The following is a 57,671-nucleotide window of genomic DNA, read 5'->3' on the forward strand; positions in this document are numbered from 1 at the left end:
GCTTCCGAAGGAAAAGGCGGTATAGCAATAACTCCTACATACGCAAGCTGGACCGTAAGATCAGAATTTGAACTTCTTTTCGGTCTCCCTGTAAGAGGACTTAATACACCGAATATGCCTCAGCGTGAGCTGGCTGACCGTGAGCAGCCAGCCCTCGCTCAGTATTACAAGAGCTGGGGATATGAGACCGTTTACGTCCACCCGTTTATGAGCGGTTTCTACAGCAGAGCAAGGATCTACGGTCACTTCGGCTTTGAAAAGATGATATATCATGACGATCAGGCTGCCTCAACAGATTTTACTGTTCCCGTAAAGCATTTCGGAACATATGTTGATGATGCAACTGTTTTTGATCAGATCATCTATGAGCTCAAAAATTCAGAAAAGCCTGTATACCTCCATACAACTACAATGCAGAATCACCAGCCTTATAATCAGGGCGATGATCCCGATGATGAATTCGGCAACTACCTGACCTGGATACAGCATTCAAATGAGGGACTCAAGGAATTTCTGTCTGAGATCAAAGAACTTGATGAGCCGACCCTTGTCTTCTTTGTCGGCGATCACTTCCCTTCTCTCCGCGGAGAAACAAGTGTTTATAATCAGCTGGGTCTCAGCGGAGAAAACTGTAAGCCCCTTTATCAGCAGAAGTATTTTTTCTGGAGCAACTATGATGCCGATTTCTCATACATTCCCGATCATGAGACATCGTTCTTCTATATGCCCTATGTGATACTCAATATAATTGACGCTCCCAGAGATGCTTTTATCGAAAAAATGAACGGATTTATGGAAACAGAGCCCGTTTATTCCTCAGAGTACAACAGCGATATACCTCGGAATGAGGATCTTGATATTATTACCATCGACCGAGTTATCATGGAAGAATTCTCACCTTCCCCTATTCCCGAAGATGAGTTGTCTACACATAATTAAGGAGAGTGACCCTATGAAAGATCTGACAATCGGAATGACAGGCACGTCCGAGCTTACTGTTTCGGACAAGGACCTGGCAGTAAACGTAGGAAGCGGAAGCCTTGAAGTGCTCGCGACTCCTGTTATGGTAATGCTTATGGAAAAGGCTGCTTGCAGCTGCATTTCAGATCAGCTCGAAAGCGATGAAACTACTGTAGGCACTGAAATGAACGTAAAGCATATCTCAGCAACCCCGAAAAACATGAAAGTCTGCGCCGAAGCAGAGCTCACAGAAGTAAACGGACGCGAGCTTGTATTCTCGGTCAAAGCTTATGACGAAGCAGGCGATATAGGCGAAGGGATACACAAAAGATTTCTTGTCTACGGCGAAAAATTTACTGCAAAAACCTATTCAAAGCTATAAAAACAACGGCTTTACCGATCGGTAAAGCCGTTTTCATTTATTATTCAGTTTTCTGAGATCTTTGAATCGTCTTCAAAAGGAACAGCCTGTCCGACTCTTGTATATTTCCTCTCCTGAAGAGTAAGCTTGACCTTGATGTCCTTTCCCTGTCTTGATATGGTCAGAGTGATAGTATCCCCTGCCTTATACTTATTCTTGACTTCATTAAGCTCCTGAGCAGTTGTAACAGGTTCACCTTCAATGTCGATAATAACATCGCCTACTTCAAGCCCTGCAATATCAGCCGCACTTCCTGCCTGAACGGTACGAACAAGCACTCCTACAGGAATATCAAAGTATCTCGACTGAGCCTCGCTTATATCATTTGTATTTATACCGATCTGAGGTCTGCCTGTAACATAGCGATAGTTGATAAGATCATCTATGATGACCTTTGCCTCCTTCATAGGAATAGCAAAGCAAAGTCCCTCAACACTTGCATAGTTGCTGCTGTAGCTCGATGACATCTTCGCGGAATTGATACCAATCACCTGTCCGCAACTGTTAAGGAGCGGACCTCCCGAGTTACCGCTGTTGATGGCAGCATCTGTCTGGATAAGGTTCATTTTCTTTTCGTTAATATCTATCTTTCTGTTAAGAGCAGATACGATACCGCTGGTAACAGTTCCGAAAAGATCAAATCCCAGAGGATTTCCTACTGCTATCACAAGCTCGCCGACTCTGAGTTCATCGCTATCTCCAAGTACAGCCGGTTTAAGACCGGTCTCATCCACCTTCAATACCGCAATATCTGTCTCCGGATCGTAAGCTATGATAGTAGCTTCATGCTCGGTCTCATCACTGAAAAGCACCGAGACCTCTATAGCTTCACCTGCATTATACTCCTCATCATATACAACATGAGCGTTTGTGACTATATACCCGTCATCTGATATGATAAAGCCTGTTCCGGTACCTCTAAGCTGCTGAGTCTGAGGCATTGTATTCCAGCCCCACATACTGAAGGACTGCTGCTGTTCAAACTCGAAAGTAGAAGCGACTCCGACAACAGATGGCATAATAGAATCAACAATATCAGGAAGCGGCTTTGCGTCTGAACGGGATGCAAGCTCAATAAGGCTCGGAATCGGTTCTTCCTCTTTCACTTCAGCAGGTTCGGAATTCTTAGCAACAGACTTTGAAGGTCCGCCTGAGTACTCAGCAAGCTCGTCCCTTGTTTCGTTAAGGAATTTATATACCTGAACTGTTCCTGTACCAAGAATAACCAGAGCAATAACACCCGCAATACATTTCAAAACGAAAAAAGGCTTTTTTGTCTTCTTATTCTTTACAGAGTTTTCTGAAGTGTAGGTATATGATCCGCCGCTGTAATTCAGACTGTTGGTCTCTTCCTGTCTGTTATCATCGTAGTGATCTGAACTGTAATCAGTGTGATATTGATCCGAATTATTCCGATAATCGCTGCCAAACGGATCCCTATCATTATAATTATCTGACATACCGCTCATCCTTTCACATAATTTCTCACTATATTCTATTATAACCTTTTTTGTGATAATTATATGATAACCGCCGGAAAAAACAAATTATATATTAATTATATATTTGTTATACATAACAAAAGCCCCGACATTTGTCGGGGCTGCTATTATTCAATTGTTTTAAGCGACTTTCATCGCTTGGCTAAATTACCCTTTGGACTCACCCTTTCGGATCAGATTTTAAATGTGTACCTCATTTTCATTGTACATCATTCCTTTAAATAAAGTAATCAAGCAATGTAAAAATTCTCCATTGGAATCACCTATAAAGTTGTATTTATCCGGCATCACTACTTCGGATCCGAATATCATGCAAGTTCATAAAGTAATAACCTAAATTCTCATTGGACTCAACCTTTACTTAAGATTTTTTCGCAATATATCTAAAGACTTATTGTCGAAATTTCAGATAACTCTGTATCTTCAAACTTTGACATGAAGCCGTTCAGATCAGCAATACGTCAGCTTTATGATCAGTACTTAAAGCATATTTGAGCTTTTATCAATGGAACAAGCGCGAAGCCTATATTCCCGTAAATTTATGTCCGATCACTCAGCAAGCCCGCCGGCTTCACGATGCTGCTTTAAATTTTCTTCCATTGGACTCACTCTCCCTTCCGCATAAAATCATTTACATTGAGGCTATGCCCCAGTCCAAGTAAATCTAGCTTGGAGGACTCTGTTGAGCTCTCCTTTTCTCTGTCTATATAATACCACATTATATGTGCAATGTCAATAGTTTTCTCGCAACATTCACATTTATTTAGTGTAATTCGGCATTAACAACAAACAAAGCTTCCTGTGATTGGAATATTTGACAATAAAAATCGGCTGATATTAAGCTATCCTGAAAAATATATGAAAACTCTTGCAATAAATCCAAAAAAGAGGTATAATATATTTGTGTGCCGCTTTGGCAGATCTCGGTGTGCCGCATACCGTAATTCGGCAGACTCTACGCTGAGTCAGGAGAAAATATGGCTAAAAATAAAAGTATCAGAAGGATCTCAAACAAGAAGCGCGGAAGACCTAAGGTACGTTTCAGTATATGGGGACTGTTATTGATATTCTTCCTTTCCTTCGCTACCTGCTTTGTATTATATATGGTCGCTGCAAACTATAAAGACGATTTCTTTTCAGAGGAATTTGAAAAGGTCGTGATCGAGGAGAAAAACGGAAAGAGCTCCTCCGACAATAACGGCAGCGAGAATTCAGATGCCCCAGACCAGAGCAGCGCTTTGAACGTTACTAATCCAATATCTCAGTCAGAAGCAAAGGATGCGTCCTATCTTGATAGCTGCTGTATGATCACTGATGCCACCCTTCAGGATATGGCAAAATATACAGGACTCAAGGATATGATCTCAAGCCCGGACCTCAGTGCCTCAGCTTGTACAACCGCTACTATTGAATCGTCATACGGAGTCAAGACAGCTTATGAGATCGCCCAGATAAAAAAACCTGAAATTGTTTACATCATGCTCGGCAGTGATATCGGTACAGCTTCTGTTGATAGTATGATCTCGAGCTACACAGAGCTTATAAAGAATCTTCGCGGATACCTTCCCAACTCTGATATTTATATCATGCAGTATCCTCCGGTGAGAGATGACGATCCTTCAGTCAATAACGGGACCGTAAACGAGTTCAACACCAAGCTCCTCACAGTTGCTAATACTAATAATGTATATTGTATAGATACCAACACCGCACTAAAGGGTGTGGACGGAAAACTCTCTGATGAATTCCGTGATCCTGAGACAGGTGCACTGACAGAATCCGCATACAAAACCATAGCAGATTACATACTTTGTCATACTGTATAATTTTTACGCCGACCACTATATATAGTGGTCGGCTGTTTACATTTTGTAGACCCCTTTTAAACGGCGAAATATCGCAAAAATCAAATTTTATAAAAGATTTATGCACGTTTGCTACAAATTTCTCCTTATTTTCTCATCGCTCATTGTCAACACTTCACATTGACATCCGTCTCCGAATGCTATATACTATACATTAGAGCAATTGAAAGACAGATACTATATATTGTGTTTGGAGGTATGATAAAGAAATGATAATCCACATTATCAAAAGAGACGGACGAAAGGTTCCTTTTAATATAGAGAAGATAGCAAACGCTATTTTCAAGGCTGCTCAGGCTCGGGGGGGCACTGACTTCAATGTAGCTATGGATGTAGCCGTTGAGGTATGCAGACTATATGAGGAACAGAATCCCGGCAAGACTCCCACTGTTGAAGAAATACAGGACCTGGTCGAGAAGGTACTTATCGAAAAGGGTCACGCTAAAACAGCAAAGGCATATATTCTCTATCGTTACGAGCGTACACGCTCACGTGAGATGAAAACCAATCTGATGTGCGTACTCAACGAACTCACCTTCAGTCCTGCCAAAGACAGTGACATTAAGCGCGAAAATGCAAATATAGACGGCGATACAGCCATGGGCACCATGCTCAAGTACGGCTCTGTATCCGCAAAGGAATACTATGAGATGTACGTCCTCGAGCCCGCACACGCTAAGGCTCACCGTGAGGGCGATATTCACATCCATGACCTTGATTTCTACACTCTCACGACCACCTGCACACAGATCGATCTGAAGAAGCTTTTCACTAACGGCTTCTCCACAGGACACGGCTTCCTCAGAGAGCCTAACGATATAGCAAGCTATTCAGCTCTTGCCTGTATCGCTATCCAGTCCAACCAGAACGATCAGCACGGCGGTCAGAGTATCCCTACATTTGATTATGCTATGGCTGATGGCGTAAAGAAGACCTATGCTGCAAGATATACACAGAACGTAGCAAGAGCCCTCTCCCTCATCGGCGGCGTCGAGAACGAATTCGAGGTAATGGATAATATAAAGAAAGAAATATCCGAAAACTTCGGTCTGAAACCTGTCCTTGCTCATGATAACGGCTACCAGGAAAAGGAAATGGAGCTTCTGCTAAAGTATACTGATAAGGAAACTGCTGAGAAAATTCAGGCTTTCGCCACAAGAAATGCCGAGAAGGAAACAGACAGAGCTACTTACCAGGCTATGGAGGCACTGATCCACAACCTCAATACCATGAACAGCCGTGCAGGTGCACAGACACCTTTCAGCTCTATCAACTACGGTACAGATACAACTCCCGAAGGAAGAATGGTCATCAAGAACGTTCTCCTCGCTCAGGAAGCAGGTCTCGGTAACGGCGAGACACCTATCTTCCCCATACATATCTTCAAGATCAAGGACGGTATCAACTACAACCCCACCGATCCTAACTATGATCTGTTCAAGCTTGCCTGTCGTGTTTCTGCAAAGCGACTCTTCCCTAACTTCTCATTCATTGACGCTCCCTATAACCTTCAGTACTACAAGGAGGGCAATCCTGATACTGAGATCGCTTATATGGGCTGCCGTACAAGAGTTATCGGAAATAATTACGATCCCTCAAGAGAGATCGTTACAGGCAGAGGCAATCTCAGCTTTACTTCAATAAATCTTCCCAGACTCGCTATCAAGGCTGACCACAATGTAGGTCTCTTCTTTGAGATGCTGGAAGAAAAAATGGAACTGGTCATCGACCAGCTCATGCACAGATTCAAGATACAGTCCCAGAAAAGAGTAAGAAATTATCCTTTCCTTATGGGTCAGGGTATATGGATAGATTCCGACAAGCTCTCAGCTGATGATACAGTTGGAGAGGTTCTCAAGCACGGAACACTTTCAGTAGGATTTATCGGTCTTGCTGAAACTCTGAAAGCTCTTATCGGTGCTCACCACGGTGAAAGCGAGGAGGCTCGAGAGCTCGGTCTGGAGATCGTTTCTGCTATGAGAAAGCGCCTTGACGAGGAGTCAAAGAGAACAGGTCTCAACTTCTCTCTCCTTGCTACTCCTGCAGAAGGCCTCTCAGGCAGATTTGTCCGTATGGACGCTAAAAAATATGGTATCATCGAGGGCGTTACCGACCGCGAATACTATACGAACTCATTCCACGTACCTGTTTACTATCCTATCAGCGCATTTGAGAAGATAAAGATCGAAGCTCCTTACCATGAGCTTACAAACGCAGGTCACATCAGCTATATCGAGCTTGACGGTGATCCTCTTGAAAATCTCAGCGCATTTGAAAAGATAGTTCGCTGCATGAAGGAATCAGGCATAGGCTATGGTGCTATCAACCACCCTGTTGACCGTGATCCCTGCTGTGGATACACAGGTATTATCGGCGAAACTTGTCCCTGCTGCGGCAGAAAAGAGCACTCCAACAATGTTGCTTTCGACAGGATCCGTCGTATCACAGGTTACCTCGTAGGTACTCTTGACCGTTTCAATAACGGCAAGCGTGCTGAAGAGCATGACCGTGTAAAGCATGATGTATGATCAGGTGATTTAATGGAACTCAGAATTGCGGGAACTGTCAACGACTCCATCGTTGACGGTCCCGGAATAAGATTTACTGTTTTTGTTCAGGGCTGCCCCCATAACTGCAAGGGCTGCCACAATCCTCAGACCCATGATTTCAACGGCGGTACTCTCACCACTACCGAGGAGCTGCTTGAGAAGATAAAAAGCAATCCCCTGCTTGACGGCGTGACGTTCAGCGGCGGAGAGCCCTTCTGTCAGGCAGAAGCTCTCTCAGAGCTTGGCAAAGAGATCAGAAAGCTCGGTCTCAACATCGTAACATATACGGGCTATACGTTTGAGCAGCTTTATAATGACCGCAAAAAAAATCACTGGCAGGAACTTCTTGAAGTAACTGATGTGCTTATCGACGGCCCCTTTATCCTTGAACAGAAGGATTGGGAGATAAAATTCCGCGGAAGTTCAAATCAGCGCTACATCGACTGTCAGAAAAGTCTGGTTGAAGGACTTGTGATCGAAACAGAACCATAAAAAAAGAATCCCGAAAGCGATATAATACCGCTTTCGGGATATTTTATTTATCAATACAGTATTTTGGGTAAAAAAATCCGCCTTGCCGTCATATAGTGCATAAAACCCGCACGAAGCAGGTGGGTAAACGCCCTTATGCTTCTCGCTCCCTTCTTCCGCAGGGCGGGAGGTCTGCAGTCCACATACGGAGCCGAATTCCCTTGGATTATGTGTTGGATTATAAAAACTATAATTACCCGAACAAGGCAGAAATTTTCTTTTTCTATATATATTATAGCATAGAGTTTTCAAAAAATCAATAGCAATTCTATGTAAAATTATTAAAATTTGGTAAAAGTCACTCTTCAAGTGCTTCCTGAAGTCTCTCCATAAAGAATCTGGATACAGTCTCAAACTCATCATCATCGTCAATGGAAGCCAGTATCTCTTCACCGTCCTCTTCGACAGACTTGAGTATCACAAGCTCACAGTCGGAATTGAGGAAATCATCATCCTCTACCGCAGGAAGCATTGCAAAATACTGCTCTCCTTCTATTTCAGCAACATCAATAAGCTCAAACTGTTTCTTATTTCCCTCTTCATCGATAAGCTCGAAAAGGTCGGGAGTATACTCGTTCATTTCAGACATATCTGTTTCTCCTATCCGGCACTTGCCTTTTATGTATATATTATACACTAATACTTATCAAAAATCAAGTGGTAATGCATGGATAGTACAGAATAGTAACTTTTTCTTTGTTTTGTCTTGAATTCTTTCCATAAATGGACTATAATAATATTATCACAGATAAGGAGGGACATAGTATGATCCATTGCGGAAAACAGATGCTCAGAGGCTTTTTCAAGATTGAAAAGCGAGGTATACCGTCCAAGGGCTCATCTCTTGTATATCCCGTCTCTACATTCTATGATGGAGATCAGATGATATGTGAGGTCCCCGTTGATACTACTTTGGGCTACTACTGTTCTGAATGCGGTATGCTCATAGGTGTTTTCCCTGTCACTCACCCAACAGGCTTTGCAGGCAAATTCAATCAGGATATTGACGATAATATCGATATTCTGCCAAAGAAGGTCTGCCCCGAATGCGGAGAAAACATCGACCTGGATTATCCGAGGTGTCCTTTCTGCGGTCATATTTTTGAAGCTATATAATGATCTTAACCTGCTTTGCAGGAGGTAATAAATACATAACGGAGGTTATACAAATGACGTACAAGGAAAGTTTTATAAAATTCATGGTGGACTGCGGAGTTCTTACATTCGGCGAGTTCACTCTCAAGAGCGGTCGAAAGGCTCCCTATTTCATTAACTGCGGCAACTATAAGACAGGTGCTCAGCTTGCAAAGCTCGGCGAATACTACGCTGAGTGCATCAAGGCAAATAATATTCCTGTTGATACTCTCTTCGGACCTGCATACAAGGGTATTCCCCTTGCAGTTTCGGCTGTTGTCGCACTCAGCAATAAGTTCGGTATCGATGTTTCCTACTGCTTCGACAGAAAGGAAGCCAAGGATCACGGCGAAGGCGGTATGTTCGTAGGAAAGACTCTTGAGGACGGCGAGAAGGTAGTTATCATCGATGATGTAATGACCTCAGGCAAAGCGCTCAGAGAGTCCATGCCCAAGCTTATGACAGCTGCTGACGTCAATGTTACAGGTATGGTAATAACTGTAGACCGCATGGAGAAAGGAACAGGTGAGCTTTCAGCCGTTCAGGAAGTAAAGCGTGATTTCGGTGTTATCGTATATCCTATAGTAACTATGGAGGATATAATCGACGCTATCAGAAATGATATTGTTCCCGGCAAGGAATACCTTGACAAGATGCTTGAATACAGAGAGACCTACGGAGTTAAATAATAAAAAGCCTGAGAATCCATCTCAGGCTTTTTATTATGCGATTACTTGAAAATAATAATAAGAAACTGTGATACAAGTACTACAGAAATAAGCGCTACAGGGTATGTTGCTGCATATGCAGAAGCAACATTCTCTGTACCAGCTGTACTAATAAGTGTTCCGAGGGCAGGTGTGGAAGTCATTCCGCCTGTGATAGAACCAAGGTTATTGAGCAGGCTGAGCTTCAGCACATACTTTGCAAATAGATAACCGATAATCATGGGAACAACTGTCATTATCATTCCGTAGACAAAGTATACCGCATCGAAGTACTGAACGAACTTGGCACCGCCCGATACTCCGGCGCCGATAAGGAAGAACATAAGCCCCAGCTCACGGAATACCTTTAGGGTGGATTCCTTGGGAGTTACAGAGAGCTTGCCGAAGTGACCGAAGTGTCCGAATAAAAGAGAGACAAGCAGGCAGCCGCCTGTGGTGGAAAGTGAGAAATTTCCGAATTTGAACGAACCAAGTATGATGCCGATAACCGCTGCAAGAGCAAACGGCATGATACCGAAGCTGTCCATCTCAATAAGCTTATACATCTTCTTTTCCTTTGTATTCTTGCTTGATGTAGGAGCAAGAAGCTCGCGCTCCTTAGCCATATCAGCTTTTGTGAGCTTGGGAATGATCTGTACAAAAAGAACTACGCCGATTACTCCGAAAATATATGCAATAGCGTATCCCACAGAAACTATACCCTGGAGATGATCGGTCTGTACCGCATCCTTTGCAGCCGAGAAGCCGGGAGTACTTGTAAGCGCTCCTGAGAGGATTCCCGTAAGCATTGCAGTAAACTCTTCAGTGGAAAGATCGGTGAAGTTTCTGCCTATCATGATACATCCTGCACAGGCAAGTCCGCCGCTGAGGATAATGATTATCGCCAGAAGCACATAGGATTTGAAGTTTTTCTTGAAGTTTCCGAAGAAATTCGGTCCCGCAATAAAGCCAACAGCTGTCACAAAAAGAATAAGTCCGAGATTGTCAACGATCTTCAAGGCATTTCCAACGAAATCGGTATTTATCTCATCAGAGAGCTGCTTATAGAAGATACAGCCATAGATAAGAGCCACTATAAAGACACCTGCGGTTCCGAGAGAGATACCCTTTATGGTTATCCTTCCGAGAATATATCCGAGAGCAGCAATGGCAATTACTGAGATCATCAGGAACGAAACACCGTGAATAGAAAGAATTCCATTAAAAAAATCCATTATTTATCACTTAACTTTCTTTTCATAATACATATTTCGGGACGCCATTACGGCGTCCCTTTTTAATTATTTCTTTCTTGCATAATGCGGGAGAAGCATCGGTGAAGCTGTATCGCCGGCAACACCAGCGGCTTCAAGTTCCTTATTGAACTTCTCAATATGTCCGAGAGTGAGTCCCTGAGGCTCAGAAGTCTCCTTAGCCTTGGCAGATGCATAGATTCCTGCGTTTCTGCCGAAAACGATAACATCAAGGAGTGAGTTGCCCATGAGACGGTTGCGTCCGTGGATACCGCCTGTAACCTCGCCTGCTGCATAAAGATTCTCAACACCTGTTGCGCAGTCATCAGTAATATCAAGACCGCCATTCTGGTAGTGAAGTGTAGGATAAACAAGAATAGGTTCCTTGCGGATGTCGATACCGTACTTGCCGAACATTCTCATCATTGCCGGTATACGTTTTTCGATAGTTCCTTCGCCGTGGATAAGCTCTATCATAGGAGTATCGAGCCAGATAGCCTTTCCAAGGTTAGTCTCTATGCCCTTGTCGCGTGCTGTACACTCGCGGATAATAGAAGCTGCGGTAACATCTCTTGTCTCAAGGGGATGCATGAATACATCACCGTCTATGTTAACGAGCTTAGCTCCCAGTGAACGCACCTTCTCTGTAACCAGAGCACCGAATATCTGCTCAGGATAGCCTGTTCCTGTAGGATGATACTGAAGCGTGTCTGCATAAAGAAGCTTTGCACCAACTCGGTAGCCGAGGATAAGACCATCAGCAGTTGCACCGTAGTGGTTTGAGGTGGGGAAGCCCTGATAGTGAAGTCTTCCTGCACCGCCTGTTGCGATTATAACCGTCTTCGCTCTTGCAACAAGAAGCTCCTTGGTCTCCATGTTCATAAGAACAGCACCGGCAGCCCTGCCGTTTTCGTCAAGGATTATCTCAATTGCTGCTGTGAAGTCAATAACGGGAATACCGCGGTTAATCACTTCATCACGAAGTGTACGCATTATCTCAGCGCCCGAGTAGTCCTTGGCAGCGTGCATTCTCTTTCTTGAAGTACCGCCGCCGTGAGTTGTTACCATTGTGCCGTCGGGTTCCTTGTCGAACTCTACTCCAAGCTTGTTGAGCCACTGGATAGCCTCGGGAGCCTTTGTTACGAGCTTCTTTACAAGCTCGGGCTTAGCAGCAAAATGTCCGCCGCCAAAAGCATCAAGGAAATGAATGGCAGGAGAATCATTGGGCTTGTCAGCAGCCTGGATACCGCCTTCTGCCATCATTGTATTGGCATCACCGATACGAAGCTTTGTAACTATCATTGTCTTTACGCCTGCTTCGTCAGCTTCGATAGCTGCGGAAGCACCGGCGCCGCCGCCGCCGATAATAAGTACATCTGTATCATAATCGGGAACTGACAGGTCTACATCGGCAGCAGTGATCCTGCTCTTGCCCTGAAGAAGAGCTGCAAGCTGTGTGGGGACCTTATCACCCTTATTTACGCCTGCCGAAAGAACTGTGAATTCGTCCTGCTTGTAATCGGGGTGGAAGTGAGCAAGAAGATCGTCCTTTTCCTCAGCAGTCATACGTCTGGGTTCGAGAGCTGCATTCTCGGCTCTTTTCTCTGCAACTACCTTTGCAAGTTCATTAAGCTTTTCTATCTTGTACATATTCTCTCCCCCTTACTTCTCGATTTCACGATGGTTGTACATATCCTTGATCTCATCAAGGTTATCTACAGCCTTTGTCATAAGCTCGGCTATCTTCTCATCAAAGATACCCTCGTTTATCTCGTTTACCCTGTCTGCAAGATGAGCGCACTCCGGAGCGATATACTTACCGTTGAGACGTCTTGCAAGCATAGCTACCTGAGGGTGAGAGATACCTGCGGGACAGCGTGATGAACATACGCCGCACATTACACAGTCGAAACTCTCCTCTGCGCACTTGTCATACTCGCCTCTCTGAGCATATGCGATATACTGCATAACATTGAGTTCCTGAGTACAAGCCTTTGTGCAGGCATTACAGCCGATACAGCTGTATATCTCGGGATAAAGCTGCATCATTATCTGCTGAGTGGGCTTTATCTCCTCGATATTGTAAACTCTCTTTTCAAGCGGGAAGAAAGGAAGTGTAGCAACGTACATTCCCTCCTGTATCTCAGTCTGACAGGCAAGACATCCATGGAGCTCTATCTCTCCCTTTATTCTGTATATGGTAGCGCAGGCACCGCAGAAGCCGTTACGGCAGCCGCAGCCTCTTACCAGCTCGTAGCCTGCGTATTCCATAGCTGTCATTATTGTAAGACCTGCGGGCACCTGGTATCTCTTGCCGAACAGGTAAACATTCAACATATTATCCATGCGAAATTCTCCTCCTTAATATTCATCAGGCAGCTCATCGAGCTGATCAAAGCGGAAAACAGGTCCGTCCTTGCAGACGTACTTGCTGCCGATATTGCAGCGTCCGCACTTTCCTACGGCACACTTCATGCGAAGCTCCATAGTTGTATATACCTGAGTCTCTGTAAAGCCAAGCTCTTTCAGTCCTGCAAGAGTAAACTTTATCATTATAGGAGGACCGCATATAAGAACTGTTTTATTTATGGAAGGATTGAGTTCCTTGACATAATTGGGAACGAAGCCGACATGACCGTCCCAGCCTTCCTGAGGATTATCTATTGTAAGATTTACCTCTATTCCCTCGTCAGCCATCCATTCGTCTATGATCTCCTTGTAATCAACGAGATCATCTTTTGAACGTGAACCGTAAACTATCTGCACATCGCCGTAGTCAGAACGGTTATCGCGGACATAATTGATAACTGAACGAAGCGGTGCAAGTCCGATACCGCCTGCGATAAAGAGCAGGTCCTTGCCCTTGAGATCTGTCTCGACCGGGAAATGGTTTCCGTAAGGTCCGCGGATAGTTATCTGCTGACCAACATCCATAGCGTGGAGCCAGGTTGTAAGGCAGCCGCACTTCTTTATGCTGAACTCCATAAATTCCTTATTTGTAGGAGAAGAAGTTATTGAGAACATACCCTCGCCGACACCGGGGATCGAGAGCATTGCGCACTGTCCTGGCATATGCTCGAAGACCTTGCCTCCCTCGGGAGAAACTACCCTGAATGTCTTTACGTCGGGAGTATCCTGTCTTATATCGGTAACTACTCCTATGTAAGGTATCAATGTATCATTATTCATCACTTTACCTCCAATGCTTTCATTACCTTGACGATGTTCATGGAAATCGGGCACTTTGATAAGCATCTTCCGCAGCCTACACATCCGAATTCGCCGTTATTGTTTGCAGGGAAATATACAAGCTTGTGCATGAATCTCTGGCGGAAACGCTCAAGCTGGGTAAGTCTGGGATTACCGTGAGCCATCTTTGTGAAATCGGAATACATACATGAATCCCAGCAGCGGAAACGCTTTATGCCGTGACCTGTATTGAAGTCCTTGATGTCATAGCACTGGCAGGTGGGGCATACGAAAGTACAGGTACCGCAGCCGAGACAGCTCTCGGAAAGCTCCCCCCACTTTTCAGAGTTGAAATGCTCCATCATGCGGTCACCGCCGAATGATTCGGTAGAAAGACCTGCAAGAGGAAGCTTTTTGAGGATAGATCTGGTCTTTTCGCGTGTCTCCTCAAGCTTTGCAGTATCTCCATCCTCAAGCAGAGATGAGATAGAGTCAATGAACTTCTGTCCCTTTTCGTTGTGAGCTTCAAAGAAAAAGCTCTCACCGTCGCTCCAGCAGGCAGCATCGCCCTCGGGAGCTGTTGCGTCTATTCCGAAAACTCCGCAGAAGCAGGTCTCGGAAGGACGTGTACAAGCCATAGTCACAACTGTACCATGCTCGCGGCGTGTCTTATAGTAGCTGTCAACAGGTTCAGCAAGAAAGACCTTGTCAAGTATAGTGAAGCTTCTTGCATCGCAGGCACGTACACCAAAAATAACAAAATCTTCTGATTCCTTGCGAATATCTATTACTTCGATTTTTTTGCCTTCCATTTTGAAGTCAACGAGGTTTTCGGTCTGAGGGAAGAAGAAGTCTTTGGCACTTCTTACTGTATTGAGGGCATTGCTGAGCTTCATGCCGCTCTCGTACTTCCTGTATTCAGCAGCACCGTCCTCACGGTCTGTGGGGATATACAGAGTCTGAGAAGCTGAAATAGCCTCAAAAAGTTCGTCCAATTTATCTATTGAAATTTTCAGCATTACTCAACTCCCCTTTCATGAACGATACTTGCTTCACAGTCATCGGTCTTGTAATCGTTAAGAGGAGCTCTGGAAGTGGTATCCTCGCCCGCCTGATAGTTGCCGTACAGTGAATTAATATCCTTGATGAACTTCCTGTTGAGCAGATGAAGCGGTATATTCTGAGGACAAACCCGCGAGCACTCGCCGCAGTCCGTACATCTTCCCGCAACATGGAATGCACGGATTATGTGGAACATATTCTCCTCGAAGCTGTCAGCAGGAGCCTTGTTCTCAACGCCCGAGTCCGGATTATCGAACACGCACTTCTCACAAGTGCAGGCAGGACAGACATTTCTGCAGGCATTGCAGCGGATACATTTGGAAAGCTGTTCTCTCCAGAAGTCATACCTCTCCTGAGCAGACATATTCTCAAGCTTCTCCACCATATCGAAGCGGTTAGACTCAAGAACATCTCCGTCTTCGCCGATAAGCTCATCATATACAACGTGTTTCTTGCTCTTGCAGCTCTCACACTTTGTGCTGAGGGCCTCATAATAAGGCATTTTCTCCTCACCATAGAGGGTTTCTATCACAAGTGTGCCGTTATCGTTTTTAGCGCCAAGTATGCCTGTAATTCCCTTTGCCTTTATCTTTTCGGCATCAAGCTTGGGACCGCCGGGAATTCCGATGATATAAACATTATCGCGTACAACTCTGTGCTCCTTGGTAAGCTGATTAAAGCTGTAAGTATCACAGGGCTTGAGAAAAGCAAGTATCTTGCCTTCCTTTTTGCTCTCCTTAACAAGATATTTTGATACGTTTGCTGCTGTGAAATCGTCATAAACGAATTCAGTGTCAAGCTCCTCGGCAGTTTCAAATATTGCGGGAGTAACGTCGTATACGAACTCTCCCCTCTTCCAGCCGATGACGCGGTTTACGGTGCCGTCAGCCAGAAGCTGCTTTGCTCTGTTTATCATTGCTTCCTGCATCGTAAATCCTCCAATCTGCGGTTAGGACCGAGCTTCTTTACAGCCTCGGTGAACTCATTCATTGTAGCCGCGAATTTAGCTCCTTCAGCAGCCGATACCCACTCTACCCTTGTTCTGTCACGCTCTATTCCGAGAAAATCAAGCATACTGAACAGAAGGGTCATTCTTCTTCTTGTGAAGTAGTTGCCTGATGTATAATGGCAGTCTCCGGGGTGGCAGCCGCAGAGGATAACTCCGTCAGCGCCGCGCTGGAAGGCCCTGAGAATGAACATAGGGTTTACTCTGCATGAGCAGGGCACTCTGATTATCTTTACATTTGTAGGATAGTTAAGTCTGTTTGTTCCCGAAAGATCAGCTCCTGCATAAGAGCACCAGTTACAGCAGAAGGCAACGATCAGCGGTTCAAACTCTTTATTTTCATTTACTTGCATATTGCGTCTACCTCCGCCATGATCTGACTGTTAGAGAAGCCGTTGAGATCCATAGCTCCTGACGGACAAGCTACCGTACAAGCACCGCAGCCCTGGCAAACCGCAGGGTTGACACTTGCAACACGGCGTATAGCTGTTGTTCTGTCAGGCATTCTGAACTCCTTATCCTCGTATGTGATAGCTCCATAGGGACAAACCTTTTCACATGATGAGCAGCCGTTGCACATGAGCTCATTTGAATGAGCAACACAAGGATTGCAGGTTATGCTGTTCTTCACAAGAAGGCCGATAGCCTTTGCAGCTGCTGCACTTGCCTGCGCAACTGTCTCGGGGATGTCCTTGGGTCCCTGACAAGCACCTGACAGGAATATACCTGCTGTAGCGCTTTCAACAGGGCGAAGCTTCGGATGTGCTTCTGTAAAGAAGTCGTTGGTGTCCATCTGTGTTGTAAGCATAGTAGCAAGAGGACGTGCAGTCTTGTCAGGCTCGATGGCTGCTGCCAGGACAACCATATCAGCATCGATATGGAGCTGTTCATCAGCCAGAAGATCAGAAGCCTGTACATCTATCTTTCCATCGGAACGAGGCGTCACCTTACCGACCATACCCTTTATGTAGTGAACATTGTACTGTTCAACTGCACGGCGGTAGAACTCATCGAAGTTCTTGCCGGGTGTACGAACATCTATGTAGAATACATATACCTCTGTATCGGGATACTTCTCACGGATAAGCATTGCATGCTTAGCAGTATACATACAACATATCTTGGAACAGTAGGGCTTACCCTTACTGTCGTCACATCTTGAACCGACACACTGTACAAATACGATCTTGTGGGGATGTGTCTTATCAGAAGGACGAAGAAGTGTTCCGCCGTTAGGACCGGCGGCATTCATAAGACGCTCAAGCTCCAGAGAAGTAACAACGTCGGGGCACTGATTGTACGCGAATTCATCGTATTTATCAAGCTTGATAGGATTGAATCCTGTTGCTACAACGATAGCACCATACTTCTGCTCGATGAAGCGATCCTGCTGCTTGTAATCAATAGCTCCAACTGAGCACACCTTAGAGCAGACACCGCACTTTCCGTTCTTGAGCATCATGCAGTAGTTGGGGTCGATAGTTGCGACCTTGGGAACAGCCTGAGCAAACGGGATATAAACTGCTGTTCTGTTGTCCAGTCCCATATTGAACTCGTTAGGAACTTTCTTCATGGGACATTTCTCGGTACAAAGACCACAGCCTGTGCACTTGGTCTCGTCAACATAACGAGCTTTCTTCTTGATGGTTACAGTAAAGTTACCTACGAATCCCTTGACATCTGTGACCTCGCTGAATGAATGGATGGTTATATGCTCATTCTGTGAAGCCTCAACCATCTTAGGGGTAAGTATACAAGCTGCACAGTCAAGTGTGGGGAATGTCTTGTCTATCTGAGCCATTTTACCGCCTATTGTAGGCTGCTTCTCGACGATGTCAACGTCAAAGCCTGCCTCAGCGATGTCAAGGGCAGTCTGGATACCTGCGATTCCTCCGCCGATGACCAGAGCTCTCTTTGCTACAGGGCTCTCACCTGCTGTAAGAGGAGCATTGAGGTGTACCTTCGCAACTGCTGCCTTACCGAGGATAATTGCCTTATCAGTAGCAGTTGCAATATCCTTGTGTATCCATGAACACTGCTCACGGATATTTGCAATCTCTACAAGATAAGGATTGAGACCGGCAGCCGCAGCAGCCTTTCGGAATGTATTTTCATGCATTCTCGGCGAACATGAACAGATAACAACACCTGTAAGATTATGTTCCTTAATAGCATTCTTTACAAGATTCTGTCCCGATTCAGAGCACATATACTGGTAATCCTGAGAGATGACCACGCCGGGCTCATGACCGAGAGCTTCCGCAACAGTTTTAACATCGACTGTTGCAGCGATATTCGTTCCGCAATGACAGACGAAAACGCCTATTCTCTGCATAGTGTGATCTCCTCCTTACTTAATGTACTTCCTGAAAGCCGTTACAATTGCCTGCTGAGGCAGATCGTCATCGAGCATTTCAGGTATCTGATTAGGATTCATATGATTGTTGCCCTGCCGGCGAACAGCTGCGAGTCTTACAGCCTCGACCACCTTAGCAGGCTCAACGTTTCTGGGACATCTGTCAACACAGGCAAAGCAGGTAAGACACTTGTATATGGACTTTGAATTCATCAGAGTCTCAATGTCGCCGCGCTCTACCATGTAGACGAACTGATGGGGATGATACTCCATCTCGTCGTATGAGGGGCAGGTTCCCGAACATTTTCCGCAGCGCATACACTTGAGTACATTTACTCCGCTTACGCGAAGTACCTGTTCCTTTAAATTCTTATTCATTGCTTTCCTCCTTCACGCCAAGAGCCTCTGCAAGAAGCTCGGTAAAGTAGTAAACAGGAAGCTCGGAGCCCGAGTTCTTCTTAAGGTTATACAGACAAAGCGGACAGGCTGTAATGATCATATCAGCTCCCTGATCAGCAGCAGAGCTCATAACAGCTCCGCTTCTCTTAGCTGCCTGATCCTTGTCTTCGAGTGTAATGTAGCCTCCGCAGCATTCATTCCTCTGAGCATATATGACCGGAGTTCCGCCGATAGCCTTGATAAAATCCTCCATGATCGAAGGATTTTCGGGATCGTCCATAGCAAGAGCCTTTGAAGGACGAAGCAGCAAACATCCATAGTACGCAGCTATCTTCTTGCCCTTGAAGGGATTGACCACCTTCTGTGCAAGGTTATCAAATCCGACTACATCACGGAGCATCTCAAGATAGTGATATACAGTAGTCTCTCCGTTATATGGCTCATCAAGCTTCAGGTAATTATTGACCTTGGAAGCCATATCCTCGTCATGGAGAATGTCATAATTGGTCTGCTTTATAACATTATGACAGGCTGAACAGACTGTGATAAGAGGTCTGTTGCTGACCTTTGCCGAGTTGAGAGTTCTTACAGCTGAAAGCTTAGTAGCAATCTCGTCTTTAGCCGTAGTATAAGCTCCTCCGCAGCACTGCCAGTCAGCAGGCTCCTCAAGAGAGATACCGAGAGCCTCTGCGGAGGACCTTGCATATATATCAAGATCCTTTGCTTTGGTTCTCAGCGTACAGCCAGGGTAATAGGTAAAAGTTTCCATTTGTACGCTTCCTTTCGTATAATATCAAACCATTTCTTCGGGATGGAATACTTCGTCGAACTTTTCGGCAGTAAGAAATCCAAGTTCGACGCAGGCTTCCTTCAGAGAAATATTATCCTTGAACGCCTTCTTTGCAGTTTTTGCAGCATTCTCATATCCGATATAGGGATTGAGAGCTGTAACAAGCATAAGGGAGTTATAAAGGTTATGATGCATTTTATCCTTATTGGCCTTAATGCCCACAGCGCAGTTCTTGTTGAATGATGTGATAGACTCAGCAAGAAGTCTTGCGGACTGAAGAAAATTATATGCACACACAGGCATGAACACATTCAGTTCAAAATTGCCCTGTGAAGCGGCCATACCGACTGCAACATCATTGCCCATTACCTGAACAGCAACCATAGTTACCTGCTCGCACTGTGTAGGATTGACCTTTCCGGGCATGATAGACGAACCGGGTTCGTTCTCAGGAATGAATATCTCGCCAAGGCCGTCTCTGGGACCTGAAGCAAGCCATCTTACGTCGTTAGCGATCTTCATCATATCAGCTGCAAGAGCCTTGAGAGCTCCGTGAGCAAAAACTATCTCATCCTTTGAAGTAAGAGAATGGAATTTATTGGGAGAAGTAATAAAATTCTTGCCTGTAAGCTTGCTTATGTTCTCAGCAGCCTTCTCAGCAAAGCCCTTTGGCGCATTCAGACCTGTTCCGACAGCTGTACCGCCGAGAGCGAGCTCCTTGAGCTCTACACTGGCAGAAAGTATCATCTTTCTGTCCTTTTCAAGGGAAGCCCTCCAGCCGCTGATCTCCTGAGAGAACTTTATCGGAGTTGCGTCCTGGAGATGTGTTCTTCCGCTCTTTACAATCCCCTCGTTCTCCGCCTCAAGGCGCTTGAAAGTTTCAATAAGAACATCAACAGCCGGGATCACCTTATCTTCAAGAGCGATAACTGCTGCAATGTGCATTGCAGTCGGAAAGGTATCATTTGAAGACTGGCTCATGTTAATATCATCATTAGGGTGAAGAAGCTTTGCGCCTGCGATCTCGTTTCCGCGGTTTGCAATGACCTCGTTGGCATTCATATTAGACTGAGTGCCGCTTCCCGTCTGCCATACTACAAGCGGGAAATGATCATTGAGCGAGCCGCTTATGACCTCGTCGCACGCCTGAGATATAGCGTTCAGCTTTTCTACGGTCATTTTTTCAGGCTTAAGCTCGTGATTAGAAAGTGCTGCTGCCTTTTTAAGAATACCAAATGCATGAGTTATCTCTCTCGGCATAGTTTCGATACCTACACCGATAAGGAAATTCTCGTGACTTCTTTCAGTCTGAGCTGCCCAGTACTTATCGGCAGGCACCTTGACCTCGCCCATAGAATCATGTTCAATACGATAATCCATATTTATCCTCTCCCCTGACGATTTGGCATATTACGCCTTTCGGCATAGAAATACCTGTTTCACCATTACTATACATTATAAGTATACCAGTATCTTCGGATAAATTCAAATTCAGTTTAAGAATATCGGTATTCAGATATTGATATATAATTAACAATGCAAAAAAGATATATCCATAGCCATATATATAAATGATATATTTGTTTTTATATTACTCTCTTATCGCTCACAAAAACAAAGTCCGACAAGAAATATTTTTGTTGCATTTGACTTACAAACTTTGCGGTCGGTGCATTCTCAACTGATTATATAGAAACTGCCATACAATTTTTTATGTTCCCGACACTCAGTTTATGAAGTCACAGTTGCTGTATCAAGATCTTGAACATCAAAAAGCGTAATTCGTTTTCGGAATTCAAAAATATACAGATAAATATATCTCTTCAAAAACTTTGACAATTATTTCACACTCTTTCTTTAAAAAAGCGGAACAGAACCTGTCTGTTCCGCTTGTAAAGGTCATTTCTTTTCAGTACCCTCAATGTTGTTGAGTCCGTAGGAAAGTGTTGTAAGGCTGTCACCGAGGTGAACGTTTTCTACAGCAACGCCCTTGTGTGTTACCTTCAGATCGTAGTGAGTGAAGTTCCAGAAAGCCTTGATGCCGCAGCTTATAAGCGTATTTACAAGCTTCTCGGCAGCCTGCATAGGAACACAGAGAATAGCTGCAACCGGCTTGTTTTCAGCGCAGAAAGAGCTGAGTTCATCAATGCTCCGCACCTTCAGCTCGCCTATTTCCTTGCCGATAAGCTCTTCATTGATGTCAAAAGCCCCGATGAGGTCAAAGCCCTTGTTATGGAAATCTATATGAGCAGCAATAGCCTTTCCGAGATTACCTGCACCAAGAAGTATCATAGGCGTTTGTTTGTCAAGGCCAAGGATCTTGCCGATCTCAAGACGAAGATCGCTTACATTATAGCCATACCCCTGCTGTCCGAATTCGCCGAAGCAGTTGAAGTCCTGTCTTATCTGCGAAGCAGTGAGTCCCATTTTCTCCGAGAGCTCTCTTGAGGATATGCGAACATATCCGTTATTCTCAAGCTCCCCGAGAAAGCGATAGTATCTCGGTAGCCTTCTTATGACAGAGTTGGATATTGAGTTCTTTGACATTATTGTATGCCTTCTCTCTTATCACATTAATTTATCAAGTCTGATCTTTATCTCGTCAAGGAAGATCTTGGAATCTACCTTCTTCTTATTGTCAAGCTTGGAGATGAGGTAAAGATCACCTGTCATAACGCCATCCTCGATAGTCTGTATAGTCGCCTTTTCAAGTTTATCGGCAAATTCGCAGAGCTCGGGAGTTCCGTCAAGCTCTCCCCTCTTTCTGAGAGCTCCGCTCCATGCAAAGATAGTTGCAACAGAATTGGTAGATGTCTCTTCCCCCTTGAGGTACTTGTAATAGTGACGCTGAACAGTTCCGTGTGCAGCCTCATATTCATATATTCCGTCAGGTGAAACAAGTACAGAAGTCATCATAGCAAGGCTTCCGTAAGCTGTAGATACCATATCCGACATTACATCGCCGTCATAGTTCTTACAAGCCCATATGTAGCCGCCGTTTGAACGGATAACTCTCGCTACCGCATCGTCTATAAGAGTATAGAAATACTCTATGCCTGCCGCCTCATACTTTTCCTTATACTCGTTATCGTAGATCTCCTGGAAAATATCCTTAAAGCGGTGGTCATACTTCTTTGAGATAGTATCCTTGGAAGCAAACCATACGTCCTGCTTGAGATCCAGACCGTAGTTAAGGCAAGCTCTCGCAAAGCCTGCGATAGAATCATCAAGGTTGTGAAGTCCCTGGATTATGCCATCACACTTTGTGAACTCATGGATAAGCTCACGAGTCTCGTTACCGTTTTCATCAGTTACGACAAGCTCAGCCTTGCAGCCCTTGCTTACGCGCATCTCGGTATTCTTGTAAACATCGCCGTAAGCATGACGGGCAATAGTTATAGGCTTTGTCCATGTAGGGATATAGGGCTCGATCCCCTTGACGATGATAGGAGTACGGAAAACAGTACCGTCAAGTGCAGCACGGATAGTTCCGTTAGGAGACTTCCACATCTGAGTAAGGTTGTACTCAGGCATTCTTGCTGCATTAGGAGTAATTGTAGCACATTTTACAGCTACACCGTACTTCTTTGTAGCCTCGGCAGAATCAAGCGTCACCTGATCCTTGGTCTCCTCTCTGTGCTTGAGACCAAGATCATAGTATTCTGTATTAAGCTCTACATATGGTTCAAGAAGTGTTTCTTTGATCCACTGCCAGAGAATTCTTGTCATTTCGTCGCCGTCCATTTCGACCAGCGGTGTTTTCATGGTTATTTTAGCCATTGGATTGTACCTCCTTTGTACTTCAAGAAATAAGCAGTTCCAGTAATATAACGATCACAAGCATACAAACAGCTTCAACTATTCGTCTGTGTTCTCTTTTCATGTTTGATAACTTCTTTTCAAACAGAAGAGACAACAGGAACCAAATGACTATAGCTATAATGAGTACAGCCCAGTCTTTTCCTGTTCTTGGAAGTCGTACGATCCTGCCTGCAAATAATTCGTTGTCAATAAGCATATCCGGTAAGCGCATAATTAGTAGCCTCTAAAACAGTATTACTTCATTGACTCTCTTGTATAGTCGAGAAGTCCGCCTGCAAGCATGATGTCCTTTGTGCGTCCGGAAAGCTCACAGAGAACAGGGATCTCCTTGCCGTTTGTCTTGTTAACGACTATAAGCTCGGACTTGCCCTCCTCAACAGCCTTTCTTACATCTTCAAGAACAAGCTCATCGCCCTGCGCAATACTGTCATAGTCAGCCTCATTCACAAATGTGAGGGGCAGGATGCCTGCATTGATCAGGTTTGCACGGTGAATTCTTGCGAATGACTTTACCAGAACAGCCTTAACGCCAAGGTAAAGAGGCGCAAGTGCAGCGTGCTCTCTTGAGGAGCCCTGACCATAGTTTGAGCCGCCTACTATGATGCTCTTTCCAAGAGACTTTGCTCTCTCAGGGAAGCTCTCATCACATACAGCGAAGCAGTGCTGTGAGATCTTCGGGATATTTGAACGCAGAGGAAGTATCTTAGCACCTGCGGGCATGATGTGGTCTGTTGTGATATTGTCGCCTACCTTGAGCGATACGGGAGCATCAATAGTCTCAAGGAGAGGTGAAGTCTCGGGATAGGGCTTGATGTTTGGTCCACGAAGGATTTCAACGCTGTCCATCTCAGCCTCTGAAACAGGAGGAACTATCATGTTATCGTTGATAACGAATTCCTCGGGAAGCTTGAAGTCGGGCATATCACCCAGCTCTCTGGGGTCTGTAAGATAACCTGTAAGTGCAGAAACAGCAGCCATCTCAGGTGAAACCAGATAGATCTGTCCGTCCTTTGTGCCTGAGCGTCCCTCAAAGTTTCTGTTGAAAGTACGAAGAGAAATACCCTTTGAGTTAGGAGACTGTCCCATACCGATACAGGGACCGCAGGCGCTCTCAAGAATTCTTGCACCTGCATCTATGAGGATAGAAAGTGCACCGTTCTGTGCCAGCATATTGAGGACCTGCTTTGAACCGGGAGCAATAGCAAGGGAAACATCGGGATTAACTGTCTTACCCTTTAATATATGAGCGACCTTGAGCATATCAAGGAGCGAAGAATTAGTGCATGAACCGATACAAACCTGATCGATCTTGAGTCTGCCGATCTCCTCAACGCTCTTTACGTTGTCGGGAGAATGAGGACAGGCTGCAAGAGGAACGAGTTTGCTGAGATCTATGTGGAGCTCTTCATCGTAAACCGCATCGGGATCAGCAGCAAGAGGAGTCCATACCTCTTCACGCTTCTGAGCCTTGAGGAACTGCTTTGTTATCTCGTCCGAAGGGAATACAGATGTTGTTGCACCAAGCTCTGCGCCCATATTTGTGATAGTAGCTCTCTCGGGGACAGAAAGTGTCTTTACACCTTCGCCGCAGTACTCGATAACCTTTCCTACGCCGCCCTTAACAGACATTCTTCTGAGGACCTCAAGGATAACATCCTTTGCAGCTACCCAGGGCTGAAGCTTTCCAGTGAGTTCAACTTTAACTACCTTCGGGCAGGTAATGTAGTATGCGCCGCCGCCCATTGCTACGGCAACATCAAGTCCGCCTGCACCAATAGCGATCATGCCGATACCGCCGCCTGTAGGAGTATGGCTGTCAGAACCGATAAGAGTCTTTCCGGGGATACCGAAACGCTCAAGATGTACCTGATGGCAGATACCGTTACCGGGACGTGAGAAATAAATACCGTGCTTCTTTGCGACACTTCCGATAAATCTGTGGTCATCAGCGTTCTCGAAGCCGTTCTGAAGAGTGTTATGATCTATGTAAGCGACCGAACGCTCGGTCTTTACACGAGGAACACCTATTGCCTCAAATTCGAGATATGCCATTGTACCTGTTGCATCCTGTGTAAGGGTCTGATCGATACGGATACCGATCTCCTGTCCCTTGACATACTCGCCGTCAACAAGGTGTGCTCTGAGTATCTTTTCTGTTAAAGTTAAACCCATTGAAGATCATTCCTTTCAATACATAAGAATACATTCTAATTGTACAACATTTCATTCAGTTTGTCAAGAATTAAACAAAGTAAATTTAAGACATGAAGAAAGGCTTCCGAAGAAGCCTTTCTATCACGATGCAAACTGGCTGTTGTAAAGCTCGGCATAGAAGCCTCCCTTGGCGAGAAGCTGCTCATGATCTCCCTGTTCGATTATGTTTCCGTGCTTCATAACGAGTATTATATCGGAGTTCTTTATTGTAGAGAGTCTGTGTGCGATGACAAAGCTGGTCCTTCCCTCCATCAGCTTTACAAAAGCACGTTGTATACGCAGTTCTGTACGCAGGTCTATTGAGCTGGTCGCCTCATCAAGAATAAGCATAGGCGGATCCATGAGCATTATCCTTGCTAAACAGATAAGCTGCTTCTGTCCCTGCGACAATCCGCAGTCTTCACTTATAACAGTATCATATGCGTTTGGCAGTCTCTTTATGAAGCCGTGAGCGTAAACCGACTTAGCCGCCTCGATAATCTGTTCTCTTGTAGCATCAGGAGCTCCGTATGCTATGTTTTCCGCAACAGTTCCGGTAAATACCCAGGTCTCCTGAAGCACCATTCCGAAGCAGCTTCTCAGGCTGTCACGGGTGACACTGTTTATTTCCTTGCCGGAAAGCACTATTTTGCCGCTGTCAATATCGTAAAAACGCAGCAGCAGATTAATGATCGTCGATTTTCCGCAGCCGGTAGGACCTACAATAGCTACACGCTGTCCGCTTTTTACATCAAGGCTGAAGTTTTCGATGAGCTTTGTATCAGGAGAATAAGAAAAGAAAACGTCTGAAAAACTAAGTGTTCCGTCACAACTTTCAAGAACTTCCTTATCAGAATCATCGGGCACTTCGTTCTCGTCAAGCACAGCAAATACTCGTTCAGCAGAAGCTACAGCGTTCTGAAGCTCAGCAAAAACTCCTGATATTTCATTGAAAGGCTTGGTATACTGATTGGAGTAAGCAAGGAAGCTGGACAGCTTTCCTACTGTCATAGCGCCAATTATCAGGGATTTCCCTACTACACCGAGAGCACCGAGGAGTCCGACAGCTGCATAGATAAGTCCGTTGACAAATCTTGTGGTAGGATTGGTCATTGAGCTGAAAAAAGTTGCCTTGACACCGATCTTTCCATAAGCCTTGTTTATCTCATCAAATCTCGCCTCGGCTCTCTTATCATAAACGAAAGCCTTTACTATTTTCTGATTTCCAGCCATTTCCTCAGCAAGTCCCACCATGTCACCGCGCAGCTTTGACTGCTTCATATAAGAGTCGTGGGACGCTTTGGTTATCCTGGATGCTGCGATAAAAGATAACGGCGTAAGGATAACGACCACAATGGCTATCCTGAAGTTGATCGCCATCATAAATATAAGTGTTCCAATGATAGTGATAATACCGCTGAAAAACTGAGCAAAGCCCTGAAGAAGACCGTCTGATATTATCTCTATATCATTTATTACTCTGCTCGTAAGCTCGCCTTTAGTGTGTCCGTCGATATATCTGAGCGGGACCCGCTCAAGCTTGCAGAATATATCAGACCTGAGATCGCGAATAGTAAGAAATGACAGCTTATTTGTGCAAAGGCTCATGAGCCACTGAAAAAGAGTACTTGCAACTACCATGGAAGCCAGCAGTACAATGATCCTGCCAAGCTTGTGAAAATCCACATTCCCCTTACCGATACAGCAGTCTACCGCTTCTCCGATAAACACAGGGACTGCCAGTGAAAGAGAGACTCCAAGAGCTGCAAAAACAATAGTGAGCACAAAGTATCTCAAATAAGGAGCGGCATAGGAGAAAACACGTTTCAAAGTCTTAAGCATTTGCGCTGCCCTCCTTTTCGTTCATCTGAGACCTGTAGATCTCATTGTAAACATCACAGCTTTCGATCAGCTCTTCATGTGTGCCTATGCCCACTGCTTCACCTTCGTCCATAACTATGATCTTATCAGCTTTTTTAAGTGAAGTCGTCCTCTGAGAGATCATCACAACTGTCGTATCGGGAAGATCCTCACTAAGTGCGTGCCTGAACGCAAGATCAGTCTTATAGTCAAGGGCACTCGTAGAGTCGTCGAGAATAACAATATCAGGATCGCCGACAAGTGCTCTTGCTATAGATATTCGCTGCTTCTGACCTCCGGAAAGATTTTTACCGCCCTGAGAAATAACAGTATCAAGTCCGTCGGGACTGTTGCTGACGAACTCCCATGCCTGTGCGGTTTTCAGAGCCGATATTATCTCAGCATCGGAAGCATCGGATTTGCGCCAGCGCATATTCTCACGTATAGTTCCCGAGAAAAGCGCAGCCTTCTGCGGAACAATTCCTATCCTGCTGCGAAGCTGCTCATTTTCAATATCATTTACATCCACACCGAAGACACTGACGGTGCCCTCAGTTGCCTTATAAAAGCAGGGTATAAGGCTTGCAAGCGTGGATTTTCCGCAGCCTGTACCGCCTATGATACCCAGCATCTGTCCTTTTTTTACCGAAAAAGAGATATTTCTCAGCGAATAGTCTCCCGCACCTGCATATGAGAAAGAAACACTGTTGAATTCGATAATGTCAGCTTTCTTCTCATCGATCTCGCTTATGGTTCCGTTCTCCTCGGGAAGAAGCGCAAAGACCTCACTTATCCTGTTTGCGGACGCAAAAGCCTTTGTAAAAATAACAATAAGATTAGCCAGAACCACGAGAGCAAGCAGTATCTGTGTCATATAATTGGTAAAAGCAGTGAGTTCGCCCTGAGTAAGCCTGCCGACATCTATTCTCTTTCCGCCGAACCAGATAACAGCAACAATGCCGAGATTCATCACCATGAACGCCACAGGATTGAGAATGGCAGATATTTTTCCGACGGCAATGGAATTATCGGATATATCATCAACAGCTTCCTTGAACTCATCGATCTCCTCATTCTGACGCGAAAACGCCCTGATAACTCTCGCTCCCTCAAGATTCTCACGCGTCAGCAGCGAAGCTCTGTCAAGGCACTGCTGAGTCTTTTTATACATCGGAACAGTTTTTTTCATTATAAAAAATATGACCAGTGAGATCAAAGGAGCTACAACAAAGAATACAAGTGACAGTTTAAGATCGATGGTCACTGCCATAACAGCGGCTCCGATAACAAGGAAAGGCGCTCTTACCGCAAGTCTGATAAACATATTCACACCGTTCTGAACAGTATTTGTGTCGTTGGTAAGCCTGTTTACAAGAGAAGAGGTACCTATCTTGTCTATACTTTCATATGAGAGTGAATTTATATGCCTGTACAGGTCAGCCCTCAGCTCAGTACCAAAGCCGTATGCACACTTTGCCGCAAAATACTGACAGGTCAGGGCGAATCCAAGACCGCTGGCACCGAGGAGCACAATAAGCCCGCTCATTTTAATGATATATGAAGTATCATTATTTCCGATTCCGTTGTCGATTATCCTCGCCATTACTACAGGGACAATAAGTTCAAAAACCGCTTCAAGGAGTTTAAAAAAAGGTCCGAGGAGAAGCTCCTTTTTATAGTTTCTGAGATATTTCAGTAAATTCTTCATCTGTTTACATCCATCCGATCGCTGAAATTGATCATACGCACAACGACACTCCCTTTTGGGGAGTGCCGTTTTATAGTCATATTTTTATTCCGTTTGCCTTTAAAAGCTCTCTTGCCGACTCGACTGAATCTACACCGACCGCATTTTTTACAGGCGCAAATTCCTTCTCACGTACAACTTCATACGCAAGGCAGCTGTCCTGCATATGTACCATATCCAGAACGAGAGTCTCAAATTTGTGACCATTGGGAGACTCAGGCTTTATCAGATTGCCGTTATCGTCCATATAAGGTATCTTCTTCTCCACAACATGAACAGGCATCTTACGGTCACATATCTCCTCAAGCTTTTCCACACTGAAAAGATAATTGAGGATAACACCGTATTTATAAGCGAGCTCTCCGTTGTCATCAACAAGAGTACGCATCTCCTCTGTCATCTCATAGTACTCAACTATGGAAGGTCTGCCGTCTTCAAGGCAGAGAACGCCCACGCGTTCATCGGGAGAAGCCTTGCTTACGACCTTTCCGCCAGACTGAAGACCGGAGTCGATAACCGCTCCCACAAATCCGGGATCAGCTATCCTTTGAAGAACGTTATCGACAGCGAAAACATTTATCCACTCAACGCCCTTTTCCTTTATCTCATCAAGAAGTCCCGCCCTCACCAGAGATGAGAACCAGCCTCCGTTTCCATTAGGAGAAAGAGAGATCTTTGAACGGCTCTCCATAAGTACTTTTCCGCTCATGTCGACCGAAGGTGCCATGTCCTGGATAAAAAATCTGACATAAGAAGGATCGTATCCGAAATAATTCTTCTCCTTAAAGAAGTCAACTGTCTCCTTATTGTTTTTCTCGCTGGTCATTATATAGAGAGGGACCCATGCACCGGCAAGTCTGACAACATCCATAAGATTATTTATAAGGCACTGAAAAATATAGAGTTCCTCGTCCACACCTATATTGAACATACCCTTCGGCTTATCAAAACCGAGCCTTGTTCCCTGTCCTCCGGCAAGAAGAACAGCAGCGACCTTTCCGTTTTTTATTGCGTCTGTTCCGATTTTTGTGTATCTGCTGCTTTCAGAAGCTATATCTTTAATTGTAACAGCACCGAGAGGTTCAAATGTGCCGCGTAATGAATCACTGTTCTTTTCAGAATCAAGATTTTCAAGGACAGAAAAATCAGTTATCTCTATCTGATCAAGCAGATCCTTTTTTTCATCATTATCCAGTTCATCATAATACTTCAATATATGCTCCTGACCAATATCCGACAGAATACGAAATGCCTTATCGCGATCTATCATAAACTCCTCCTTGATCATGGCAACGCCAATTTACTAAAATTAATTATAACATATCATACTATATTAGTCAATGTATAAAAAAATCCGATACTCAATGAGTATCGGATTTCCGGGGTAATGCTGATCGCATCTGGTCTGAGTGACGGGACTTGAACCCACGGCCTCTACCACCCCAAGGTAGCGCGCTACCAACTGCGCCACACCCAGACGATTTTTGTTCACCGCAATCAACGATATATATTATATCACCCAAAAAGCAGTTTGTCAAGGGTTTTTTGAAAAAAATTTCAGATTTTTTTCAAAAAGTTCTGAAATCCCCTATTTCACGCTGTTTTTCCTTTCAACTTTTTTTATTATTTTTCTCTCTATAGACAAATAACAATTAATATGATATAATATTCTTGGTACAATTACATCTGTAAGGAGCAAGTATCATGAAAAAAATTTCAAATAATATCCTTTCCGCTTTACTGTCTGCAATGTTTGCATTTTCAGTATTATCTTTACTAACCGAAAACGCTTTTGCGGCACAGTCCGAAAAAAGCGGCAGTGTCTCAAAAGGAACTACCGCCATTATCATGATAGCGATCTTTATCATTACAGCTGTTTGTACAGCATTCATTACCTTTAAGATCAGAAAGAAAAAGTCAGATAGTTCATCAGAACTGACTTCACATGAGGAAAAAGAGAAATAATACAGGAGCTGAGTATTATGGATTTTGATATTGACCTCTATATTGATTTCATCTATCACGGATTCTACAGACTCGCAGATATTGAGGAGAGATTTGATGAATACCGCGAAATGGCAGAAGAAGCTGCCAAGGATCTTGGCGAGGACGAGGTCATACTCTACGCCATATATGCCTTCGATCCTGATACTCAGAAGTTCATATATGCAAATTTCATGCTGAAACGCCTTACTCTTGAGCATTACGCAAGAGTATGCGAAAGGCTTTCTAAATTCTGCAGATTATTCTGTATAGGAAACGGTTAGGTGTAAATATGATATTAAAAAGTTCTATCTCCGCATTTATATCAGCACTGCTTCTCTCCGGAGCAGCTGCAGCAGCCTCCGCCACAGCGGACAACAGCAGTAACAAAGCTGCTGATACATCTTCAGAAACAGCTGCTGCTTCAACAAGTACCTCCACTGCCGAGGAAAGTTCTTCAGAACCTACTACAGAACCGACTACACTAAAAAAATACCATATCACCTTTCTTGATTTCGACAATAAGCCGCTTAAAGTCCTGGAAGTTGAAGAAGGCGATCCTATAGACTATACTGAAGTTGATATGAAGCCTCTCCACAAGCATATAGATGAGTTCACCGAGCAGGACTTCTGTGCCTGGGACATCAAGCCCGATTTTGCCGATCAGGACTATACTATACATGCTCTCTCAAAAACAGCAAAAATCATTTTTAACAAAGCTCCTGAGAAATATAGATATTTCTCAACAAAAGGCAATGTCTCCCTCAAGGGACTTGAAGCATCTATACATATGACAGTACAGACCCCCAAAAAGGATAATAACGGTAAATTTATTACTGAGGAAAGCACAGTCGATATTTCTACAAGCTGTATCGCTCAGCCTGCTACACTTAAAGAAGCATTCGCCAATGGTGACAGCGCGAAGATAACCGTCTATCCCCGTGGAGACCAGAAAGCACTCTGTACCTTCAATATAGTCTGTCACAGAGATCTCGGTGATGTAAATGATGACGGAAGCATCAATTCTACAGATGCCTCTCAGGTCCTGGCAACTTATGCAAAGATGGCTGCAACAAAGGGATTCGCCCCTGATGAAAAGCTTCTGAAGCATTCCGATGTCAATATGGACGGAAAGCTTGACGCCCGCGATGCCTCGCATATACTTAAATACTATGCAGTTGCATCAACAGCTGCAGAAGCCATAGACTGGGAATACTTCTTCGATTACGATAAGATACTGGGCTCAAAATAACACAGAGGTATGTTTCTATGAACAAAGATTGGTCGGATATTAATAAAGAAATTCAGACACTTCTTAAGAAAAAAGATACCTACAATAGCGGTTTAGCTGCACTATTCAAACTCAGAGACCAACTTATGGAAACTGTCCTTTTGTTCAGAGACGAATTAGATCGTGAGGACTTCAATGCTATCCCGTTTATTAATGCAGAGGGATACCACAGTAAAACTATCGCCTATTCCCTCTGGCATATATTCCGCATCGAAGATATAGTAACTCATACTCTTATAAATGGTGATGATCAGATATTCTTCTATGGGAACTACAAGGAGCGTATCAATACTCCGATCATAACCACAGGAAATGAACTCGTCGGGCAGGATATTGCAGATTTCTCCGCAAAGCTCAATATTGATGAACTATATACATACATCAGCGAAGTTAAGAATAGTACAGAGTCTGTATTGTCAAAACTCCCCTTTGATATGCTGAAGAAGAAAATATCTCCCGAACGGAAAGACCTTCTTATTTCACTTAATACTGTCAGTACTGACGAAAATGCTGCCTGGCTCGTTGATTACTGGTGCAGCAAGGATATTCGCGGACTTATACAAATGCCGTTTTCAAGGCACTGGATCATGCACATCGAAGCAAGTCTGCGAATAATGAAGAAACTAAAAAAACGCACAAAAACTGCCTGACCTTCGCAAAAAAGGACTGACTGGCAGTTTTTTTGCTGTTTATAAACTTTTTTCTGTTTTCCTATTGAAATTTCAGGAAAGTTAATGTATAATTATAAAGTAATGCATTTGCGCAAATTCACTATTTTAAAGGAGTGCTTATAATGTACAACGATCTTATGGATTCAATCGGCTTCGTTAAGGGCTATGATCCTGCTGTAGGTGAGGCTATGGGCAAGGAGCTCGCTCGCCAGCAGAGAAACCTCGAGCTCATCGCAAGCGAAAATATCGTTTCCCCTGCTGTTATGGCTGCTATGGGAAGCGTTCTTACAAACAAATATGCTGAGGGCTATCCCGGAAAGCGTTACTACGGCGGATGTCAGTGTGTTGACGAGGTCGAGGAGATCGCTATCGAGAGAGCCTGCAAGCTCTTCGGTGCAAAGTATGCTAACGTTCAGCCTCATTCAGGTGCTCAGGCTAATACAGCTGTTTACTTTGCAGTTCTTCAGCCCGGTGACACTGTTCTCGGTATGAGCCTTGCTGACGGCGGTCATCTTACACACGGTTCACCTGTAAACCTTTCCGGTAAGTACTTCAACTTTGTTTCATACGGTCTTGACGACGAGACAGAGACTATCAACTATGATGAGCTTTACAAGCTTGCAAACAAGACTAAGCCTCGTCTTATCGTTGCAGGTGCTTCTGCATATCCCCGCGCTATCGACTTCAAGCGCCTTTCAGAGATCGCAAGAGCAGTCGGCGCACTCCTTATGGTAGATATGGCTCACATTGCAGGTCTCGTTGCAGCAGGCTGCCATGAGTCACCTGTTCCTTATGCCGACATCGTTACAACCACAACTCACAAGACTCTCCGCGGACCCAGAGGCGGTCTTATCCTTACAAACAACGAGTTCCTGGCTAAGAAGATCAATTCTGCTATCTTCCCCGGAACACAGGGCGGACCTCTTATGCACACTATTGCTGCTAAGGCTGTATGCTTCGGCGAGGCTCTCAAGCCAGAGTTCAAGGAATATCAGCAGAGAATAGTTGCAAATGCCAAGGCTCTGGCTGACGGTCTCCTCAAGAGAGGCTTCAACCTCGTTTCCGGCGGTACAGACAACCACCTCATGCTGGTTGACCTCCGTCCCTTCAACATCACAGGTAAGGAGCTTGAGCACAGACTGGACGAGGTTTACATCACAGTAAACAAGAATGCTATCCACAATGACCCTGAGAAGCCTTTCGTAACAAGCGGTATCAGAATCGGTACTCCTGCTGTTACAACAAGAGGTCTCGGTGTTGAGGAAATGGAAAAGATCGCTGAGTACATCTACCTCTGCGCTACAGATTTTGAAAACAAGGCTGACGAGATCCGTGCAGGCGTAAACGCTATCTGCGAGAAGTTCCCTCTTTATAAGTAATCAATAATCACCAAGGGACGGACGAACTGTCCGTCCCCTTATTTTATAGAAAATATTATGCACAGGATATTCGGATCAAAAGAAAACATACAATACTGCGACAGAGAGGGCGCATACTTTATCCCTGTCTACAATAGAAAGATCGGTGTGATACATACTCCTAAAGGTTATTTCTTTGTTGGCGGCGGAATAGAAAATGGTGAATCTCACTCTGATTGCGTAAAAAGAGAAAGTCTTGAAGAAACAGGATATACAGTTTCTGTAGGAGCAAAAGTATGCTCTGCCGAGACCTATTGCTTTCACAATGAAATAGGTTATTTTCACCCCATCCAGACCTATTATAAAGGTGAATTTACTTCAAAAGTATCCTCACCGACAGAAAATGACCATGAATTCTTGTGGATCAATTACGAAAACATAAAAGGAAAAATGTTCTGGGAAATGCAGAACTGGGCACTGGATATTGTATACAAACAATACATATTCTGATTATCGTTAAACAAGGTATTAAATATGGATCTTCACATTAATTCACTCTATCTTTGTGTAAATGATATGGATAGAGCAATAAAGTTTTATGAAGAACTTTTCGAGCAGGAAGTTACTGAAAGAGATGAATTGTACAGCGTTTTTGAAGTTAACGGCTTCCGTCTTGGCTTATTCGCGTATAAACTAACTAACGAACCTCACACTTTCGGAAGCAACTGCATACCAAGTTTCAGTGTTGATGACCTTAATCTGCTTGACGCCAAGGTCAGAGGGAAAGATGTCTGCTTCCCCATAACCCGCATAGGAAGCAACTGGGTGGCAGAGTTTGTTGATCCTGAGGGCAATCACATTGAAATGACTGCACCTGCAAAGTAAAATGAAAGGAGAACTGCTATGTCTGCACCACTAGCCGATAAAATACGTCCGAAATCTCTTGCCGATGTTGTCGGTCAGGAGCATATACTCGCCGAGGGAAAGCCCCTTCGCCGCATAATTGAAAGCGGAACAGTTCCGAATATGATATTCTACGGTCCGTCGGGAGTGGGCAAGACTACGGTGGCGCGCATTATCGCCGAAAACTGTGGTATGTCGCTGTATAAGCTCAATGGCACAAACGCTTCCCTCTCTGACATCAAGGATGTAGTAGCCGAGATAGGCACATTCGGAAGCGAAAACGGTATACTGCTATATCTTGACGAGATACAGTACCTGAATAAAAAGCAGCAGCAGAGTCTTCTGGAATACATCGAAAACGGCGAGATAACACTTATTGCTTCGACTACGGAAAACCCGTATTTCGCAGTATATAATGCTGTCATAAGCCGAAGCACTGTTTTTGAGTTCAAGCCTGTTACCGCCGAACAGCTCATACCTGCGATAAAACGCGCTTTCAAGATCATGTCGGAGGAAAACGGCTACGAAATAAAAGCTTCTGATGACATTATAACCCGTATAGCCTTTAGTTGCGGCGGTGACGTCCGCAAGGCAATGAACACAGCTGAGCTCGCTGTTGTCTGCGGAGAGCCTTCTGACGGCAAAGTAACCATAACTGAGGACTCCCTTGAAGTTCTCGCGCAGCGCAGCAATATGCGCTATGACCGTGACGGGGACCAGCATTATGATATTCTTTCTGCATTCCATAAGTCTGTACGCGGTTCGGACGAGAATGCAGCTTTGCACTATGCTGCACGTCTGATAGCCGCCGGAGACATTATCTCACTTTGCAGACGAATGCTTTGTATCGCCTCTGAAGATGTGGGACTCGCATACCCTATGGCTGTTCCGATAGTAAAAGCCTGCGTAGATTCGGCTTTACAGTTAGGACTTCCCGAAGCTAAACTGCCAATTGCAGAAGCTATAATCCTTATGGCTACAGCTCCGAAGTCCAACAGTGCCTGCATGGCTATTGATGCTGCTCTGGACGATCTGAAAAGCTGCGATGCTCTTGATTTTCCAAGGCATCTCCAGAATGTTCACTTTGACGGCAAGGGCGCAAAGGTCGTAGGTCAGCACTATCTTTACCCTCATGACTTCCATAATCACTATGTAAAACAGCAGTACCTCCCCGATGCTCTTAAAGACCGCGTTTATTATCATTACGGTGAAAATAAACAGGAGCAGTCAGCATACCAGTACAGACAAAAGCTTCTGAGCGAAGCCGATAAATAAGCAAGTCCGCAGAAAACTGCGGACTTTTTCATAGCAATATATATAAATTAGTCACGGTAAACTTGATTTTTTTGGTCTTGACAAAAGCTGTAAAAAATGTTATAGTAATTAAGTAGAATACAATTGTTCATCAGTGGTGGACGATTTTTTCAAAAAACTAAAAGGTGATCTACTATGGATACCAAATCACAGCTTATTGTTGCCGATGCAAAAATACTCCCCGAGGTTTTTACAAAGGTCCTCGAGGTCAAAAAGCTCATGGCTCAGAAGGGCGAGAAAAGCTTCGCCTCAGCCTGCAAGCGTATCGGCATTTCAAGAAGTGCTTACTACAAATACAAGGACAGCGTTTTTTCCTATGAGGAGCTCTTTAACAGAAAGATAGTCAATATCTATCTCCTTCTCAGCGACAGTCCCGGTATTCTGTCAAGTGCTCTTGTTTTTCTTCATGACCTGAATGCTAATATTTTGACTGTTAATCAGAGTATCCCCGTGGACGGCGCGGCTGCTGTCAATATTTCACTCAGGCTTACCGGCGAGTACAACGAAGAACTTGCCGCACTAAATTCAATTACTGAACTGGACGGCGTATTAGAGGTCAAGATCCTCTCAGCCGAATAGTTTACGGAGGTTTTCTTTTTATGTCAGTTAAATTTGCAGTTTTAGGACACGGTGTTGTTGGCTCTGGCGTTGTCGAGCTTTTCTATAAGAATAAGAAAAGCATCGAAAAGCGTGCGGGTGTGGAAATGGATATAAAGTATATCCTGGATCTCAGAGATTTCCCTGACTCCCCTTATGCCGATAAGTTCACAAAGAATTTTGACGATATACTCAATGACGACGAAGTAATATCTGTTGCAGAGTGCATGGGAGGTGTCGAGCCTGCTTTCACCTTCGTTAAAGCCTGCTTGGAAAAAGGTAAGAGCGTTTCCACTTCAAACAAGGAGCTGGTTGCTGAAAAAGGCGATATTCTTCTGAAAACCGCAAAGGAGCACAACTGCAACTTCTTCTTTGAAGCCAGCGTAGGCGGTGCTATACCGATAATCAGACCCCTTCACCGCTGTCTCGCCGCTAATGACATTACCAAGGTTGCGGGCATACTCAACGGTACAACAAACTTTATCCTCACAAAGATGTATAACGACAATATGCCCTTTGATGAAGCCCTGAAGCTTGCTCAGGAGCTTGGATACGCTGAAAAGGATCCAACAGCTGATATTGAAGGTCATGATGCCTGCCGCAAGATATGCATCATATCTTCTCTTGTTTTCGGTAAACACGTTTATCCTAAGAGCGTCTACACAAAGGGGATCAAGGACATTCAGCTCTGTGACGTTGAAGCTTCTGATGTTCTTGGCTATGCTATAAAGCTTGTAGCTTCCGTTACTAAGCTTGAAAACGGCAAAATTCTCCCCTGTGTAATGCCTACTCTGGTTTCCTATGATAATATAATGTCCGGCGTAAATGATGTTTTCAATGCAGTTCTCGTTTACGGTGACGGTATTGATCAGACAATGTTCTACGGCAGAGGCGCAGGAAAGCTTCCTACTGCAAGTGCAGTACTGGGAGATGTTATTGAAGCTGTAAAGCATAAGGTAACAGTATTATCTCAGTCATGGGAGTCTTCATCTGATGACTCATTTGTTTCAAAGATAAGCGAATTCAAGTCACGCTGGTACTTCAGAGTTCCTTCGGGTTCAGCGATCAATGGTGTTGAAGTTTATAACAGCGACTACGGAATGTCATTTATAACCTCTGAGGAGCTTACTTTTACTCAGGCAGAAGCTAAGGCTAAGGAGTTCGGAGCACTTGCTTGTCTCCCTGTTCTTGAATGATCAGTAATAATACAGGATACTTCCGATTTTTCGGAAGTATCTTTTTTATATCAGATTTAAGGAGGCAATTATGGCTTCAAGCAAGGAATATCTCAGCTTTATACTGGAACAGCTTTCAGAACTTGACGGGATTACTTACAGAGCAATGATGGGCGAATATATTATTACCAAAGCAAGATAATCGGAGGCATTTATGACGACAGATTTCTTGTAAAAGACGTCAGCTCAGCCAGGGAACTGATGACCGATGCGCCACTTGAGCTTCCATATGATGGTGCAAAAGCAATGCTTCTTGTAACGGAAGTTGATGATAAAGATCTCCTGAATAAACTTATCAATTCGATCTATGAAGAACTTCCTTCAAAAAAGAAATAAAGCAAACAGCCCGTGAGACCACTCTCACGGGCTTGGTTTTATCTCTTTACGAAGTATTCTTCATACCATACAAGGAAGGTGTAAATAGTCCATACCTTGCGCCAGTTATCAGAATTTCCGCCGATATAGTCATTGAATATAGCATTTATCTCGTCAATATCAAAGAACTCTGCTGCCATATCACTGCTGAATTTAGCGCGCACATCTGCATTATAACGCTCATCTGCAAGCCATATCCTGATAGGAACTATGAAGCCGAGCTTCTTTCTGAAAGCTATCTCCTCAGGAAGCACCTTTGCAGCGGCAGTTCTGAATGCGACCTTGTTTGTCTCCTCATTTACCTTGTACTTTGAAGGCATACGGGAAGCTATGTCAAAGATCCTTCTGTCAGTAAGCGGCATACGGATCTCAAGTCCGCAGGCTGTACTCATCTTGTCTACATTGAGGTAAATATCGCCCTCAAGCCAGATCTGTATATCAACATCTGACATTTTTGTAAGGGGATCAAGTCCCTCAGTCTCATCATAGATGTACTTTACAAGATTTATAGGAAGCACCTCTGGATCATAATGCTTGAGTATACGCTGCTTTTCTTCTTCCTTCATGATATTGGTATTGCCAACATAGAAAGTCTTGAGATTTTCGCCATAACGCTCAGCATTTCTGTACATATTGTATCCGCCGAAGAACTCGTCTGCGCCCTCGCCTGAATAGCAGAGTTTGGTATGTTCAGCAGTTGCCTTACAGCCAAGAGTAAACACGATAGCAGAGGCATCTCCGAGAGGCTGCTCCATATTGTACATAACAAAAGGAACAACATCGAAAAAGTCCTTAGGCTGGATATTGGCAACGCTGTGCTCTACATTAAGCAGCTCAGCTGTCTTTGCAGCTACTCTCGATTCATCAAATCGCTCCTCGTCATAACCGCAGGAATCAGCTCTTTTAGCATCGGACATTGCGAGTACATAAGAGGAATCGACGCCGCCTGAAAGGAAAGATTCGGCTATTTCGTCCTGATCCTTCACCTCAGGGAATATGCTCTTGAGAGTCTCATGTATCTCATCAGCCCAATCATCGAGAGACTTACTGTCATCTGGCTTAAACTCCGGAGTCCAGTAGCGTCCGAGGGTAAGCTTTCCGTTCTCAAATTCCAGCCAGTGTCCGGGCATGAGCTTCTTTACACCCTTGAAGAATGTGTCCTCTCCTGCTACATATGTAAGAGTCATGTAGATCTGGAGCATATCAACATTCAGCTCCTTCACGAAGCCTTCCTGCTTCATTATATCCCTGATATAAGTACCGCTGAGCAGTCTGTTATCAGCAGTGATATAGTAATAGAAGGGCTTAGTGCCAAACTGATCTCTCAGACAGAAATACTTGTCATTTTCTGTATCGTAAAGCGCAAATGCAAACATTCCGTAAAAATGATCAGCCATTTCCCTGCCCCATTTTTCATAAGCCTTTACAATAATTGCCTTTTCACGTTCTTCTCTTGAAAGTGTTCCGTCAATGCCAAGCTCCTCGCAAAGCCCTCTCCAGTTACGGATATGTCCTCTGTAATCGCATATTTTTATCAATTGAACTCACCTCATAAAGTATTGCTTATATTTCTTCATAGTTCTGCGGACGGTTCATCAGTGCACCAAGGGCATGTCTTACGTCTCCGCCGTTGAAAAGCACCTCATTGAGCTGCTCGGTTATAGGCATTTCAACGCCAAGGCGCTTGGCAAGGTCATATGCCGCCTTACAGCAGAAATAACCTTCTACTGTGCCAACACGTTCAACAGCCTCCTCTGGAGAAACACCCTGACCGATAAGTATGCCTGCACGTCTGTTACGGCTGTGCATACTTGTACAGGTAACGATAAGATCTCCGATACCTGTCAGACCGCTGAATGTTGCGATATTAGCTCCGCAGGCTTTTCCGAGACGAGCGATCTCATGTATGCCTCTTGTCATAAGAGCTGCCTTTGTATTATCACCGTACCCAAGACCGTCACAGACACCCACACACAGAGCAATGATATTTTTCAGAGCTCCGCCGATCTCACAGCCCTTGACATCATCATTAAGATAGATCCTTAGATAGCTGTTGCCGAATTCTCTCTGGACAAGCTCGGCTGCATCATGATTTTCGGAAGCCGCAACTATTGTAGTAGGAACACATCTTGCGAGCTCCTCTGCATGAGAGGGACCTGAAAGAACTACAAGCTTCTCGGTATGTATCTCTTCCTTGATGACCTCGCTGAGAGTTTTGAGACTTCCCTCCTCAAGACCTTTACCTGTGTTGACGATAACCATATTATCATCTACATATGGTGCAGCAGACTTTGCTACATCTCTTACAAATGACGAGGGAATACCAAATATAAGGACATCACAGCCCTTGATACATGAAATATCGCTGGTCATTGCAATGCTTTCTGAAACAGGTACTCCGGGAAGTTTCTGAACGTGCTCCCCGTGAGAGCGGATATCGTCTATTTCAGATTGGAATTTAGACCATACAGTTACATCGTGTCCGCAGTGCTCAGCCATTATTGCAAGACTGAGTCCGAAACCGCCTGAACCAAGTATAACTATCTTTGCCATAATATTTTACTCCTTCCGCATTGAGCCTCATTTTATATTTATGGTATTGAACGTAAATTTATTCTCATTTCCATCCATAAGTCTCTCTATATTTGAGCGGTGCATCCAAATGACCATAGCCGCCATTGGCAGTGACAGAATCATATACAGGAAGCTTCTTCCGAACGAGTATCCGTCAATAAGCCATGACATAAGCAGAGTTGCCAGCGGGCAATATGCTGTAGAGATGATAGAAGCAAGCGAAACATACTTTGATAGCGCAAGTATTACCACAAAAATCGCGAGAAGTGCAAGGAATACCTTATAGTCCACAGCAAGGAAAGAAGCTGCTCCGACAAGAACTCCCTTTCCGCCCTTAAAGCTGTAGTATATCGGGAAAACATGACCGAGAATAGCAAAAAAACCGGCTATATATCCGATATAGTGTGTATCATTCCCCGGCATCATACCTGCGTGGAGCAGATGACAGAACCCTCTTGCAAGAGCAACTGCAACAATGCCTTTAAGAAGATCTCCCAGAAGTGTAAAGAGCGCACAGCTCTTTCCTGCGCATCTGAGGGTATTTGTCAGACCTGCGTTCTTGCTTCCCATGTCACGTATATCGCGGCCCGTCATCATTCTTACAACAATGATGGAGAAATTAAGGCTGCCAAGAAAATAACCGAGACCTGCGGCAGCAATGATAGAAAGAAATAGTTTCATTATTTATCATTTCCTCCCCTCTCACGGACTATGAAACGGACAGGCGTTCCTTCAAGCCCGAATGTTGAACGTATCTGATTTTCAATGTATCTCCTGTATGAGAAATGGAAAAGGTCCGCTCTGTTTACGAATGTTACGAATGTAGGCGGCTTTGTTGAGGGCTGAGTCATGTAGTATATCTTCAGCCTTCTGCCCTTGTCCGAAGGCGGTTGTACTCTTGTAGTCGCATATGCAAGAACATCGTTCAGCATTCCCGTTGAGATACGCATACTATTCTGCTCATAGGTATACTTGATAAGCTCATAGAGCTTGTTTATACGCTGACCGGTTTTAGCGGATATAAAGACAAACGGAACATAGGACATGAAGCTGAAATCGTTCTCAAGCTTTGTCCTGTACTCCTGCATGGTTTTGTCGTCCTTTTCGATCAGATCCCATTTATTTACAGCAACTACACAGGCTTTTCCCTGTTCATGAGCGTAGCCGGCAACCTTTGAATCCTGCTCTGTAAAGCCTTCGGCAGCGTCCAGCATAATAACACAGACATCTGCACGATCTACAGCCATATAGGCTCTGAGAACACTATAATGCTCGACTTTTTCGGTCACCTTTGATTTTTTACGTATACCTGCTGTATCGATAAATACGAATTTTCCATATTCATTTTCAATAACAGTATCCGTTGAGTCACGGGTAGTTCCTGCAATATCGGAAACTATAACCCTCTCCTCCCCGGCTATCTTGTTGATGAGAGAAGACTTTCCTGCATTAGGCTTTCCGATGACAGCAACCTTGATGTGGTCCTCGTCATATTCAGCTTCCTCGCTGTCAGGAAGACTTTCATACACCTTGTCCAGCATATCGCCTGTTCCGTGTCCATGTACCGAAGATATAGGATAAGGGTCTCCGAGACCGAGATTATAGAATTCATAGAGCTCCATAGGAGGATCTCCAAGGTTATCGACCTTGTTTACAGCAAGAACAATGGGTTTGCCGCTCTTTAGAAGCATCTGTGCGACCGCATAGTCATCGGCAGTTACACCGCATCTTATATCTGTAACAAAGACAATAACATCTGCTTTCTCTATAGCCAGCTCAGACTGTCTTCTCATCTGAGCAAGAATGACATCATTGCTGTCAGGCTCAATACCGCCTGTATCAACAACCATGAATTCCTTACCGCGCCACTCGCATTTTGAATAGATACGGTCTCTGGTAACACCGGGAGTATCCTCGACAATGGACAGGCGCTGTCCAATAAGCTTGTTGAAAAGGGTGGACTTTCCTACATTAGGACGTCCGACTACTGCAACTATCGGTAAAGGCATTTCAATTCCCCTTTCTGCATTTTTCATTTAAACCAATTATTTGAAGAAGCTATGCGCTTCGTATATTCATATATTATTCGTGATATGCCGAATGACTTCAATAGGTTATCCCCATTATTGCGTCAAGCAATTCATATCCGTCGCTGTTAGTGGATGTCAGCTTCACATTGAGTTCCTTCTCCACATCAGGAACTGTAAGGTCATCAAGAAATACATCAGAATCGCGCCGAAGCATAGCCGAAGAGATCAAAAGCTCGTCCCCGAGGTCCTTGCCTCTGAGCTGGGCAATAAGATCCTGAGCGGTTATCAGACCTGTAACAGTGATAGTTTCCCCAAAGAAGTCGTTCCTGATACGGTAGACATCGCATCTGAGCTCAGGAAATTTCTCCTCTGCCTTCTTAGCAAGGCTGCTTATGGTTGTAAACGGAGAATATCCCGTTGCAATGGAAACGTGACGCTTTCCGCCCTCCCACTCAGCCATATCAAGAGCTTTGTCAAACTCATCGATCAATGACCTGAGCATTCCGACGCCGTTTTCATACTGAGAAAAGTCCTCATAAGCCTCCATTGGGGGAAGCTCTCGCTCAGCTATCAGATAGAATTCGTCTGACGGAAACACAGTTCTTGTACCGAATTTTTCGAGGAACACCTGCTGGAATTCTTCGATAATATCGATAGTCTCGGCGGCAGATTCCTTAGTAAAGCCGACAAGAGGGTAAAGGCCCTTTCTGAACTTAGTAAGTCCCACCGGTACTACAGCCATACTCGTGATGTTTGGCATAAGAGTACCAAGGTCCGTAAGCGATCTCCGTAATTCGTCACCATCATTAAGTCCGGGACAGCAAACGATCTGACAATTCAGCTTTATGCCGCTTTCAGCCAGCTGCCAGATATACTTAAGCTTTTCGCCTGCAAAGCGGTTATGCATCATCTTTACTCTGAGCTCGGGATTTGTAGTATGGACAGAAACATTGATATTGAGTTTCATCTCAATGATTCTGTCAATATCCTCCTGATGAAGATTTGTTAGTGTGACGTAATTACCCTGTAAAAAAGAAAGGCGGGCATCATCGTCTTTGAAATATAGAGTTTCTCTCATTCCCGGCGGCATCTGGTCAATAAAGCAAAAGACGCACTTATTGCTGCATGACTGCTTGCTGTCCATAAGGAAGGTCTCGAACTCAAGCCCCAGATCGTCGTATTCGTCCTTGCTGATCTCCAGATTTATTGTTTCGTTGTCGCGCAGCAGTTCAAGAGAAACCTCAGTATCGGCAGCATAATACATATAGTCAAGGACATCTTTTATACCATGACCATTAATTTTAACGAGTATATCGTCTTTTTTTACTCCGTATTTGTCTGACGGAGAGCCATGCATAACGCTGTTGATCTTAACCATAAAATATCTCCAAATACTTAAAAAGGAGAGAAGGATCTCTCCTCCTCTCCTTCTCTTTTATCGGATCAAGCCGATTATTCAGCGTCGATCTTAAGGACCTCAACGCCCTTATAGAATCCGCAGTTTTTGCAAACCTTGTGCGGAGCCTTATATGCGCCGCAGTTATCACACTTGGACATTGCGGGTGCTTCAAGCTTCCAAACTGCAGAACGTCTCTTATCACGTCTTGCCTTGGAAGTTTTTCTCTTCGGTACAGCCATTCTGGCACCTCCTTACAGAGCTTCACAGCTCATTATTATTAAGATGATCGCACTGTTTTTCGTTAAGATCACAGCCGCATACCATACAAAGCCCCTTGCAGTCTTCCCTGCACAGCACCTTTGTAGGCAAACTGAGAAGCATATCGGTCAGTGCAATTTCATTCACTTCAATGCTCTCGCCGTCAGCGACGATATAGTCGTCGTTATCGCTGTTGCTGACGGAAGGAACAACAATATGTTCAAAGCTGAGATCATAGTTCTTTGAGAACTCCTTCAGACACCTGTCACAGGTGTGAAGCATCTCAAAAGCAGCGGAATACTCAAGATAAACGACTCCCGCACGGTTATAGAACCTTCCTTCGAGACTGACAGGGGTACTGAAAGTAAATCCTTTTACCCCCTCAAGCTCATCGGTACCGATCTCATAGCCGAATTTCTTTGATTCTCCAACGATATCAAATATCTGTTTTAAATTGATCTTCATATTATAATCCTTCAGAGCACCATAAGATATATTATACACCAGATGACAGGATATGTCAATAGTTAGGTGTAAATTTTTTCGGTTTTAATACTAAATTACTTGATAAACTGCTTAACGCTCTCGGGAAGCTCAGAATCATCAGCAGAAACTGTGAATACAACAGTTGCTTCCTCACCTGTAAGCTTGTCGAGCTTCTCAAAGAGAGTGCCAAGTGCATTGTAGTCGCGGCCAACGATCTTGAGGATACCATCAACGAAAACGTCCTTTATATCGTAGTTGCCAGCCAGCATACCTGCTACAAAGCCGTAGAATGCATCTGCACCTTCGATAGCAAAGCTCTCTGTATCGCACCATCTTACTCTGAAGCTGATAGAACGTCTGATGTTATCGCCCTTTTCAATGCAAACCAGGTTGCCGTTTGTTGACTTTACAGCATCGTTGATCTGATCGATGAGTATCTTTGTCTTACCTGTACCTTTTTTACCTGTAATAAGTTTAATCATAATTTACTCCTTCCGTGCCTTTCGGCATTTATGACGTATTATATTTTGTATTATGAGCTAAACAGACCGATCAGCCGAGCTTAGCTTCAAGAGCAGCCTTTGCGCCTTCATAACCGGGCTTGCCGAGAAGAGCGAACATATTTGACTTATAGCTTTCAACACCGGGCTGGTTAAAAGGATTTACTCCAAGAACATATCCTGAGATAGCGCAAGCCTTCTCAAAGAAGTAGATCATATAGCCTACATTCTCCTCGGTTGTGTCATCAAGCTCAAGGATGATATTGGGAACTCCGCCCTCTGTATGAGCAAGAACTGTACCCTCGAAAGCCTTTCTGTTTACAACAGACATATTCTGGTTTGTAAGGAAATTAAGGCCGTCAAGGTTCTCAGCATCGGGCTCAAGGAAGAGATCAGTCTTGGGCTTCTTGATGTCAACAACAGTTTCAAAAAGGATCCTTGCACCGTCCTGGATATACTGACCCATAGAGTGAAGATCAGTTGAGAAAACAGCTGCTGAGGGGAATATGCCCTTGTTATCCTTACCCTCGCTCTCGCCGAAGAGCTGCTTGTACCACTCGGACATCATTACGAAGCTGGGATCGTATGAAACCAGCATCTCAACAGACTTACCCTTCCTGTAAAGGATATTTCTGAGAGCTGCATACTTATAGCAGTCATTGTTATCGAAATCAGCGCAGAAATCAGCCTGTGCCTTAGCAGCACCCTTCATGAGAGCGTCAATGTCACAGCCTGCAACTGCGATAGGAAGAAGGCCAACAGCTGTAAGAACTGAGAAACGTCCTCCTACATCGTCGGGAATAACGAAGGTCTCATATCCCTCAGCGTCTGAGAGGTTCTTGAGAGTTCCTCTTGCCTTGTCTGTAGTAGCGAAGATACGGTTCTTAGCCTCTTCCTTACCATATTTATCCTCAACCATCTTCTTGAAGATACGGAAAGCGAGTGCGGGCTCTGTAGTTGTACCTGACTTAGAGATAACGTTTACAGAGAAGTCCTTGCCGTCACACAGAGCAATGATCTCGTTGAGATAAGCAGGGTTGATGCTGTTTCCAACATAGTAGATGTCAGGAGTATCCTTCTTCATATTGTTATAAAGAGGAGACTTGAGAAGCTCGATAGCTGCTCTTGCGCCAAGATAGGAACCGCCGATACCGATAACGATAAGAATATCGGAATTAGCCTTGATCCTCTCGGCAGCAGCCTTGATACGAGCAAATTCTTCCTTATCATATTCTGTAGGAAGCTCTACCCAGCCTAAAAAGTCATTACCGAGACCTGTCTTGCTGTGAAGGGACTGTGCAGCAGCTTCGACCTGAGCCTTGATGCCAGCCATTTCGTCAGCATTGACGAAATCCTTCAAGTATTTGGTGTTGAGTTTCAAAGACATTAAAATTTACCTCCAATATGTATGGAAAGCCATACAAATATAATTTACCATCTTTATGATACTATATTTTCGGATTTTTTTCAAGTCCCTTTACATAACATTTTCAACATTTGTACATTTGTAACTATTTCAACATCATTTTTCTATCAGTTTCACCAACAGTTCTCTAAAGACAAAGGTGTAATTCAGTTTCGGTACAGATGATTTTGTTATAATATCAGCCTCAAAAACAAGTTTATCATCATTATAAAAAGCCGCAGTCCCTATCGGCTGTCCCGCACTCACAGGAGCAGTAAGATATTCGGGGATAACCACCTTTGTCCTCAGCTCCGAAGCTCTCATGGGAACTACTGCTCTCCCCTGTCTTTCAATACCGATCTCAACCGCGGAAACAGTACCGCCGCGAACAAGAACAGGTCTTATCATCTCATCAGGGAACATGGTATCCGTAACACGATAGTTATTAAAACCTTTTTTAATAAGCTTTTTCGCGCTTACAAAAATACTATCCGCCTCTTCACTTCCGAGAATGACCGCAATGAAAGAAGTTCCGTCATCACTGAGCCCTGCCTCAGCAATACAATATCCCGAATCATCAGAATGGCATGCTTTAAATCCTGCGTGAGCACCGTAAGTTCGTGTCAGTGTATTTTCGCTCACAAGCTCCACCTGTCCGTTTCTTACAAAATCCCGCCATATCTTGAAATAATGCTGAAGAAAATCATGCCGGAGCAGCTCTGAACATATCACTGCAACATCGTGCGCAGTAGAAAAAGAAGCCTCACCGCTGTACCCGTAAGGACTTTCAAAAACAGTATTTCTGAGTCCGAGATCAAAGGCACGGGCATTCATATCCATCACAAACCGTTCAACGCTTCCCGCAGATCGTTCTGCGAGAACAGTAAGTGCATCATTGGCGTTACCGATAATCACACTTTTCAGAAGCTCATCAACAGAAAGCGTATCTCCGCTTTCAAGCCATATCACAGAGCCTTTTGTATTTGTTACACTGTCAGAAGCGGTAAGAACATCATTTAAAGTATATTCACCCGAATCAATATCATCTGCGATAAGCAGCACGCTCATAAGTTTGCTGAGATAGCCGATATTATGTCTTGTATCAGCGTTTGCATCTTCGATGACCACGCCGGTATCAGCTTCGATCAGAATATACGAATCAGCCTTTACTTCTTCCCTTAAATCAGCTGCTATAAGCAGAAAAGCTGCCAGAAACACAGCAGTAATAACAACGACCATTCTGAAATAATTCCGCATAAGATCACCTCAGAATATCATATGCTCCAATACCGCCTAAAATGAAAAGGAGCAGCCGAAGCTGCTCCCACTCATCAAACCTTATGTGCGGTTATTATGAATGTTTCTCTGTTATCACCTGAAAGCTCGTAATTTCCGGAAATCGGAACTCTTGTTGTAAGCTTGTCCTCTTCTCCGGTCACAGAATAGATCTGATAGGACTCACCATTGAACGAGAAGGTATAGGGTTCCTCAAAGGTATACTGCTCAAGAAAATCAACGTACTCCTCAAGGCACATCTTCTTCTGAGTGCTGATAGCTGCGTGTATCTCGCCAACATATCTGAGATGCCAGGGGCAGTACTCTGATCCTGTCTTTTCCTTCTTGCCCTCCGGGTATCTGACTATAAAGCCGTATTTCCAGCAATTCTCACCTACCCAGCCTTCTGTATCATATCCGTCATAAGAAATAACAGAGCCATAAGCGTTAAGCGCAAGATCAACGCAGTAGCCTGCCTTGGACTCAGCAAAAGACTGCGGGCAGTAAGAACTCTCGCCCGTATATGTATCAGTTGTGCCGTAAACGATAAAGTCAGCAAGACCTGTTTCGTTTGCATAGTCTTCCATCATACGATTAAGAGCCTCGGCAGCGTCCTTATTCAGCTCCACCTCTTCATCAACAAGGCTGTAGAATTCATTCTTTTCCTCAGCAAGATCTACCATAACGCCCTGATGACCCGCTTTAGCAGGAGACTTATCATTAAAAAGGGAAAGGATACCGTCAGAAACATCCTTCTTGAAAAGCTCACACTCGGAATATCCGAGATACTTTACACCTTCAAAAGCAGTTGTAGCCTGATCGGTAGTGTTATAACTAAGACTGTTTCCTGTAGAAGCCTCAGTCTGTGTTTCAGCGTTGCGGAATTCTCCGTTTATAGTAAGATTATAAGGTTGCTGCGAGGCAAGTGCTCTCCTGAGAGAATCAGCACTGAAAAGAGTAGCGACAATTATACCCATAGCAACAAAAACACGGCTCATTCTGAGCTTGTTTTTCTTTGTCTCTTTCATTATACATATCCTCCGATATTTGTTCTACATTCTAATATATATCTTTTTATTTCTTTCTTTCATCAGGCGGCACATAAGCTTCTCCGCCTGCGCAGTATTCACTGTACGCACTCAGCGTATTATATACATTGTTCCAATTTGTAGTTCCGCCGCACAGCACAAGTATGTATGTTTTACCGTTCACGTCGGCGAACGTAGCTATGCAGTTCCCGGATTCATCTGTAAATCCTGTTTTCCCGCCAAGAACTTTAACTCCCGGCATTTCATCACCGTACATTCTGCTGAAAAGCGTACTGCTGAACTCAAGCCCCTCCGGATTCTGTTCCGTAGGAGGCACCTTGTAGTCAACCGCTGAAAGTATCTCACGGCAGGTATCATTCTGCACCGCATATTCCAGCAAAACAGCAATATCTTCCGCTGTACTGTAATTATTTTTATCGTGAAGTCCTACAACATTCGTGAAATGGGTATGTTTCAATCCGATCTCATCACATTTCTCGTTCATAAGCTTCACGAAAGCTTCCTCTGAGCCTGCAACATACTCGGCAACTGCAAGTGACGCATCTGCGCCTGAACATAATATCATACCATAGAGCACATCTCGCAGAGTCGGTGTTTCATCAGGCTCAAAGCCCGCCCTGGAGGCGTCCAGAGCTATATATGGAGCTACCATTTCATACGTTATCGGAACGGTAGCAGAAAGGTCATCTATATTTTCAACTGCGACAACAAGCGTCATAATCTTAGTAAGTGATGCGGGATACAACTGTACGTGTTCATCCCTGTAAGCTACGACCTCGTTATCGTCTACATTTATCAGAATTGCATTTTTAGCGTCATATTCCTTTTTGAATTTCTGAGACTTGTCCGTCTTTTCAGGAAATACAACAAAAGGCACTGCCGCTTCCTCTGATCGTTCTGTAGTGTATTCGGCAGATGCAGGCACTTTGCCTGTAGTGACCTTCACAGCTTCATCTGAAATAAGGTCTGCAACAGATACTGTACGCCTGCTGCGCCTGTTCAGATACCTCGCCGTAAAAGCGCCGATAAATATAAGAACTAAAAGGAAAACCGCTGTGCCTGCCTTAAACAAGTTAGCATTGCGCTTTTGTTTCCTTCTTTTGTTCATTCTACACCTCAAAATTTTATATCTCTGTATATTTTATTATAATACAAAATCCGTTTATTGTCAACAAAATTTGCAAACTCAGATTATTTCTACGATTTGCACAAAGTACGTACATCATCTTATTGCAATTTAGCAAATCACAGTGTTGAATAGCTGTTGAAAAGCTCCCATGAAGTTCACGGGAGCTTTTGGCTTAAATATCGACAGCAATATGATCCTGCTTTTCAAATGAATACAGATACGCTTCTTTTACCTTTTTCTTTGTAGTCAGCTCAATTGCCGCTTTATACAGTCTGAGCTGCATGGAATAGCGCTCCTTGAGCTTTTCGAGAGATACTCCCCTGTCTGATTTGTAATCCACGATAACTATACCGTCTTCCTCTTCAAACATAAGGTCTATTATTCCCTTTATCATTCCGTCAGACTTCTTCAGTTTTTCCAGTGCATCATTTTCTATATCCAGTTCCGAAACCGCGACCATGAATTTCTTCTCGCGTACATAGGATAACGCAGCACAGATCCTCCTGTATAATCCGCTTTCAAAAAACGCACGTGCATTGGCACGATCAATTGAATCTGCCTCGGACCGGCTTATATAGCCCTTACTCACTACATTTTCTATTTCCTCAGATATATTTTTTATAGCACTCTCAAAATCACAGTACTGGAAGAAGGTATGTATAGCCGTACCGCGTTCCGCTCCCGTAAGTTTTGAGCCTTCACGGCGGAACCTTGGACGTTTAAGCTTCAGATCAAAGGGCTCATCACCGTCCTTTAGTTTCTTTGTTATCTGCGTAACGCTGAGCTTGGCAGGAGTTTCTGAAAGGGTCCGGTCATAATAAAAGCCGATTATCTCCTTCATCTCGCCCATAAGCTTTTCATCGGGAACAGCTTCTTCTGTTTTCTCCTCCTGCTCCGCTTCAGGTATACTCACTTCTCCTGCGAAGTCATATTCAAACAGCGTTTCTGAATCCTTTTTTGCATACGGAAGCATCATTTCTTTTTCCATACCCAGTTCTTCTGCTATATTCTCAAAACAGGGAGTACGCATAATGCTGAGCCACAGCCAGTCAGAAAAGCTTTTTGCCTCGCCGACCGCTTCGGCAATATCTCCGTTCTGGAGTATAACACTGTCCATCAGGCCTGCCGCTCTTTTCAGGGCTTTTTCTCCGCTTTTCAGATTAATAAAAAGCTTCTGCTGAGCTCTTGTAAGACCGACATAGAGAAGTCGCATCTCCTCACTTCTGGTATCTCGCTCCTCCTCTGAAGTAAGCATTACCTGCTGAAAGGTCTTATACTTTCTCAGCAGTGACGGGTCATAGAGCATATATCCGATCCTGCCGTCAGGACTGCACATGACAGGCTTTGAATCGAATTTGAACTTAACCGACGTTTCTGCTATGAATACAAACGGAAACTCAAGTCCCTTTGAGCGGTGCAGCGTCATTACAGATACATATTCACCGGCTGATGCCGATACCTTGCCCTGTGCATAATCGCCATTTTCCATAACTCTGTCAAGATGTCTAAGAAATCCGTTCAGACCTCCTGAACCATCAAAGGCAGCCGTGCTCTCATAATTCTGAGCATACTGTATCAGAGCGCGAAGATTCGCGCGCTTTTTTTCGCCGTCATTATATAGCTGCATAACTGAGATAAAGTCGGTGGTATCATATATCTCTCCGATAAGTTCACCTATTGTCATGGTAACGGAATCAAGTCTGAAGCTGTCAAGTGACTCAAGAAAATCCGCACATCTCTCCCTGAGGAACATATCGTCACATTCGGCATATTCTCCGTCCGCTATGCCTCTTATTATAGGAAACAGAGCTTTTTTCCTGTCATATGACTTTATTATTGCTATATCCGAAACCGAAAACATATACATCGGAGATGTCATAACAGCCGCCATAGGTATATCCTGGAGAGGATTGCTTATTATCCTCAGCAGATCCGTCAATACTGCTATTTCTCTTGATCTGAGGTATCCTGATTCCTCGCTTCCCTTTGCAGGAACTCCGATCCTGTTGAGCTCGTCGGCATACATATTGATATGCACATTGTTTCTGACAAGTATACAGAAATCCGAAGGCTTGCAGGCTCTTTCCCTGCCGTCCTTATCTGTGACCAATTCTCCGCTGCGAAGCATTTCGGCGATTTTGGAAGCAGTATGGACAGCTTCACGGTTTATTTTCTCTGTCTGCTCCTCTTCTTCAACAGGATCATCATTTATAAATGTTATACAGGTCTTCCTGCTTTCAGCTGAACTGTCAGTATACTGAGCAGCACCGAAATACAGCAGTTCATCTTCGGTATAGTTTATATCTCCGCATTTTTCACTCATGATCTGCGAAAAAACAAAGTTCACAAAATCTATGACCTGAGGTGAGCTTCGGAAGTTCTTATTCAGCACAATTGCCTGATTTTTAGAACTGTTTTTCTCGGAATACGGCTCGGACACCCTGAGCGTATTGATGAAATTCCGCGGATTGGCAAGTCGGAAGCGATAGATAGACTGCTTCACATCACCTACAAGGAAAACATTATCGCCGTAAAGCGGCTCTCCCGCTTCGTCATGTCTGTAATTCCTGGATATAAGCTTGAAGATAAGATCCTGCTTGTTATTCGAGTCCTGATACTCGTCTATCATTATTATATCGTAGTAGTCCGCAATCCTCAAAGCGGTCTCAGACTGAATTATCATTCCATTCTCATCTTCCGCTGCAAGTATATCAAGAGCAAGTCTTTCGCCATCATCAAAACTGAGTGCATTTTTCTCGCATTTCTTCTCCCAGACGATCTCCTCGTACTTCTTCAGCATTTCCGCAAGGACCTTCGTGACCTCTCCGCATTCGACATAATCGCTCTGAACAGAGATCATACTGTTCACTACTTTTGCCGCTGTGTTTTTTACTGTCTCGCGCTTTTTCTTGAATATATCTCTCAGAGCCTTATCATGAGGAGTTTTTCCAACGCGCACAAGGACAGAAAAATCAAGAGCCTTTGCAGCTTCCTCATCTGTGGGAAAGCGGTTCGCTCTGAAAATTTCCGCAAGTGCACATATCCTGTCATAGTCTTCCTCAGCCTGAACATAGGACTTCTCCGCAGCAGCTGCTGACATATCGGGAAATATCCTCTTTATCATACCGATGTTATCATCAGCCGCTCTGACTGCTTTGTCAAGCTCAGCCATAACCGACTTAAAAAGGCTTTTGCTGTATTCAGACTCGCTGAATTCAGGCTGATACATAGCTACTGCGGTATCAAGCCATTTATCCCTCATTGCGACCGAGGAAAGGAAGCTGTCTGCTCGGCTGAGGACCTCCACAAGGCTTTTCTCGTCCTTGATACAGAAACGGTCGTACATAAACGAGATCTTTTCATACTCGTTTTCGCAGTAATAGTTTATGAGATCATCCATGGCACGGGCTCTCAGCACCTTATTATCAGTATCATCCAGAACACTGAACCCTGAGGTTATACCGTTTTCGCCGATATTATCCCTGATAAGGTCAAAACAGAAGGAGTTTATGGTGGATATTCTTGCGCTCTGAAGCAGTATCTGCTGCTTCAGAAGATGTCTGTTATCGGGAGAATCATTTATCATAGCTCTGAGCTTGCTGTCAAGGCGCTTTTTCAGCTCGGCAGCAGCATCATTGGTAAAAGTAACAACTACCATTCTGTCCGCGCGGACGCCAGAATCCTTATCCGCAAGCAGCTGCACAAGACGCTCGGTAAGGACAGCTGTTTTTCCGCTGCCCGCTGCAGCTGACACTATAAGGGACGTATCACGCGCATCTATAGCTTTCTGCTGTTGTTCTGTCCAGCCCATATTACTCCTCCTCTCCCTTGTATTTTCTGCCAAGAATGTCAGCAGCCTCAGCTACCTTTGTCTCATCAGGCTCCCGCTTGCTCAGGAGCTCGGAATTGTCGCATATATTGATATAATCACAGTATGTGCAGGGAACATTTCCTCCCATGACCAGCGGTACTGCCTCTGCATTTCCCGCCAGAAGGGACTCTGCCATACTTACAAGCTTACCGTAAGTATAGTTTCTCAGCAAAGTCATCCCCTCCGCAGAAACACAGGAAGAATACTTATCGGGAACTCCGTTTTTATCAAGCTTTACAGGAATGAATTCACCTCGTACGTCCTTTTCCATCGCATTGAGAATGTCCATATCCCCGAGAACAAGTCCGCTTGAACGCAGGGATTTCTTTACCGCACTGCTGTTCTTTGAGTCCACCTTATGATCCTCGGAGCTGACACTTGAGATCCTTACGGGGGAATATAGCACTCCCGCAGGCTCAAAGCCTTCGTAGAGACCGCCTTTATCAGTCGAAGCAAAAAGATACAGCAGCATCTGCATATTTATGCCGCAGGCAAGAGTCTCGGGAGTTATGTCCTTCCGGCTGCTTTTATAGTCTATTATACGAAGATAATCCGTGTCGCCTACTCTGCATACATCCGCACGGTCAACTATACCTCCAAAGCTGAGGCTTCTGCCTTCTCCGAACGGAAGTATCACAGAATGGCTGTCTCTGAGATCGAGCTCAAAGTCATGGGGCACGAAATCCGAAGCCATAAGAGCCTGCTGAGTATAAAGGAACACCTCGGACATACGCTCTGTGAGCTTATTGAAGATCAGTCCGAATTTAGCGTCCTTTCCGAAATCTCCTGCCAGAGAGGTATCACGGTATCTGTCCGCGCAGCTGTTTATCTCCTTTTTCACTTCATCATAGGACATGGATACGAACTCCGCTTTTGTTCTTGTGCTGAGAATACCGTAAAAGCACTCATGGGTAAGCTCACCTGCTATCCTTGCATCCAGTTCCACCTTCTCATTGATATGTAGTCTCAGACACTTATCGCAGAAATACTTGAAGTGACACAGATTATACTCCTCAAGTCCTGTTGAGGAAAGTCTGAGCGGATCAAAGTTCTGAAGCTTCTCAATAATAGAGCTGTCGATATGATAATCCTGCCTTATATTGCTTCTGCTGATAACATAGGAAAGTCTTCTCCTGTACTCAGGGCTTTCCATAAGCAGTTTTTTTATAGAGGCCACTGAAGTATCGTCAGAGCTTCTCTCCTGCATATAATGATAGAATGCCGAATGAAGCGTAACTGCATAATACTCGACCGGGATCTCATCATCTTTAAGTCGTATGCTTTTATCGCCGAACATACCGATGATCCTGTCAATTATCTGAGCAGGATATTTCGCCTGTCCCGACAGATCCGACAAGGGATATGTCAGATACAGCTTATCCGAGGCAGCTGAAATAGCTTTATATACTACAAGTCTTTCAGAGGCTATAAGCTCGGCAAGAGGTGTAGAAAGCTCTATGCCGTTCTCTGCCAGCTTTGCCCTGTCTGCTTCCGAGAATAACCCGTGAAGGCTGATACGATTCGGAAAGTCTCCGTCATTTACGCCCATTACAAAGACTACTTTCGGCGAATCAAGTCTCGCCATTCTCGCAGATGCAGCAGTGACCGCGTCAAGTGTCTGAGGCGGCACGGAATACTGTATACGGCCTATCATTGATCTTATCATGCGCGAGAGCTCGGCAAAGCTCGTCTTTCTGTCACCAAGAGTATCGCTGATACTGTCGAGTATATCAATAAGGCAGCCCCATAAACGTTTCAGCTCTGCCGCTTCGTAGTCCTTATCCTGCCTTATTAGCTCACCCATTAGTCGGGCGGTATTTCTCTCCGCACCGCAGCTGACGATATGGTCGTAAAGCAGAGAGCACATCTCGGAGGCAGCGATACTGCGCCTTATCTTCTTTTTCAGCGAAGCTATGGGAATTACTATCTTCTTTCTTATTCCTTCGAGACGTTCAAGCTCATTATCTTCTGCCGTAAAAGGATCATTCCAGACCTCGCCGTCAACGCCCCACTTGTAGCAATAGTTCTCCAGCAGTGAGGCCTCGGTGAGATCTATATCAAGCAGACCGCTCTTTATAAGCCGGAATATCTGCTCAGAGCGGAATTTTCTGCTGCTTAGGATGTCAAGCAGAGTTGTGAAGTACACCATGACCGCAGTATGTGAAACAGGCTTTTCCAGACTCAGAAAATACGGTATATCGTATCTTTTGAATGCAGCCTTCAGCACATCGGAATACGTTGCGATATCATTGGAAATTATAGCTATATCACGATACCTTAGATCCCTGTCTTCGTAGAGCAAGTGCTTTACAGCCGCGCAGACATACTCTGCCTCGCTGTACATATCTCTCGCCTCAAAGATATGTACATTTTCAGCCTTTGGAGCTTTCTTCGGCTCGTTAGGAAGGTTTACAAGAGCATGGCTGCTTACATAAGCCAGATCAGGTGTACGGAAACGGCGGCTCTCACCGCATAATGTGACCCCGGTTTTCTTGCCAAGCTCACGGCATATCATGTTGATCCTGCGATAAGTATCGTTTACGGTCTCAAAAAGGGTGAACTCTCCCGCATTGACATCATCAGTCCTGAGAGCGATACAAACATTGTCGGCTGTGGAGATCA

51 protein-coding genes, 1 tRNA gene, 1 other RNA gene and 1 pseudogene (2 of these 54 running past the window's edge) are annotated in these 57,671 nt (G+C 44.4%); 18 read left to right on the plus strand and 36 right to left on the minus strand.

What is annotated here, in order from left to right; genetic code table 11:
• Positions 1 to 939: the 3' portion of an LTA synthase family protein gene (locus T488_RS0109370; RefSeq protein ID WP_028520561.1), read on the plus strand. It extends 999 nt beyond the left edge of the window; only the last 939 of its 1,938 coding nucleotides appear in the window; its start codon lies beyond the left edge, outside the window; it ends in the stop codon at positions 937 to 939.
• A 13-nt stretch (positions 940 to 952) separates the two neighbouring features.
• On the plus strand, positions 953 to 1,342 hold the full coding sequence (locus T488_RS0109375; protein ID WP_028520562.1) for a thioesterase family protein: 390 nt from the start codon (positions 953 to 955) through the stop codon (positions 1,340 to 1,342).
• 44 nt (positions 1,343 to 1,386) lie between these two features.
• Here the strand turns inward: T488_RS0109375 and T488_RS0109380 are convergent, their stop codons facing one another.
• Complete coding sequence (locus T488_RS0109380) at positions 1,387 to 2,841, minus strand: S1C family serine protease (protein WP_028520563.1); 1,455 nt, start codon at positions 2,839 to 2,841, stop codon at positions 1,387 to 1,389.
• A 1,019-nt stretch (positions 2,842 to 3,860) separates the two neighbouring features.
• Here T488_RS0109380 and T488_RS0109385 point away from each other — a divergent pair.
• From T488_RS0109385 to nrdG, 3 genes are all read left to right on the plus strand, one after another.
• Positions 3,861 to 4,709 (plus strand): GDSL-type esterase/lipase family protein, encoded by an 849-nt coding sequence (locus tag T488_RS0109385; RefSeq protein WP_028520564.1) that lies wholly within the window; start codon positions 3,861 to 3,863, stop codon positions 4,707 to 4,709.
• Between the two features lie 248 nt (positions 4,710 to 4,957).
• Complete coding sequence (locus T488_RS0109390; RefSeq protein WP_028520565.1) at positions 4,958 to 7,276, plus strand: anaerobic ribonucleoside triphosphate reductase; 2,319 nt, start codon at positions 4,958 to 4,960, stop codon at positions 7,274 to 7,276.
• A 12-nt stretch (positions 7,277 to 7,288) separates the two neighbouring features.
• Positions 7,289 to 7,789 (plus strand): anaerobic ribonucleoside-triphosphate reductase activating protein, encoded by a 501-nt coding sequence (gene nrdG, locus T488_RS0109395; RefSeq protein ID WP_028520566.1) that lies wholly within the window; start codon positions 7,289 to 7,291, stop codon positions 7,787 to 7,789.
• A 70-nt stretch (positions 7,790 to 7,859) separates the two neighbouring features.
• Here the strand turns inward: nrdG and ssrS are convergent.
• A non-coding RNA gene (gene ssrS, locus T488_RS19300) (6S RNA) lies at positions 7,860 to 8,044 on the minus strand.
• An 82-nt stretch (positions 8,045 to 8,126) separates the two neighbouring features.
• Complete coding sequence (locus tag T488_RS0109400; protein WP_028520567.1) at positions 8,127 to 8,417, minus strand: DUF1292 domain-containing protein; 291 nt, start codon at positions 8,415 to 8,417, stop codon at positions 8,127 to 8,129.
• 176 nt (positions 8,418 to 8,593) lie between these two features.
• On the opposite strand from T488_RS0109400, the gene T488_RS0109405 reads away from it, so the two are divergent.
• Together T488_RS0109405 and pyrE are read left to right on the plus strand one after the other, a co-directional pair.
• The gene (locus T488_RS0109405) at positions 8,594 to 8,944 is read left to right on the plus strand and encodes a zinc ribbon domain-containing protein (protein WP_028520568.1); all 351 of its coding nucleotides are present in this window, start codon (positions 8,594 to 8,596) and stop codon (positions 8,942 to 8,944) included.
• A gap of 53 nt (positions 8,945 to 8,997) precedes the next feature.
• Positions 8,998 to 9,651: an orotate phosphoribosyltransferase gene (gene pyrE, locus T488_RS0109410; RefSeq protein ID WP_028520569.1), complete on the plus strand. Its 654-nt coding sequence runs from the start codon at positions 8,998 to 9,000 to the stop codon at positions 9,649 to 9,651.
• 41 nt (positions 9,652 to 9,692) lie between these two features.
• Here the strand turns inward: pyrE and T488_RS0109415 are convergent, their stop codons facing one another.
• From T488_RS0109415 to T488_RS0109505, 19 genes are all read right to left on the minus strand, one after another.
• Positions 9,693 to 10,856 carry a permease gene (locus tag T488_RS0109415; protein ID WP_242838323.1) on the minus strand — a complete coding sequence of 388 codons (1,164 nt, stop codon included), beginning with the start codon at positions 10,854 to 10,856 and terminating at the stop codon, positions 9,693 to 9,695.
• A gap of 114 nt (positions 10,857 to 10,970) precedes the next feature.
• On the minus strand, positions 10,971 to 12,572 hold the full coding sequence (locus T488_RS0109420) for an FAD-dependent oxidoreductase (protein WP_028520571.1): 1,602 nt from the start codon (positions 12,570 to 12,572) through the stop codon (positions 10,971 to 10,973).
• Positions 12,573 to 12,584: 12 nt separating this feature from the next.
• Positions 12,585 to 13,268: a 4Fe-4S dicluster domain-containing protein gene (locus T488_RS0109425; RefSeq protein ID WP_028520572.1), complete on the minus strand. Its 684-nt coding sequence runs from the start codon at positions 13,266 to 13,268 to the stop codon at positions 12,585 to 12,587.
• Between the two features lie 15 nt (positions 13,269 to 13,283).
• Entirely contained in the window at positions 13,284 to 14,111 is an 828-nt protein-coding gene (locus T488_RS0109430; protein WP_028520573.1) for an FAD/NAD(P)-binding protein, read from the minus strand.
• Positions 14,111 to 15,106, minus strand: coding sequence for a 4Fe-4S dicluster domain-containing protein (locus T488_RS0109435; RefSeq protein WP_347496308.1), 996 nt, complete (start codon positions 15,104 to 15,106; stop codon positions 14,111 to 14,113). Before T488_RS0109435 ends, T488_RS0109430 begins: the two co-directional genes overlap by 1 nt.
• 23 nt (positions 15,107 to 15,129) lie before the next feature.
• Complete coding sequence (locus T488_RS0109440; RefSeq protein ID WP_347496309.1) at positions 15,130 to 16,089, minus strand: 4Fe-4S dicluster domain-containing protein; 960 nt, start codon at positions 16,087 to 16,089, stop codon at positions 15,130 to 15,132.
• Complete coding sequence (locus tag T488_RS0109445; RefSeq protein ID WP_028520576.1) at positions 16,086 to 16,532, minus strand: hydrogenase iron-sulfur subunit; 447 nt, start codon at positions 16,530 to 16,532, stop codon at positions 16,086 to 16,088. Before T488_RS0109445 ends, T488_RS0109440 begins: the two co-directional genes overlap by 4 nt.
• Positions 16,523 to 18,514, minus strand: coding sequence for a CoB--CoM heterodisulfide reductase iron-sulfur subunit A family protein (locus T488_RS0109450; RefSeq protein WP_028520577.1), 1,992 nt, complete (start codon positions 18,512 to 18,514; stop codon positions 16,523 to 16,525). The genes T488_RS0109445 and T488_RS0109450 overlap by 10 nt, the downstream gene beginning before the upstream one ends.
• A gap of 15 nt (positions 18,515 to 18,529) precedes the next feature.
• On the minus strand, positions 18,530 to 18,913 hold the full coding sequence (locus T488_RS0109455) for a 4Fe-4S dicluster domain-containing protein (protein ID WP_028520578.1): 384 nt from the start codon (positions 18,911 to 18,913) through the stop codon (positions 18,530 to 18,532).
• Entirely contained in the window at positions 18,906 to 19,703 is a 798-nt protein-coding gene (locus T488_RS0109460) for a CoB--CoM heterodisulfide reductase iron-sulfur subunit B family protein (RefSeq protein ID WP_028520579.1), read from the minus strand. Before T488_RS0109460 ends, T488_RS0109455 begins: the two co-directional genes overlap by 8 nt.
• 24 nt (positions 19,704 to 19,727) lie before the next feature.
• Positions 19,728 to 21,104 (minus strand): class II fumarate hydratase, encoded by a 1,377-nt coding sequence (gene fumC, locus T488_RS0109465; protein ID WP_028520580.1) that lies wholly within the window; start codon positions 21,102 to 21,104, stop codon positions 19,728 to 19,730.
• A gap of 519 nt (positions 21,105 to 21,623) precedes the next feature.
• Complete coding sequence (locus T488_RS0109470) at positions 21,624 to 22,271, minus strand: redox-sensing transcriptional repressor Rex (RefSeq protein WP_028520581.1); 648 nt, start codon at positions 22,269 to 22,271, stop codon at positions 21,624 to 21,626.
• Between the two features lie 21 nt (positions 22,272 to 22,292).
• A complete protein-coding gene (locus T488_RS0109475) occupies positions 22,293 to 23,504 on the minus strand; it encodes an NADP-dependent isocitrate dehydrogenase (RefSeq protein WP_028520582.1) in 1,212 nt (403 codons plus the stop codon).
• A gap of 22 nt (positions 23,505 to 23,526) precedes the next feature.
• Positions 23,527 to 23,742: a hypothetical protein gene (locus tag T488_RS19865; protein ID WP_196243296.1), complete on the minus strand. Its 216-nt coding sequence runs from the start codon at positions 23,740 to 23,742 to the stop codon at positions 23,527 to 23,529.
• Between the two features lie 38 nt (positions 23,743 to 23,780).
• A complete protein-coding gene (locus T488_RS0109485) occupies positions 23,781 to 25,718 on the minus strand; it encodes an aconitate hydratase (RefSeq protein ID WP_028520584.1) in 1,938 nt (645 codons plus the stop codon).
• A 123-nt stretch (positions 25,719 to 25,841) separates the two neighbouring features.
• Positions 25,842 to 27,581, minus strand: coding sequence for an ABC transporter ATP-binding protein (locus tag T488_RS0109490; RefSeq protein ID WP_028520585.1), 1,740 nt, complete (start codon positions 27,579 to 27,581; stop codon positions 25,842 to 25,844).
• Positions 27,574 to 29,307: an ABC transporter ATP-binding protein gene (locus T488_RS0109495; RefSeq protein ID WP_028520586.1), complete on the minus strand. Its 1,734-nt coding sequence runs from the start codon at positions 29,305 to 29,307 to the stop codon at positions 27,574 to 27,576. Before T488_RS0109495 ends, T488_RS0109490 begins: the two co-directional genes overlap by 8 nt.
• Before the next feature lie 76 nt (positions 29,308 to 29,383).
• Positions 29,384 to 30,616 (minus strand): UTP--glucose-1-phosphate uridylyltransferase, encoded by a 1,233-nt coding sequence (locus tag T488_RS0109500; RefSeq protein WP_028520587.1) that lies wholly within the window; start codon positions 30,614 to 30,616, stop codon positions 29,384 to 29,386.
• Positions 30,617 to 30,747: 131 nt separating this feature from the next.
• Positions 30,748 to 30,823 (minus strand) — tRNA-Pro (locus T488_RS0109505).
• 227 nt (positions 30,824 to 31,050) lie between these two features.
• Between T488_RS0109505 and T488_RS0109510 the strand changes: the two genes are divergently transcribed.
• From T488_RS0109510 to T488_RS17540, 11 genes and pseudogenes are all read left to right on the plus strand, one after another.
• Positions 31,051 to 31,311 carry a hypothetical protein gene (locus T488_RS0109510; RefSeq protein ID WP_028520588.1) on the plus strand — a complete coding sequence of 87 codons (261 nt, stop codon included), beginning with the start codon at positions 31,051 to 31,053 and terminating at the stop codon, positions 31,309 to 31,311.
• Positions 31,312 to 31,328: 17 nt separating this feature from the next.
• A complete protein-coding gene (locus tag T488_RS0109515) occupies positions 31,329 to 31,613 on the plus strand; it encodes a hypothetical protein (RefSeq protein ID WP_028520589.1) in 285 nt (94 codons plus the stop codon).
• Between the two features lie 8 nt (positions 31,614 to 31,621).
• Positions 31,622 to 32,581, plus strand: coding sequence for a dockerin type I domain-containing protein (locus T488_RS0109520; RefSeq protein WP_028520590.1), 960 nt, complete (start codon positions 31,622 to 31,624; stop codon positions 32,579 to 32,581).
• A 125-nt stretch (positions 32,582 to 32,706) separates the two neighbouring features.
• Entirely contained in the window at positions 32,707 to 33,270 is a 564-nt protein-coding gene (locus T488_RS0109525; RefSeq protein WP_347496310.1) for a phage head-tail adapter protein, read from the plus strand.
• 143 nt (positions 33,271 to 33,413) lie between these two features.
• Complete coding sequence (gene glyA / locus T488_RS0109530) at positions 33,414 to 34,670, plus strand: serine hydroxymethyltransferase (RefSeq protein WP_028520592.1); 1,257 nt, start codon at positions 33,414 to 33,416, stop codon at positions 34,668 to 34,670.
• A 57-nt stretch (positions 34,671 to 34,727) separates the two neighbouring features.
• Positions 34,728 to 35,159, plus strand: coding sequence for an NUDIX domain-containing protein (locus tag T488_RS0109535; RefSeq protein ID WP_028520593.1), 432 nt, complete (start codon positions 34,728 to 34,730; stop codon positions 35,157 to 35,159).
• 24 nt (positions 35,160 to 35,183) lie between these two features.
• On the plus strand, positions 35,184 to 35,534 hold the full coding sequence (locus T488_RS0109540) for a VOC family protein (protein WP_028520594.1): 351 nt from the start codon (positions 35,184 to 35,186) through the stop codon (positions 35,532 to 35,534).
• 18 nt (positions 35,535 to 35,552) lie between these two features.
• On the plus strand, positions 35,553 to 36,827 hold the full coding sequence (locus T488_RS0109545) for a replication-associated recombination protein A (RefSeq protein ID WP_028520595.1): 1,275 nt from the start codon (positions 35,553 to 35,555) through the stop codon (positions 36,825 to 36,827).
• Between the two features lie 174 nt (positions 36,828 to 37,001).
• Positions 37,002 to 37,445, plus strand: coding sequence for an ACT domain-containing protein (locus tag T488_RS0109550; protein WP_028520596.1), 444 nt, complete (start codon positions 37,002 to 37,004; stop codon positions 37,443 to 37,445).
• Between the two features lie 20 nt (positions 37,446 to 37,465).
• Positions 37,466 to 38,659, plus strand: coding sequence for a homoserine dehydrogenase (locus T488_RS0109555; RefSeq protein WP_028520597.1), 1,194 nt, complete (start codon positions 37,466 to 37,468; stop codon positions 38,657 to 38,659).
• Positions 38,660 to 38,729: 70 nt separating this feature from the next.
• Positions 38,730 to 39,034, plus strand: a pseudogene (locus tag T488_RS17540) (TfoX/Sxy family protein).
• Positions 39,035 to 39,072: 38 nt separating this feature from the next.
• Here T488_RS17540 and T488_RS0109565 read toward each other — a convergent pair.
• From T488_RS0109565 to T488_RS0109630, 14 genes are all read right to left on the minus strand, one after another.
• Entirely contained in the window at positions 39,073 to 40,611 is a 1,539-nt protein-coding gene (locus tag T488_RS0109565; RefSeq protein ID WP_028520598.1) for an asparagine synthetase B family protein, read from the minus strand.
• 25 nt (positions 40,612 to 40,636) lie between these two features.
• On the minus strand, positions 40,637 to 41,626 hold the full coding sequence (locus T488_RS0109570) for an NAD(P)H-dependent glycerol-3-phosphate dehydrogenase (protein ID WP_028520599.1): 990 nt from the start codon (positions 41,624 to 41,626) through the stop codon (positions 40,637 to 40,639).
• A gap of 27 nt (positions 41,627 to 41,653) precedes the next feature.
• Positions 41,654 to 42,328, minus strand: coding sequence for a glycerol-3-phosphate 1-O-acyltransferase PlsY (gene plsY, locus T488_RS0109575; protein WP_051536410.1), 675 nt, complete (start codon positions 42,326 to 42,328; stop codon positions 41,654 to 41,656).
• Positions 42,328 to 43,656, minus strand: a complete 1,329-nt coding sequence (der, locus tag T488_RS0109580; protein ID WP_028520601.1) for a ribosome biogenesis GTPase Der — start codon at positions 43,654 to 43,656, stop codon at positions 42,328 to 42,330. Before der ends, plsY begins: the two co-directional genes overlap by 1 nt.
• A gap of 97 nt (positions 43,657 to 43,753) precedes the next feature.
• Entirely contained in the window at positions 43,754 to 45,055 is a 1,302-nt protein-coding gene (locus T488_RS0109585) for a DUF512 domain-containing protein (RefSeq protein WP_028520602.1), read from the minus strand.
• A gap of 74 nt (positions 45,056 to 45,129) precedes the next feature.
• Positions 45,130 to 45,315, minus strand: coding sequence for a 50S ribosomal protein L32 (gene rpmF, locus T488_RS0109590; protein WP_019678749.1), 186 nt, complete (start codon positions 45,313 to 45,315; stop codon positions 45,130 to 45,132).
• Positions 45,316 to 45,337: 22 nt separating this feature from the next.
• A complete protein-coding gene (locus T488_RS0109595; protein WP_028520603.1) occupies positions 45,338 to 45,799 on the minus strand; it encodes a YceD family protein in 462 nt (153 codons plus the stop codon).
• A gap of 95 nt (positions 45,800 to 45,894) precedes the next feature.
• Complete coding sequence (locus T488_RS0109600; protein ID WP_028520604.1) at positions 45,895 to 46,302, minus strand: hypothetical protein; 408 nt, start codon at positions 46,300 to 46,302, stop codon at positions 45,895 to 45,897.
• A gap of 70 nt (positions 46,303 to 46,372) precedes the next feature.
• Positions 46,373 to 47,707, minus strand: a complete 1,335-nt coding sequence (locus tag T488_RS0109605; protein WP_028520605.1) for a glucose-6-phosphate isomerase — start codon at positions 47,705 to 47,707, stop codon at positions 46,373 to 46,375.
• A gap of 135 nt (positions 47,708 to 47,842) precedes the next feature.
• On the minus strand, positions 47,843 to 48,982 hold the full coding sequence (locus tag T488_RS0109610; protein WP_028520606.1) for a D-alanyl-D-alanine carboxypeptidase family protein: 1,140 nt from the start codon (positions 48,980 to 48,982) through the stop codon (positions 47,843 to 47,845).
• Between the two features lie 74 nt (positions 48,983 to 49,056).
• Entirely contained in the window at positions 49,057 to 50,028 is a 972-nt protein-coding gene (locus T488_RS18775; RefSeq protein WP_028520607.1) for a D-alanyl-D-alanine carboxypeptidase family protein, read from the minus strand.
• A 46-nt stretch (positions 50,029 to 50,074) separates the two neighbouring features.
• On the minus strand, positions 50,075 to 51,157 hold the full coding sequence (locus tag T488_RS17550; RefSeq protein WP_051536411.1) for a D-alanyl-D-alanine carboxypeptidase family protein: 1,083 nt from the start codon (positions 51,155 to 51,157) through the stop codon (positions 50,075 to 50,077).
• A gap of 193 nt (positions 51,158 to 51,350) precedes the next feature.
• Entirely contained in the window at positions 51,351 to 54,989 is a 3,639-nt protein-coding gene (addA, locus tag T488_RS0109625; RefSeq protein WP_028520608.1) for a helicase-exonuclease AddAB subunit AddA, read from the minus strand.
• Between the two features lies 1 nt (position 54,990).
• On the minus strand, positions 54,991 to 57,671 hold the 3' portion of the coding sequence (locus T488_RS0109630) for a PD-(D/E)XK nuclease family protein (RefSeq protein ID WP_028520609.1). The gene runs 655 nt beyond the window's last position; 2,681 of the gene's 3,336 nt are visible here — the last part of the coding sequence; its start codon lies off the right edge, out of view; it ends in the stop codon at positions 54,991 to 54,993.

The sequence above is a fragment of the Ruminococcus flavefaciens ND2009 genome, assembly GCF_000621785.1.
GTDB lineage: Bacteria > Bacillota > Clostridia > Oscillospirales > Ruminococcaceae > Ruminococcus > Ruminococcus flavefaciens_C.

Excerpts from the sequence above, each read along its gene's own strand:
- T488_RS0109470 (WP_028520581.1), bottom strand. The coding sequence starts at position 22,271 with ATGTCAAAGAACTCAATATCCAACTCTGTCATAAGAAGGCTACCGAGA.
- T488_RS0109425 (WP_028520572.1), bottom strand. The coding sequence starts at position 13,268 with ATGGATAATATGTTGAATGTTTACCTGTTCGGCAAGAGATACCAGGTG.
- T488_RS19865 (WP_196243296.1), bottom strand. The coding sequence starts at position 23,742 with ATGCTTATTGACAACGAATTATTTGCAGGCAGGATCGTACGACTTCCA.
- der (WP_028520601.1), bottom strand. The coding sequence starts at position 43,656 with ATGCCTTTACCGATAGTTGCAGTAGTCGGACGTCCTAATGTAGGAAAG.
- T488_RS0109390 (WP_028520565.1), top strand. The coding sequence starts at position 4,958 with ATGATAATCCACATTATCAAAAGAGACGGACGAAAGGTTCCTTTTAAT.
- T488_RS0109540 (WP_028520594.1), top strand. The coding sequence starts at position 35,184 with ATGGATCTTCACATTAATTCACTCTATCTTTGTGTAAATGATATGGAT.
- glyA (WP_028520592.1), top strand. The coding sequence starts at position 33,414 with ATGTACAACGATCTTATGGATTCAATCGGCTTCGTTAAGGGCTATGAT.
- T488_RS0109400 (WP_028520567.1), bottom strand. The coding sequence starts at position 8,417 with ATGTCTGAAATGAACGAGTATACTCCCGACCTTTTCGAGCTTATCGAT.
- T488_RS0109500 (WP_028520587.1), bottom strand. The coding sequence starts at position 30,616 with ATGATAGATCGCGATAAGGCATTTCGTATTCTGTCGGATATTGGTCAG.
- T488_RS0109420 (WP_028520571.1), bottom strand. The coding sequence starts at position 12,572 with ATGTACAAGATAGAAAAGCTTAATGAACTTGCAAAGGTAGTTGCAGAG.
- nrdG (WP_028520566.1), top strand. The coding sequence starts at position 7,289 with ATGGAACTCAGAATTGCGGGAACTGTCAACGACTCCATCGTTGACGGT.
- T488_RS0109485 (WP_028520584.1), bottom strand. The coding sequence starts at position 25,718 with ATGGGTTTAACTTTAACAGAAAAGATACTCAGAGCACACCTTGTTGAC.
- T488_RS0109475 (WP_028520582.1), bottom strand. The coding sequence starts at position 23,504 with ATGGCTAAAATAACCATGAAAACACCGCTGGTCGAAATGGACGGCGAC.
- pyrE (WP_028520569.1), top strand. The coding sequence starts at position 8,998 with ATGACGTACAAGGAAAGTTTTATAAAATTCATGGTGGACTGCGGAGTT.
- T488_RS18775 (WP_028520607.1), bottom strand. The coding sequence starts at position 50,028 with ATGAAAGAGACAAAGAAAAACAAGCTCAGAATGAGCCGTGTTTTTGTT.
- T488_RS0109515 (WP_028520589.1), top strand. The coding sequence starts at position 31,329 with ATGGATTTTGATATTGACCTCTATATTGATTTCATCTATCACGGATTC.
- T488_RS0109455 (WP_028520578.1), bottom strand. The coding sequence starts at position 18,913 with ATGAATAAGAATTTAAAGGAACAGGTACTTCGCGTAAGCGGAGTAAAT.
- T488_RS0109595 (WP_028520603.1), bottom strand. The coding sequence starts at position 45,799 with ATGAAGATCAATTTAAAACAGATATTTGATATCGTTGGAGAATCAAAG.
- T488_RS0109445 (WP_028520576.1), bottom strand. The coding sequence starts at position 16,532 with ATGCAAGTAAATGAAAATAAAGAGTTTGAACCGCTGATCGTTGCCTTC.
- fumC (WP_028520580.1), bottom strand. The coding sequence starts at position 21,104 with ATGGATTATCGTATTGAACATGATTCTATGGGCGAGGTCAAGGTGCCT.
- T488_RS0109550 (WP_028520596.1), top strand. The coding sequence starts at position 37,002 with ATGGATACCAAATCACAGCTTATTGTTGCCGATGCAAAAATACTCCCC.
- T488_RS0109440 (WP_347496309.1), bottom strand. The coding sequence starts at position 16,089 with ATGATAAACAGAGCAAAGCAGCTTCTGGCTGACGGCACCGTAAACCGC.
- T488_RS0109525 (WP_347496310.1), top strand. The coding sequence starts at position 32,707 with ATGGAAACTGTCCTTTTGTTCAGAGACGAATTAGATCGTGAGGACTTC.
- T488_RS0109375 (WP_028520562.1), top strand. The coding sequence starts at position 953 with ATGAAAGATCTGACAATCGGAATGACAGGCACGTCCGAGCTTACTGTT.
- T488_RS0109490 (WP_028520585.1), bottom strand. The coding sequence starts at position 27,581 with ATGCTTAAGACTTTGAAACGTGTTTTCTCCTATGCCGCTCCTTATTTG.
- T488_RS0109385 (WP_028520564.1), top strand. The coding sequence starts at position 3,861 with ATGGCTAAAAATAAAAGTATCAGAAGGATCTCAAACAAGAAGCGCGGA.
- T488_RS0109380 (WP_028520563.1), bottom strand. The coding sequence starts at position 2,841 with ATGTCAGATAATTATAATGATAGGGATCCGTTTGGCAGCGATTATCGG.
- T488_RS0109610 (WP_028520606.1), bottom strand. The coding sequence starts at position 48,982 with ATGCGGAATTATTTCAGAATGGTCGTTGTTATTACTGCTGTGTTTCTG.
- T488_RS0109495 (WP_028520586.1), bottom strand. The coding sequence starts at position 29,307 with ATGAAGAATTTACTGAAATATCTCAGAAACTATAAAAAGGAGCTTCTC.
- T488_RS0109545 (WP_028520595.1), top strand. The coding sequence starts at position 35,553 with ATGTCTGCACCACTAGCCGATAAAATACGTCCGAAATCTCTTGCCGAT.
- T488_RS0109585 (WP_028520602.1), bottom strand. The coding sequence starts at position 45,055 with ATGGTTAAGATCAACAGCGTTATGCATGGCTCTCCGTCAGACAAATAC.
- T488_RS0109535 (WP_028520593.1), top strand. The coding sequence starts at position 34,728 with ATGCACAGGATATTCGGATCAAAAGAAAACATACAATACTGCGACAGA.
- T488_RS0109605 (WP_028520605.1), bottom strand. The coding sequence starts at position 47,707 with ATGTCTTTGAAACTCAACACCAAATACTTGAAGGATTTCGTCAATGCT.
- T488_RS0109570 (WP_028520599.1), bottom strand. The coding sequence starts at position 41,626 with ATGGCAAAGATAGTTATACTTGGTTCAGGCGGTTTCGGACTCAGTCTT.
- T488_RS0109600 (WP_028520604.1), bottom strand. The coding sequence starts at position 46,302 with ATGATTAAACTTATTACAGGTAAAAAAGGTACAGGTAAGACAAAGATA.
- T488_RS0109405 (WP_028520568.1), top strand. The coding sequence starts at position 8,594 with ATGATCCATTGCGGAAAACAGATGCTCAGAGGCTTTTTCAAGATTGAA.
- T488_RS0109430 (WP_028520573.1), bottom strand. The coding sequence starts at position 14,111 with ATGAATAATGATACATTGATACCTTACATAGGAGTAGTTACCGATATA.
- T488_RS0109450 (WP_028520577.1), bottom strand. The coding sequence starts at position 18,514 with ATGCAGAGAATAGGCGTTTTCGTCTGTCATTGCGGAACGAATATCGCT.
- rpmF (WP_019678749.1), bottom strand. The coding sequence starts at position 45,315 with ATGGCTGTACCGAAGAGAAAAACTTCCAAGGCAAGACGTGATAAGAGA.
- addA (WP_028520608.1), bottom strand. The coding sequence starts at position 54,989 with ATGGGCTGGACAGAACAACAGCAGAAAGCTATAGATGCGCGTGATACG.
- T488_RS17550 (WP_051536411.1), bottom strand. The coding sequence starts at position 51,157 with ATGAACAAAAGAAGGAAACAAAAGCGCAATGCTAACTTGTTTAAGGCA.
- T488_RS0109520 (WP_028520590.1), top strand. The coding sequence starts at position 31,622 with ATGATATTAAAAAGTTCTATCTCCGCATTTATATCAGCACTGCTTCTC.
- T488_RS0109555 (WP_028520597.1), top strand. The coding sequence starts at position 37,466 with ATGTCAGTTAAATTTGCAGTTTTAGGACACGGTGTTGTTGGCTCTGGC.
- T488_RS0109510 (WP_028520588.1), top strand. The coding sequence starts at position 31,051 with ATGAAAAAAATTTCAAATAATATCCTTTCCGCTTTACTGTCTGCAATG.
- T488_RS0109415 (WP_242838323.1), bottom strand. The coding sequence starts at position 10,856 with ATGATCTCAGTAATTGCCATTGCTGCTCTCGGATATATTCTCGGAAGG.
- T488_RS0109460 (WP_028520579.1), bottom strand. The coding sequence starts at position 19,703 with ATGGAAACTTTTACCTATTACCCTGGCTGTACGCTGAGAACCAAAGCA.
- plsY (WP_051536410.1), bottom strand. The coding sequence starts at position 42,328 with ATGAAACTATTTCTTTCTATCATTGCTGCCGCAGGTCTCGGTTATTTT.